At 64.5% G+C, this 54,387-nt stretch carries 55 protein-coding genes and 1 riboswitch (1 of these 56 only partly in view); of the genes, 32 read left to right on the top strand and 23 right to left on the bottom strand.

Translation table 11 applies throughout. The annotated features are described in order from the left end of the window. From GJ695_RS24630 to GJ695_RS24620, 3 genes are all read right to left on the bottom strand, one after another. Positions 1 to 1,916 carry the 5' portion of a CocE/NonD family hydrolase gene (locus tag GJ695_RS24630; protein WP_154369496.1) on the bottom strand. Its footprint begins 103 nt before the window's first position, so only the first 1,916 of its 2,019 coding nucleotides appear in the window; its start codon is at positions 1,914 to 1,916; the stop codon falls past the left edge of the window. Positions 1,917 to 2,015: 99 nt separating this feature from the next. Beyond that, a complete protein-coding gene (gene htpG, locus GJ695_RS24625) occupies positions 2,016 to 3,926 on the bottom strand; it encodes a molecular chaperone HtpG (RefSeq protein WP_154369494.1) in 1,911 nt (636 codons plus the stop codon). Between the two features lie 71 nt (positions 3,927 to 3,997). Then, entirely contained in the window at positions 3,998 to 5,620 is a 1,623-nt protein-coding gene (locus GJ695_RS24620; protein WP_208023456.1) for an aminotransferase-like domain-containing protein, read from the bottom strand. A 76-nt stretch (positions 5,621 to 5,696) separates the two neighbouring features. Here GJ695_RS24620 and GJ695_RS24615 point away from each other — a divergent pair, with 76 nt between their 5' ends. The 4 genes from GJ695_RS24615 (at position 5,697) to GJ695_RS24600 (ending at position 10,196) form a co-directional block, all read left to right on the top strand. Further along, the gene (locus tag GJ695_RS24615; protein ID WP_229260639.1) at positions 5,697 to 6,626 is read left to right on the top strand and encodes a DMT family transporter; all 930 of its coding nucleotides are present in this window, start codon (positions 5,697 to 5,699) and stop codon (positions 6,624 to 6,626) included. Positions 6,627 to 6,731: 105 nt separating this feature from the next. Further along, positions 6,732 to 7,193, top strand: a complete 462-nt coding sequence (locus tag GJ695_RS24610; RefSeq protein ID WP_154369492.1) for a RidA family protein — start codon at positions 6,732 to 6,734, stop codon at positions 7,191 to 7,193. Between the two features lie 83 nt (positions 7,194 to 7,276). Next, positions 7,277 to 8,470 (top strand): aminotransferase-like domain-containing protein, encoded by a 1,194-nt coding sequence (locus GJ695_RS24605; protein ID WP_154369490.1) that lies wholly within the window; start codon positions 7,277 to 7,279, stop codon positions 8,468 to 8,470. 367 nt (positions 8,471 to 8,837) lie between these two features. Beyond that, a complete protein-coding gene (locus GJ695_RS24600; RefSeq protein WP_154369488.1) occupies positions 8,838 to 10,196 on the top strand; it encodes a diguanylate cyclase domain-containing protein in 1,359 nt (452 codons plus the stop codon). On the opposite strand, the gene GJ695_RS24595 is transcribed toward GJ695_RS24600, so the two are convergent. Genes GJ695_RS24595 through GJ695_RS24585 form a run of 3 tightly spaced genes read right to left on the bottom strand, consistent with a single transcriptional unit; the run spans position 10,193 to position 14,994 of the window. Further along, positions 10,193 to 11,755, bottom strand: coding sequence for an FGGY-family carbohydrate kinase (locus tag GJ695_RS24595; protein ID WP_154369486.1), 1,563 nt, complete (start codon positions 11,753 to 11,755; stop codon positions 10,193 to 10,195). The genes GJ695_RS24600 and GJ695_RS24595 overlap by 4 nt on opposite strands. A gap of 15 nt (positions 11,756 to 11,770) precedes the next feature. Then, positions 11,771 to 13,408, bottom strand: coding sequence for a glycerol-3-phosphate dehydrogenase/oxidase (locus GJ695_RS24590; protein WP_154369484.1), 1,638 nt, complete (start codon positions 13,406 to 13,408; stop codon positions 11,771 to 11,773). After that, entirely contained in the window at positions 13,405 to 14,994 is a 1,590-nt protein-coding gene (locus GJ695_RS24585) for an FAD-binding oxidoreductase (protein ID WP_154369482.1), read from the bottom strand. The genes GJ695_RS24590 and GJ695_RS24585 overlap by 4 nt, the downstream gene beginning before the upstream one ends. Positions 14,995 to 15,094: 100 nt before the next feature. On the opposite strand from GJ695_RS24585, the gene GJ695_RS24580 reads away from it, so the two are divergent. After that, positions 15,095 to 16,117, top strand: a complete 1,023-nt coding sequence (locus GJ695_RS24580; protein ID WP_154369480.1) for a helix-turn-helix domain-containing protein — start codon at positions 15,095 to 15,097, stop codon at positions 16,115 to 16,117. Here GJ695_RS24580 and GJ695_RS24575 read toward each other — a convergent pair. Genes GJ695_RS24575 through GJ695_RS24565 form a run of 3 tightly spaced genes read right to left on the bottom strand, consistent with a single transcriptional unit; the run spans position 16,114 to position 18,535 of the window. Next, positions 16,114 to 16,542: a hypothetical protein gene (locus GJ695_RS24575; protein ID WP_229260638.1), complete on the bottom strand. Its 429-nt coding sequence runs from the start codon at positions 16,540 to 16,542 to the stop codon at positions 16,114 to 16,116. The two genes, GJ695_RS24580 and GJ695_RS24575, sit on opposite strands and share 4 nt — an antisense overlap. Positions 16,543 to 16,552: 10 nt before the next feature. Next, a complete protein-coding gene (locus tag GJ695_RS24570) occupies positions 16,553 to 17,077 on the bottom strand; it encodes an SRPBCC family protein (protein WP_154369478.1) in 525 nt (174 codons plus the stop codon). 15 nt (positions 17,078 to 17,092) lie between these two features. After that, on the bottom strand, positions 17,093 to 18,535 hold the full coding sequence (locus GJ695_RS24565; protein WP_229260637.1) for a cytochrome P450: 1,443 nt from the start codon (positions 18,533 to 18,535) through the stop codon (positions 17,093 to 17,095). Positions 18,536 to 18,604: 69 nt separating this feature from the next. Here GJ695_RS24565 and GJ695_RS24560 point away from each other — a divergent pair, with 69 nt between their 5' ends. After that, on the top strand, positions 18,605 to 19,003 hold the full coding sequence (locus GJ695_RS24560; RefSeq protein WP_154369476.1) for a VOC family protein: 399 nt from the start codon (positions 18,605 to 18,607) through the stop codon (positions 19,001 to 19,003). Here GJ695_RS24560 and GJ695_RS24555 read toward each other — a convergent pair. Then, entirely contained in the window at positions 19,000 to 19,200 is a 201-nt protein-coding gene (locus tag GJ695_RS24555; protein ID WP_154369474.1) for a hypothetical protein, read from the bottom strand. The two genes, GJ695_RS24560 and GJ695_RS24555, sit on opposite strands and share 4 nt — an antisense overlap. Positions 19,201 to 19,209: 9 nt before the next feature. Beyond that, the gene (locus tag GJ695_RS24550; RefSeq protein WP_154369472.1) at positions 19,210 to 22,035 is read right to left on the bottom strand and encodes a M16 family metallopeptidase; all 2,826 of its coding nucleotides are present in this window, start codon (positions 22,033 to 22,035) and stop codon (positions 19,210 to 19,212) included. A gap of 93 nt (positions 22,036 to 22,128) precedes the next feature. Further along, positions 22,129 to 22,247: riboswitch (FMN riboswitch) on the top strand. Positions 22,248 to 22,340: 93 nt separating this feature from the next. Between GJ695_RS24550 and ribB the strand changes: the two genes are divergently transcribed. Beyond that, the gene (ribB, locus tag GJ695_RS24545; protein WP_154369470.1) at positions 22,341 to 23,003 is read left to right on the top strand and encodes a 3,4-dihydroxy-2-butanone-4-phosphate synthase; all 663 of its coding nucleotides are present in this window, start codon (positions 22,341 to 22,343) and stop codon (positions 23,001 to 23,003) included. A gap of 45 nt (positions 23,004 to 23,048) precedes the next feature. Here the strand turns inward: ribB and GJ695_RS24540 are convergent, their stop codons facing one another. Then, entirely contained in the window at positions 23,049 to 24,440 is a 1,392-nt protein-coding gene (locus GJ695_RS24540) for an MFS transporter (protein WP_154369512.1), read from the bottom strand. 84 nt (positions 24,441 to 24,524) lie between these two features. On the opposite strand from GJ695_RS24540, the gene GJ695_RS24535 reads away from it, so the two are divergent. From GJ695_RS24535 to GJ695_RS24505, 7 genes are read left to right on the top strand one after another with little or no spacing between them, the layout of a single operon-like run. Then, entirely contained in the window at positions 24,525 to 25,391 is an 867-nt protein-coding gene (locus GJ695_RS24535; RefSeq protein ID WP_154369514.1) for a LysR family transcriptional regulator, read from the top strand. Positions 25,392 to 25,431: 40 nt separating this feature from the next. After that, positions 25,432 to 26,220, top strand: a complete 789-nt coding sequence (locus GJ695_RS24530; RefSeq protein ID WP_154369467.1) for an MlaE family ABC transporter permease — start codon at positions 25,432 to 25,434, stop codon at positions 26,218 to 26,220. 1 nt (position 26,221) lies between these two features. Further along, positions 26,222 to 27,190, top strand: a complete 969-nt coding sequence (locus GJ695_RS24525; RefSeq protein ID WP_154369465.1) for an MlaD family protein — start codon at positions 26,222 to 26,224, stop codon at positions 27,188 to 27,190. Continuing rightward, entirely contained in the window at positions 27,187 to 27,834 is a 648-nt protein-coding gene (locus GJ695_RS24520; protein ID WP_154369463.1) for a hypothetical protein, read from the top strand. The genes GJ695_RS24525 and GJ695_RS24520 overlap by 4 nt, the downstream gene beginning before the upstream one ends. After that, on the top strand, positions 27,831 to 28,331 hold the full coding sequence (locus GJ695_RS24515) for a DUF2867 domain-containing protein (RefSeq protein ID WP_154369461.1): 501 nt from the start codon (positions 27,831 to 27,833) through the stop codon (positions 28,329 to 28,331). The genes GJ695_RS24520 and GJ695_RS24515 overlap by 4 nt, the downstream gene beginning before the upstream one ends. A gap of 30 nt (positions 28,332 to 28,361) precedes the next feature. Further along, positions 28,362 to 29,336: a nucleoside hydrolase gene (locus GJ695_RS24510; RefSeq protein ID WP_154369459.1), complete on the top strand. Its 975-nt coding sequence runs from the start codon at positions 28,362 to 28,364 to the stop codon at positions 29,334 to 29,336. Positions 29,337 to 29,339: 3 nt separating this feature from the next. Beyond that, positions 29,340 to 29,684 carry a translation initiation factor Sui1 gene (locus tag GJ695_RS24505; RefSeq protein WP_154369457.1) on the top strand — a complete coding sequence of 115 codons (345 nt, stop codon included), beginning with the start codon at positions 29,340 to 29,342 and terminating at the stop codon, positions 29,682 to 29,684. Here GJ695_RS24505 and GJ695_RS24500 read toward each other — a convergent pair. Continuing rightward, the gene (locus GJ695_RS24500) at positions 29,681 to 30,295 is read right to left on the bottom strand and encodes a cysteine hydrolase family protein (protein ID WP_154369455.1); all 615 of its coding nucleotides are present in this window, start codon (positions 30,293 to 30,295) and stop codon (positions 29,681 to 29,683) included. The two genes, GJ695_RS24505 and GJ695_RS24500, sit on opposite strands and share 4 nt — an antisense overlap. Before the next feature lie 97 nt (positions 30,296 to 30,392). Here GJ695_RS24500 and GJ695_RS24495 point away from each other — a divergent pair, with 97 nt between their 5' ends. Beyond that, the gene (locus tag GJ695_RS24495; protein ID WP_154369453.1) at positions 30,393 to 31,346 is read left to right on the top strand and encodes a GlxA family transcriptional regulator; all 954 of its coding nucleotides are present in this window, start codon (positions 30,393 to 30,395) and stop codon (positions 31,344 to 31,346) included. On the opposite strand, the gene GJ695_RS24490 is transcribed toward GJ695_RS24495, so the two are convergent. Continuing rightward, the gene (locus GJ695_RS24490) at positions 31,347 to 32,600 is read right to left on the bottom strand and encodes a DEAD/DEAH box helicase (RefSeq protein WP_154369451.1); all 1,254 of its coding nucleotides are present in this window, start codon (positions 32,598 to 32,600) and stop codon (positions 31,347 to 31,349) included. Between the two features lie 42 nt (positions 32,601 to 32,642). Beyond that, on the bottom strand, positions 32,643 to 33,017 hold the full coding sequence (locus GJ695_RS24485; RefSeq protein ID WP_154369449.1) for a hypothetical protein: 375 nt from the start codon (positions 33,015 to 33,017) through the stop codon (positions 32,643 to 32,645). Positions 33,018 to 33,091: 74 nt separating this feature from the next. On the opposite strand from GJ695_RS24485, the gene GJ695_RS24480 reads away from it, so the two are divergent. Together GJ695_RS24480 and GJ695_RS24475 are read left to right on the top strand one after the other, a co-directional pair. Then, the gene (locus GJ695_RS24480) at positions 33,092 to 34,081 is read left to right on the top strand and encodes a dipeptidase (protein WP_154369447.1); all 990 of its coding nucleotides are present in this window, start codon (positions 33,092 to 33,094) and stop codon (positions 34,079 to 34,081) included. Then, complete coding sequence (locus GJ695_RS24475) at positions 34,078 to 34,959, top strand: hypothetical protein (protein ID WP_154369445.1); 882 nt, start codon at positions 34,078 to 34,080, stop codon at positions 34,957 to 34,959. Before GJ695_RS24480 ends, GJ695_RS24475 begins: the two co-directional genes overlap by 4 nt. Position 34,960: 1 nt before the next feature. On the opposite strand, the gene GJ695_RS24470 is transcribed toward GJ695_RS24475, so the two are convergent. Beyond that, positions 34,961 to 35,578, bottom strand: coding sequence for a TetR/AcrR family transcriptional regulator (locus GJ695_RS24470; protein ID WP_154369443.1), 618 nt, complete (start codon positions 35,576 to 35,578; stop codon positions 34,961 to 34,963). Positions 35,579 to 35,634: 56 nt separating this feature from the next. On the opposite strand from GJ695_RS24470, the gene GJ695_RS24465 reads away from it, so the two are divergent. Next, entirely contained in the window at positions 35,635 to 36,186 is a 552-nt protein-coding gene (locus tag GJ695_RS24465; RefSeq protein ID WP_154369441.1) for an isochorismatase family protein, read from the top strand. Here GJ695_RS24465 and GJ695_RS24460 read toward each other — a convergent pair. Genes GJ695_RS24460 through GJ695_RS24450 form a run of 3 tightly spaced genes read right to left on the bottom strand, consistent with a single transcriptional unit; the run spans position 36,181 to position 37,739 of the window. Continuing rightward, a complete protein-coding gene (locus GJ695_RS24460; RefSeq protein WP_154369439.1) occupies positions 36,181 to 36,726 on the bottom strand; it encodes a hypothetical protein in 546 nt (181 codons plus the stop codon). The genes GJ695_RS24465 and GJ695_RS24460 overlap by 6 nt on opposite strands. Next, complete coding sequence (locus GJ695_RS24455; protein ID WP_154369437.1) at positions 36,704 to 37,330, bottom strand: DUF6932 family protein; 627 nt, start codon at positions 37,328 to 37,330, stop codon at positions 36,704 to 36,706. Before GJ695_RS24455 ends, GJ695_RS24460 begins: the two co-directional genes overlap by 23 nt. Continuing rightward, entirely contained in the window at positions 37,314 to 37,739 is a 426-nt protein-coding gene (locus tag GJ695_RS24450; protein WP_154369435.1) for a hypothetical protein, read from the bottom strand. The genes GJ695_RS24455 and GJ695_RS24450 overlap by 17 nt, the downstream gene beginning before the upstream one ends. A 78-nt stretch (positions 37,740 to 37,817) precedes the next feature. Between GJ695_RS24450 and GJ695_RS24445 the strand changes: the two genes are divergently transcribed. The 3 genes from GJ695_RS24445 (at position 37,818) to GJ695_RS24435 (ending at position 39,134) form a co-directional block, all read left to right on the top strand. Further along, positions 37,818 to 38,195, top strand: coding sequence for a MerR family transcriptional regulator (locus GJ695_RS24445; RefSeq protein ID WP_154369433.1), 378 nt, complete (start codon positions 37,818 to 37,820; stop codon positions 38,193 to 38,195). Between the two features lie 79 nt (positions 38,196 to 38,274). After that, a complete protein-coding gene (locus GJ695_RS24440) occupies positions 38,275 to 38,679 on the top strand; it encodes a tautomerase family protein (RefSeq protein ID WP_154369430.1) in 405 nt (134 codons plus the stop codon). Beyond that, positions 38,676 to 39,134 (top strand): MarR family winged helix-turn-helix transcriptional regulator, encoded by a 459-nt coding sequence (locus GJ695_RS24435; protein ID WP_229260636.1) that lies wholly within the window; start codon positions 38,676 to 38,678, stop codon positions 39,132 to 39,134. The genes GJ695_RS24440 and GJ695_RS24435 overlap by 4 nt, the downstream gene beginning before the upstream one ends. A gap of 16 nt (positions 39,135 to 39,150) precedes the next feature. On the opposite strand, the gene GJ695_RS24430 is transcribed toward GJ695_RS24435, so the two are convergent. Continuing rightward, positions 39,151 to 40,098 carry a GlxA family transcriptional regulator gene (locus GJ695_RS24430; protein WP_154369426.1) on the bottom strand — a complete coding sequence of 316 codons (948 nt, stop codon included), beginning with the start codon at positions 40,096 to 40,098 and terminating at the stop codon, positions 39,151 to 39,153. 148 nt (positions 40,099 to 40,246) lie between these two features. Here GJ695_RS24430 and GJ695_RS24425 point away from each other — a divergent pair, with 148 nt between their 5' ends. Together GJ695_RS24425 and GJ695_RS24420 are read left to right on the top strand one after the other, a co-directional pair. Beyond that, positions 40,247 to 41,062, top strand: coding sequence for an SDR family NAD(P)-dependent oxidoreductase (locus GJ695_RS24425; RefSeq protein ID WP_154369424.1), 816 nt, complete (start codon positions 40,247 to 40,249; stop codon positions 41,060 to 41,062). Positions 41,063 to 41,089: 27 nt separating this feature from the next. Further along, entirely contained in the window at positions 41,090 to 41,956 is an 867-nt protein-coding gene (locus GJ695_RS24420) for a type 1 glutamine amidotransferase domain-containing protein (RefSeq protein ID WP_154369422.1), read from the top strand. Between the two features lie 11 nt (positions 41,957 to 41,967). Here the strand turns inward: GJ695_RS24420 and GJ695_RS24415 are convergent, their stop codons facing one another. Then, on the bottom strand, positions 41,968 to 43,785 hold the full coding sequence (locus tag GJ695_RS24415) for a DUF4153 domain-containing protein (RefSeq protein ID WP_154369420.1): 1,818 nt from the start codon (positions 43,783 to 43,785) through the stop codon (positions 41,968 to 41,970). Positions 43,786 to 43,871: 86 nt separating this feature from the next. Between GJ695_RS24415 and dapC the strand changes: the two genes are divergently transcribed. The 8 genes from dapC (at position 43,872) to GJ695_RS24375 (ending at position 52,991) form a co-directional block, all read left to right on the top strand. Beyond that, positions 43,872 to 45,077, top strand: a complete 1,206-nt coding sequence (dapC, locus tag GJ695_RS24410) for a succinyldiaminopimelate transaminase (RefSeq protein ID WP_154369418.1) — start codon at positions 43,872 to 43,874, stop codon at positions 45,075 to 45,077. Between the two features lie 19 nt (positions 45,078 to 45,096). Beyond that, complete coding sequence (gene dapD, locus GJ695_RS24405) at positions 45,097 to 45,924, top strand: 2,3,4,5-tetrahydropyridine-2,6-dicarboxylate N-succinyltransferase (RefSeq protein WP_154369416.1); 828 nt, start codon at positions 45,097 to 45,099, stop codon at positions 45,922 to 45,924. 103 nt (positions 45,925 to 46,027) lie between these two features. Then, complete coding sequence (locus GJ695_RS24400) at positions 46,028 to 47,173, top strand: PilT/PilU family type 4a pilus ATPase (protein WP_154369413.1); 1,146 nt, start codon at positions 46,028 to 46,030, stop codon at positions 47,171 to 47,173. 7 nt (positions 47,174 to 47,180) lie between these two features. Then, a complete protein-coding gene (locus GJ695_RS24395) occupies positions 47,181 to 47,732 on the top strand; it encodes a glutathione peroxidase (protein ID WP_154369411.1) in 552 nt (183 codons plus the stop codon). Positions 47,733 to 48,546: 814 nt separating this feature from the next. Next, positions 48,547 to 48,900: an ArsC family reductase gene (locus tag GJ695_RS24390; RefSeq protein WP_092273130.1), complete on the top strand. Its 354-nt coding sequence runs from the start codon at positions 48,547 to 48,549 to the stop codon at positions 48,898 to 48,900. 1 nt (position 48,901) lies between these two features. Further along, positions 48,902 to 50,035 (top strand): succinyl-diaminopimelate desuccinylase, encoded by a 1,134-nt coding sequence (gene dapE / locus GJ695_RS24385; RefSeq protein ID WP_154369409.1) that lies wholly within the window; start codon positions 48,902 to 48,904, stop codon positions 50,033 to 50,035. 46 nt (positions 50,036 to 50,081) lie between these two features. Next, positions 50,082 to 50,972 carry a 50S ribosomal protein L3 N(5)-glutamine methyltransferase gene (prmB, locus tag GJ695_RS24380; protein ID WP_154369407.1) on the top strand — a complete coding sequence of 297 codons (891 nt, stop codon included), beginning with the start codon at positions 50,082 to 50,084 and terminating at the stop codon, positions 50,970 to 50,972. 12 nt (positions 50,973 to 50,984) lie between these two features. Beyond that, a complete protein-coding gene (locus GJ695_RS24375) occupies positions 50,985 to 52,991 on the top strand; it encodes an ATP-binding cassette domain-containing protein (RefSeq protein WP_154369405.1) in 2,007 nt (668 codons plus the stop codon). Positions 52,992 to 53,003: 12 nt separating this feature from the next. Here GJ695_RS24375 and GJ695_RS24370 read toward each other — a convergent pair whose 3' ends face one another. Then, a complete protein-coding gene (locus tag GJ695_RS24370) occupies positions 53,004 to 53,483 on the bottom strand; it encodes a chemotaxis protein CheW (RefSeq protein WP_154369403.1) in 480 nt (159 codons plus the stop codon). Between the two features lie 114 nt (positions 53,484 to 53,597). On the opposite strand from GJ695_RS24370, the gene arfB reads away from it, so the two are divergent. Continuing rightward, the gene (gene arfB / locus GJ695_RS24365; protein ID WP_154369401.1) at positions 53,598 to 53,993 is read left to right on the top strand and encodes an alternative ribosome rescue aminoacyl-tRNA hydrolase ArfB; all 396 of its coding nucleotides are present in this window, start codon (positions 53,598 to 53,600) and stop codon (positions 53,991 to 53,993) included. Here arfB and GJ695_RS24360 read toward each other — a convergent pair. Beyond that, the coding region (locus tag GJ695_RS24360; protein WP_154369399.1) for a sulfite exporter TauE/SafE family protein at positions 53,990 to 54,387 on the bottom strand (398 nt) is incomplete at its 5' end. The two genes, arfB and GJ695_RS24360, sit on opposite strands and share 4 nt — an antisense overlap.

The following is a 54,387-nucleotide window of genomic DNA, read 5'->3' as shown; positions in this document are numbered from 1 at the left end:
GGCACAAAGGTCTGCGGATTGCGGTCGTACAGCGGGAACCAGCTGGACTGGATCTGCACCATGATGCGGTGGCCCGGCAGGAATACGTGGTTGGCGGTCGGCAGCGCAAAGCGGTACGGCAGCGCCTTGTCGGCAGCGATGGGCCTGGCCGTTTCCAGGCTTTCGCGGTAGCGGCCCCGGAAGATATCGGCCGACACCATCAGCTGGTAGCCGCCCAGCTCCGGCTGCGACGCCACCTGGTCCGGATAGACGTCGATCACCTTGACCACCCAGTCGGCGTCGGTGCCGCTGGTGGAGGCCAGCAGATGGGCGACCGGCTCGCCGCTGATCTTCACCGGCGCCGTCAGCACGCCGGTGGTGTAGCTCAGCACATCGGTGCGGCCCGAGGCTTCGCGCTGGTCGTCGACCAGCCAGCGCGGCCAGGTCTGGCCCTTGGCTTCGTCGTAGCCATACGGCGGAATCGGCCGCTGACGGTATGGCACCGGCTTGGCGGGATCGGCCACGTATTCATCGTAATCATTCCTGTGCGCCGGCCTGGACAGTGGCGTTGGCGCGGCATTGGTCAGCGTCGCCTTGCCGTCCGCCGCCAGGCGCAGCGTGGCCGGCGCGATGAAGCAGCCGGTGACGCAGCCGGCCGGCCAGCGGTCCAGCGCGCGCCACTTGTTGGTGCCGGTTTCGAACGCCGTCACCGGCGCGATGGTCGCCGCCAGCGCCTCGGCCGACGGCTCGTCCTTCAGATAGCGGTCCAGGAACGGCATCAGGATCTCCTCGCGGAAGTGCATCCCGGTGTCGCTGTTGAATTTGATCGGCCCGAGGTGGGTGCCGTCGCCATCCTGGCCGCCGTGGTTCCACGGTCCCATCACCAGGAACACCTTGTTGTCCTTGTCGTTCGGCTTGATGGCCTTGTAGACGGCGATGGCGCCGTAGATATCCTCGGCGTCCCACAGGCTGTGCACCAGCATGGTCGGCACGGTGATCGGCTGTTTCGCCAGGATCTGGTCCACGGCCTGGGTCTGCCAGAACTGGTCGTAGGCCGGATGCGCCACCACCTTGCGCCAGAAGCCGCTCTGCTCCACGCCGCGCCGGCGCGCCAGCTCGCCGGCCGAACCCGCGCGCATGAAGGTATCGTAATCGTCGTAATGGCTGGTGAACCAGTGCGCCTCGTTGCGCCGCGTGACCACCTGCTCCATGATGTAGGACAGGTTAATCTGGCGGAAGGCGCCGTTGTGGAACCAGTCGTCGCCGCGCCAGCCGTCAACCATGGGATTCATCGGCACCGCCACCTTCAGCGCCGGATGCGGATTAACCAGCGCGATCAGCGGCAGGAAGCCGTCATACGAACTGCCGATGATGCCGACCTTGCCGTTCGACTCCGGCACGTTCTTGCTGAGCCACTCGATGGTGTCCCAGCTGTCGGTCGAGTGGTCGACCGGCGTCGGATTGAACGGCGTGCCGGCCATCGGACGGTTCATCACATAATCGCCCTCGGAGCCGTACTTGCCGCGCACGTCCTGCACCACGCGGATATAGCCGCCCTTGACGATGACGTCCGGCTGGTTGTCGTAGCCCTGCAGCACCGACTCCAGCTGCGCGTTTTCCGCATGCGCCGTCATATCGGCCGCGTTGTACGGCGTGCGCGTGAGCAGCATCGGCGCGTGGTGCGCCTTGCGTGGAATGAGGATAACGGTATTGAGCTTGACGCCGTCGCGCATCGGTATCATCACCGTGCGGCGGACATAATCGAAACTGTCGACCGGCGCCGTGAATTCATCCGGCGTTTCGCTCGGCAGCGCGGGATACAGCGGCTTGGCGGCGACGCCGGGCGTCGATGCAGGCAGCGCGGCCTGCTGCGCCAGACTGGCTTGAATAGTAAAAACGCCGGCCACCAGGGCCAGCGTCAGTGCGGTTTTCTTCATGATCACTCCGGGGTCAGGTCCCCCAATTCTACACGGCCTCGACCGTGGCAAGCACTAGCGCTCAGCTCGTGTAGAAATGGGGGACCTGACCCCGGAGGTTTATTTCGCCAGCAGCAGCTCGTTCAGGCGTTTCACGAAGGTGGCCGGGTCGCTCAGCGAACCGCCTTCGGCCAGCAAGGCCTGATCGAACAGCAGGTTCGACCAGTCGCTGAAGGAGCTGGCCACGCCTTCGTTCTTCAGGCGCTGCACCAGCGGGTGGTCCGGATTGATTTCCAGGATAGGCTTGGATTCCGGCGCGTTCTGGCCCGCCGCCTTCAGCATGCGCAGCAGGTTGCCCGACAGCTCGTTCTCGTCGGCCACCAGGCAGGCTGGCGAATCGGTCAGACGGAAGGTCACGCGCACGTCCTTGGCCTTGTCGGCCAGCGCTTCCTTCATCTTCTCGACCAGATCCTTGTACGACGATTCGGTTTCCTCGTGTTCCTTCTTCTCGGCTTCGTCTTCCAGCGCGCCCAGGTCCAGGCCGCCCTTGGCCACGGAAACCAGTTCCTTGCCTTCGAACTCGGTCAGGAACGACAGCATCCATTCGTCCACGCGGTCGGTCAGCAGCAGCACTTCCACGCCCTTCTTGCGGAAAATTTCCAGGTGCGGACTGTTTTTCGCGGCGATGTAGTTATCGGCGGTGACGTAGTAGATCTTGTCCTGGCCTTCCTTGGCGCGCGACAGGTACTGTTCCAGCGACGTGGTCTGCTGGTCGTTGTCGTTGGCGGTCGAGGCGAAGCGCAGCAGCTTGGCCAGACGGTCCTTGTTGGCCGCGTCCTCGCCCACGCCCTCTTTCAGCACCTGGCCGAATTCGGTCCAGAAGCTCTGGTACTTGTCTTTTTTCTCCTGCTCGTCGGCGTTCGCCAGTTCTTCCAGCATGCCGATCACGCGCTTGGTCGAGCCGTCGCGGATCAGTTTCACGTCGCGCGACTCCTGCAGGATCTCGCGCGAGACGTTCAGCGGCAGGTCGGCCGAATCGATCACTCCTTTGACGAAGCGCAGGTAGGTCGGCATCAGCTGCTCGGCATCGTCCATGATGAACACGCGCTTGACGTACAGCTTGATGCCGCCGCGCTTGTTGCGGTCCCACAGGTCGAACGGCGCCTTGGCCGGGATGTACAGCAGCTGCGTGTATTCGCTCTTGCCTTCGACGCGGTTGTGCGTGTAGGTCAGCGGCGCGGCAAAGTCGTGCGAGACGTGCTTGTAGAATTCCTCGTACTGTTCCGGCGTGATCTCGGATTTGCTGCGCGCCCACAGCGCGCTGGCCTGGTTGACGGTTTCCAGTTCGTCCTTGAGCACGGTTTCGCTCTTCTCGGCGTCCCACTCTTCCTTCTGCATCACGATCGGCAGCGAGATGTGGTCCGAGTATTTGCGGATGATGGACTTGATCTTCCACGACGACAGCAGCTCGTCCTCGCCTTCGCGCAGGTGCAGGATGATGTCGGTGCCGCGGTTGATCTTCTCGATCTGCTCGACCGAGTAATCGCCCTCGCCGCCCGATTCCCAGCGCACGCCTTCGGAGGCCGGCGCGCCGGCGCGGCGCGATTCGACGGTGATCTTGTCGGCCACGATGAAGCCCGAGTAGAAGCCCACGCCGAACTGGCCGATCAGGGCCGCGTCCTGCTGCTGGTCGCCCGACAGCTTGCCGAAGAATTCCTTGGTGCCCGACTTGGCGATGGTGCCCAGATGCGAAATGGCTTCCTCGCGGCTCATGCCGATGCCGTTGTCGGAAATGGTGATGGTGCGCGCGGCCTTGTCGAACGAGACCTTGATTTTCAGTTCATGGTCGTTGCCGTACAGGGCGTCGTTGTTGATCGCCTCGAAACGCAGCTTGTCGGACGCGTCGGACGCGTTCGAGATCAGTTCGCGCAGGAAGATCTCTTTGTTCGAATACAGGGAGTGAATCATCAGCTGCAGCAGCTGTTTCACTTCGGCCTGGAATCCAAGGGTTTGTTTTTGAGTATCAGCCATTTTGGAATAGTCTTTTGGTTAAGATTTCAGGAAAGTGGGGATTATAAGAGGCTTTTCAAGAGCCGGGAGGCTCAACTGAGTTCCCGCTCAAGGAAACGCCACACGGCCGGCTCCTGCATCGCCGCCACGTTGAGCCGCATGCGGGTCGACGGCAGCTGCTTGGGCGAGAACAGGCTGCCCGGCGCCAGCAGCAGATTGTGCGCCATGGCGCGCTCGGTCAGCACATTGGTGTCGCAGCCGGCGTCGGCCCAGACGAACATGCCGGCCGGCGGCGAGCCGTCCACCTTCAGGCCGATGCGCTCCATCTGGCGCAGCGTCTTGGCGCGGACGCCGTCCAGCCGCGCGCGCAGGCGGTCGGCGTGCTTGCGGTACAGGCCCTCGGACAGCACCTTGTACACCACCCGCTCGCCGATGTCGCTGGTGGTCAGCGTCGACAGCATCTTGCGGTCGGCCAGCCGCTCGGCGCGTTCCGGCGAGGTGGCGATGAAGCCCACCCGCAGGTTGGCCGCCATGGTCTTGGAGAAGCCGCTCAGGTAGATCACCCGCTGCAGCTGGTCCAGCGCCGACAGCCGCGTGGCCGGCTGCACGGCGCTGCCGGGATGCAGGTCGCAGTAGATATCGTCTTCCACGATGATGAAGTCATGTTCCTCCGACAGGCGCAGCACCTGGAACGCCTTGGCCGCCGACAGCGAGGTGGAACTGGGGTTGTGCAGCACCGAGTTGATGATGTACAGCTTGGGCTTGTGCAGCGCCGCCAGCTCCGCCAGCCGCGCGATATCCGGCCCGTCGCCCAGGCGCGGAATGCCGATCACCTTGGCGCCCAGCGCGGCGAAGGAGCCGAACATCAGGAACCAGGCCGGATCGTCGACGAAGATGGTGTCGCCGGGACGCGAGAATTCGCGCGCCACCAGGTCCAGCGCCTGCGTCACGCCGGCGGTGGTGACGATCTGCTCGGGCGTGGCGGCGATTTCCAGCTCGGCGAGCTTGTGCTGCAACTGCTGGCGCAGCGGCAGGAAGCCCTGCGGCACACCATAGCTCAACAACAGGTTCGGATTCTGCCGGCTCACCGCGCGCAGCGCGTTGGCGATCGACGGGCCGTCCAGCCACTCGGGCGGCAGCACGCCGGAGCCGGGCATCTGCTGGTGCGGCATCTGGCGGAACATGTTACGCACCAGCCAGACCACGTCGATCGGCTTGCTGTCAAAGCTGGTCTGCACACGCGACAGCGGCGCCAGCAGCGCGCTGTCAGCGGTATTCAGCGCCATCGACGGACGTTCGCGCACGAAGAAGCCGGCGCCACGCCGCGATTCCAGGTAGCCGGTAGCCACCAGCTTGTCGTAGGCCGCCACCACGGTGAAGGCCGACACGCCATGCGACGCGGCGAAGGCCCGGATCGACGGCATGCGCGCGCCGCCGCGCAGCAGGCGGTCGTCGATGCGCGCCGCCACCGACCGCACGATCTGGTCGATCAGCGTTTCGCCCGACTCGCGCAGCAGCAGGCCAAGCATGGGGCCGGGCGCCGGCTTGGGCGGCGCCGGAACTGGCGCAGGCACCGGGACCGACGTCACCGCCGGACCGGGCGCCGGAGCGGCCATGGCGCGGGCGTGTGCGGCAGCCAGCGCCTCGTTGACGGCTTCCGCAGCGGCTGCCGCGGCGGCGCCCAGCAGGGAAGTGCGTGGTCGTGTATTGGTCATTTTACCGTCACAGTATGATCGATTATGTTGCTAAGTGTACTGGCACTGTACTGGTTTTGTCACGTAGCATAAACCCATGAACCCAAATACGCCAGCACTCACCACCCACCGTCGTCTGAGCGACGAAACCACCGGCATGCTGCTGGGCCTGATCGGCGTCGCCATCTTCAGCCTGACGCTGCCCTTCACCCGGCTGGCCGTCAGCGGCGACGCCGGCTTGTCGCCGATGTTCGTCGCCCTCGGCCGCGCGCTGGCCGCCGCTGTACTGGCCGGCGGCTGGCTGTACTGGAAGCGCGCGCCGCTGCCGCCGCGCGCCGCCCTGCCGGCGCTGGCCATGGTCGCCATCGGCTGCGTGATCGGTTTCCCGTGGCTGACCTCCGTCGCCATGCGCAGCCTGCCCGCCGCCCACGGCGCGGTGCTGGTCGGCGTGCTGCCGCTGGCCACCGCCATGTTCGCGGCCCTGCTGGGCGGCGAAAAGCCGTCGACAGGTTTCTGGATCATGGCCATCTTAGGATCGGTACTGGTGATCGGCTTTGCGCTGCGCCAGAGCGGCGGCAGTCTGCACACGGCCGACCTGGCGATCTTTGTCGCCGTGCTGCTGGCCGCCATGGGCTACGCCGCCGGCGGCCGCCTGTCGCAGACGCTGGGCGGCCAGCAGACCATCTGCTGGGCGCTGATCCTGGCCGCGCCGCCGCTGTTGCCGGTGGTGGGCTGGCTGGGCTGGCAGGAATCGGCGCGGATCGCCCACGCCAGCGCCGCCGTGTGGACCGGCTTCGCCTACGTTTCCGTGTTTTCGATGTTCATCGGATTCTTCTTCTGGTATCGCGGCATGGCGCTGGGCGGCGTGGCGCGGGTGGGACAAGTACAGCTGGTGCAGCCGTTTCTATCTGTACTGGGCGCCACCGTGGTGCTGGGCGAGGCGCTGGAGTGGCAAACCCTGGTCTTCGCAATCGCCGTCATCGGCGTGGTGGGCACGGGCCGCAAAATGCAGGTAAAACGCGGCTGACGCCATACAGTATCTTGATTTTGCCTCAATTGTGGGCATCCCCGGCGGCAAGACGTACAATATCGGTCTCCACCCATGCAACGCACTTAATCATTGGATAACCACATGTCTGTTTACGAAAAACTCAAAGCGCTTGATATCACCCTGGCAGCACCGGCCACGCCAGCCGCCGCCTACGTCATGTACGCCCAAACCGGCAACCTGGTATTCCTGTCGGGCCACATCGCCAAGCGCGCCGACGGCAGCGTATGGGTGGGCCAGCTGGGCAAGAACATCGACACCGCGGAGGGCAAGGCCGCCGCGCGCGCCATCGCCATCGACCTGATGGGCACCCTGCAGGCGGCCGTCGGCGGCGACCTGACCCGCGTCAAGCGCATCGTCAAGGTCATGAGCCTGGTCAATTCCACGCCTGACTTTACTGAACAGCACCTGGTCACCAACGGCGCTTCCGAGTTGCTGGGCGAAGTCTTCGGCGACGCCGGCAAGCACGCCCGCTCGGCCTTTGGTGTCGCCCAAATCCCGCTTGGCGCCTGCGTCGAAATCGAACTGATCGCGGAAGTCGCGTAAGCGGGCGGCAGCTTATCCGCTGCCGTTCCTTTTATAAAAGCACGCCACAAGCGAGCTTGTTGTTATCCACTCATGAGACACGTATGAAAATCGAAAACCCGAATCCGATCGAATGGCGCTTCGCTGAACGCGCCGAGCAACTGCAAGCCTCGTTCATCCGCGAGATCCTGAAGATCACGCAGCAGCCGGAGATCATCTCCTTCGCCGGCGGCCTGCCGTCGCCGCTGACCTTCCCGGTCGACGAAATGAAAGCGGCCTACGACAAGGTACTGAGCGAAAACGGCAAGGTCGCGCTGCAATACGGCCCGACCGACGGCTACACCCCGCTGCGCCAGTGGATCGCCGACTCGCTGTCCGTCGGCGGCGCCAGGATCGCGCCGGAACAAGTGCTGATGACCTCCGGTTCGCAGCAGGCGCTGGACCTGCTGGGCAAAGTGCTGATCGACGAAGGCAGCCGCGTGCTGGTCGAGACGCCGTCGTACCTGGGCGCGCTGCAGGCGTTCTCGGTCTACCGCCCGGAATTCAAATCGGTGGAAACCGACGACCACGGCCTGGTGCCGTCGTCGATCGACGCCGTGGCCGAAGGCGCGCGCATGCTGTATTCGCTGCCGAACTTCCAGAACCCGACCGGCCGCACCATGTCGATCGAACGCCGCCAGGAGCTGGTGGAAACCTGCGCCCGCCTCGGCCTGCCGCTGATCGAGGATGATCCTTACGGCGCCCTGAGCTACAAGGGCGAGCCGCTGCCGAAGATGGTGGCGATGAACCCGGACGGCGTGATCTACATGGGTTCCTTCTCCAAGGTGCTGACCCCGGGCATCCGCCTGGGCTACGTGGTGGCCCCGCTGCCGCTGGCGCGCCGCCTGGAGCTGGCCAAGCAGGCGGCCGACCTGCACACTTCGCAGCTGACCCAGATGGTGGTGCACGAAGTGATCAAGGACGGCTTCCTGGAACAGCACATCCCGAAAATCCGCGCGCTGTACGGCGACCAGTGCCAGGTGATGCTGGACGCCATGGCCCAGCACTTCCCGGCCGGTGTCGAGTGGACCAAGCCGGAAGGCGGCATGTTCATCTGGGTCACGCTGCCGAAGCACATCGACGCCATGAAACTGCTGGATGAAGCCATCGCCCAGAAAGTCGCCTTCGTGCCCGGCTCGCCGTTCTACGCCAACGAACCGGCCACCAACACGCTGCGTCTGTCCTTCGTCACCGTGCCGCCGGAACGCATCCGCCACGGCATCGAAATCCTGGGCAAACTGATCGCCGCCAAAGTCTAAATCGCAGCGCCACGGGCGGCCGTTGTACGACAACGGCCGCCCGCAAAAATACAACACCATCGCCGCGACTTTATCACCAATAGTCACCAAAACCGGCCGATTCCATAACACCCCGCCAACATTAGTTACACCATCTGGCACCAGCAGGGCTGCGGCCTGATGCATCCGAAGCAACACTCAATATTCAGCAGAATTTTTTTCCCTCTAAAGGTTGCAAAGCGGTATGATTTGAACGGATAGTCACTTTCATATCAGGCCAGCCTTTGTTGAAACACGCACCAATCACCTTTGCTTGCCGCCCCCGTTGCCGCGCCGCGCAACCGACGACTCACGCCGCTACGCCCTACCGGGTCAAAGGCGAATCCCAATGAATTCCGGAAGTCTGAGTTACGCCACGCGGCGCGACGCCGCGATCCTGATCGTGGACGATGCGCCCGAGAATCTGGGTGCGCTGCGCAAGCTGATGGTGGAACAGGGGTATCAAACCTTCGTCGCCACCAGCGGCGAGCGCGCGCTGAAAATCGCCCGCCGGGTCCACCCGGACCTGATCCTGCTCGACATCATGATGCCGGGCATGGACGGCTACGAAACCTGCCGCCAGCTCAAGAGCAACGCCACCACCCAGCGCATTCCCGTGATCTTCATGAGCGCGCGCACCGACACCGAGGACGTGGTGGCCGGCTTCGACCTGGGCGCGGTCGACTACATCAGCAAGCCGCTGCGCATGCCGGAAGTGTGCGCGCGCGTGCGCACGCAGCTGCAGATCCGCAGCCGCAGCGAAACGCACGAGGAACAGGCCGAGCGCCTGCGCACCATCGTCAACAACATGGCCGAAGGCCTGCTGATTATCGAAGCCGATGGCCGCATCCAGTTCACCAACCCGGCCTGCGACAAATACCTGGGCTACCAGGCCGAGGAACTGGCCGGCAGCACCATCTCCGAACTGCTCAATCCCCTGGTGGCGCAGGAATACCTGGACTACTTCGAGCGCTACGCCGCCGCGCCGCAGACGGCGCACAACCATGGCACGCGCGAAGTCATCATCCGCCACCGCAACGGCAGTTCGGTGTGCATGGACCTGACGCTGACGCCGATGTACCTGCGCCAGCCGCTGTTCATCGGCCTGCTGCACGACATCACCCACCACAAGCAGTCGGAAGACACGCTGCTGCGCGCCGCCATGGTCGACCCACTGACCAAGATCGCCAACCGCCGCCATTTCGACACCTTCCTGGAAAAGGAATGGCAGCGCGCGATGCGCAGCGGCCAGCCCCTGTCGCTGGTGGTGCTGGACGTCGACCACTTCAAACTCTACAACGACACGCTGGGCCATCCGGCCGGCGACGCCTGTTTGCAGCAGGTGGCGCAAGCCATCGCCTCGCACGCGCTGCGGCCGACCGATCTGGCGGCGCGCTATGGCGGCGAGGAATTCGTGCTGCTGTTCGCCGAGACCGACGGCGACTCGGCCTATCTGCTGGCCGAATCGATCCGCGCGCACATCGAATCGCTGCAGATCCCGCATCCGCGCTCGACCACCTCGGCGTGGCTGACGGTGAGCATCGGCGTCGCCACCATCCATCCGCACCAACTGGACAACACCGAATCGCTGTTCGTCGCCGCCGACCGCGCCATGTACGTGGCCAAGGAAGGCGGCCGCAATCAGGTCCAAGCCACCAAAACCGGCGGCGCCTCCCTGGCCGCCGTCAAAGCCCTGGTGATGCGCTAAAGCTGTTCCGGGTAGCCGGTGATGTCGGCGATTTGCTGGTACATCGGCTGCAGCTGCTTGTACATGCCGAGGTAGACGCGCCGATAGAGCTGGTCGTAGATTTTCTGGTTGGCGGGGATCGGCTGGAAGATGCGGCCAGGGCGCGTCATGGCGCGGGTGGCGGTATCGAAGTCCGGATGCAGCCCCACGCCGGCGGCGATCGCGATTGCGGCGCCCAGGCCCGAAGTTTCGTAGACGTGGGCGCGGGCGGCGGGCAGGCCGAAAATGTCGGCGGTCAGCTGCATCGCCGCGTCGCTTTGCGAGCCGCCGCCTGCAATCCGCAATGCCGTCACCTTGACGCCGCTGCGCTGCTCGATGCGCTCCTTCCCTTCCCTTAACGCATAGGCCAGGCCTTCAAGGATGGCGCGGTACATATGGGAGCGCGTATGCACGTCGCCGAAGCCGATCATCGCGCCCTTGGCTTCCGGCCCCGGCGTGCGGATGCCGGGACTCCAGTACGGCTGCAACATCAGCCCCATCGAGCCGGGCGGCACCTCGTTGACAAGCTGGTCGAACATCGCTTCCGGCGCCAGCCCCTGCTCCGCGCCGGCCATCTGCTCCAGGTGCCCGAACTGCTCCTTGAACCAGTTGACCATCCAGTAGCCGCGGAAAATCTGCACTTCGGTGCTGTATGCCCCCGGCACCGCCGCAGGATATGGCGGGATGAAGGGCGTGACCTCCACATACTTTTTGCTGGTGGTGTTGATGGTGGCCGTGGTGCCGTAGCTCAGGCAGGCGATGTGCGGCTCCAGGCTGCCGGCGCCGATCACTTCGCACGCCTTGTCGGCGGCGGCGGCCACCAGCGGCGTGCCTTCGGGGATGCCGGTCGCCGCAGCGGCGGCAGCGGTGATCGTGCCGATCACCGTGCCCGGCGCCACCAGTTCCGGCAGCATGTCCGGACGCACGCGCAGCGCCTGCCATTTCCAGTCGCGTGCGCCGGCCCACTTGTGGCGCTTGTAGTCGAACGGCAGGTAGGCGACCTGCGAGCCGGTCGAATCGACGTGGCATCCACACAGGCGGTAATTCAGAAAGCCCGACAGCAGCAGGTATTTATGCGTCTTCGCCCAGATCTCCGGCTGATGCTCGGCGATCCAGTTGATCTCCGCTTCGCGGCGGAAGTATTCAATCGTGCCTTCCACGCGCGCCAGTTTGAACGCTGTACGCCACCACCAGCTCAACGGCTTCTGCTTGCCCACGCGGCGCTGGTCCAGCCAGGTGATGGCCGGCCGCAGTACCTTACCATCGCGGTCCAGGTTGACGACGGTGCCGCGCTGTGTGGTCACCGCCACGCCTTTGACCGCGCTGCGTGGAATATCGGTCGTGCGCCACAGCTGCTGGCAGGCGGCGGCCACGGCGTCCCAATAGCCGTCGGCGTCATGTTCGGCCCAGCCGGGATGCGCCGAGAAATAGGCTTGCAGGTGGATTTGCGATTTGGCCGCGAGGTTGCCGTTCACATCGAACAGCAGCGCGCGCACGCTTTGCGTGCCGTTGTCGATGGAAAGCAGGTATTGGTCCGCCATGATGTCTCGTTATAGTTATGGTTTGGGCACGCTGTAATGCGCGCTCCACAGCGCCAGGTAGGCGGCTTGTTCGTCGTCCCAGCGCTGGTCGCTCCAGCCGAGTTCCGGCTGGCAGATGGCGCGCACGCGCGGCAGGATGTCGATGCCGCCGCCGCGCAGCTGGATGCCGATGCGGCTGCGGCGCAGCAGCAGGTCTTCCAGCTTGCAGACATCTTCGCAGCGCGCGGCCCAGCGCAGTTGCGCCCAGATGGTCTCTGTGCCGGGGATGCAGGAAAGCTCGCCCGTCTGCGCGGCATTGACCAGCGCCTGTGCAGCGGCGCCGTAGCGGCCTTGCAGGCGTTGCGCCTGGCCTGGCGGCAGCTCGGCGTGGTAGCGCAGCGGCGGCGCGGCCGCAAAGACCGGCTGCGGCGCAAGCTGGCCTTGCAGTTCCGGCAGCCGGCTCGCGGCCAGCTTGAGCGCGTCCAGCGCGATCACGCGGAAAGTGGTGAGCTTGCCGCCGGTGACAGTCAGCAGGCCGTGCTCCAGCCACAGCATGTGGTCGCGCGTTTCCTTGGAAGGATCGGCTTTGCCGCTGTCGATGACGGGACGCACGCCGGCGTAGGTGGCAAGGATGTCGCTGTCGGTCAGATTCAGCTGCGGGAACTGGGCATGCAAGGCCGCCATCAGGTAGTCGCATTCGGCGCGCGTGATGGCCGCTTCGCGCGACAGGTCTTCCCTGTGATCGACATCCGTCGTGCCAACCAGCGTTATGCCTTCCCACGGATACGCAAACACCGGGCGGCCATCGGCCGGATGCATCAAACTAATGGCCTGCGCCAGCGGCAACCGCCAGGCCGGCAGCACCAAATGACTGCCGCGCAAAGGCCGCAGCCGATGCGCTGCCGCGCCGCCCTGCCGCGTGCTCGCGCCCGTGTCCGCGCGCCCGCCCTCGCCCGCACGCTCCACGCCCAAGGCATGTGGCGCGGCATCCGGCACGCGCAGCGCATCGGCCCACGCGCCCGTCGCGTTGATGACCAGCCGTGCTCGCACCTCATGCCGCTCACCGGTCAAGCCATCGCGCAGCTGAACACCCAGCACCTCGCCGCCGGCGCCATAGCGCAGCAGCGACGCCACGGCCATATAATTCAAGGCGACGCCGCCGTATCGGCGCGCCTCCTGCAATACGCGCAGTACCAGCCGCGCATCGTCCGTCTTGGCATCTGTATAGACCATGCCGCCCTGGAGACCGTCCGTGGCCACATTCGGCGCCAGCGCCGCGAACTCCTCCCGGCCATAGTAATGTCGCCCACGCTGCCCCGCCATGCGATCGTAAATCGCCAGCCCGGCCAGGAACGCCCGTTTGCCCGGCTTGCGCCCCACATAATCGCCGAACGCAAAACTCTGCGGCTCCACCAGACCAGCGGCCTGCCGCAGCAAATGCTCACGCTCGTGCACCGACTCGCGCGTCAAGCCGAACTGCCCTTCCTTCAGATAGCGCAAGCCGCCGTGCACCAGCTTGGACGACCGGCTCGACGTTCCCCAGGCGAAATCCCGCTGCTCCACCAGCAGCACCTTCAAGCCACGGCGCGCCGCCTCCAGCAAAATCCCCGCGCCGGTAATGCCGCCGCCCACCACGACCACATCCCAATCAAGCGCGAAGCCGGCGCGGCTCATGGCAGCAGCTTCCCCGGATTCATGATCTGCTGAGGATCGACATGCTCGGCCAAGGCCCGCAGCATCGACATCCCCAGCCGCCCCTTCTCCGCCGTCAGGTACGGCGCATGATCGCCGCCGACGCCGTGCTGATGGCTGATCGTCCCGCCATTCTCCACAATCGCCATCGACGCCGCCTTCTTCAGCGACTTCCAGCGCGCCAGATCCGTCTCATAGTCCCCCGCCAGCCGGTACACAAAAGTCGTATAGACGCTCGCTCCCTGCGCATACAGGTGCGACAGATGCGTATAAGCGTGCACCTTCTCGCCGTACAGCGCCAGCGCCACCGTGGCGGCCGACTCCACCGCCCGCATCATGATCTCCACGCGCGGCCAGTCCACCGCCGTCTCCACCGTGTCGATGGCATAACCATGCTGCCACGCCGCGTTGCGCAGATAGACATTGCGGAAGCGGTTCTGCTTCCACTTCTCGCCCATGGTGCGGCCGACGTGCACGCCGCCATGCGGCAGCGTCAGTGCCAGCGCCTCGCGCAACGCCGCCCGCGCCAGCGACTTGCGCCCACTGACACCAATCATCAGCATGCACTTGCCCTGCTTGCAGCCGCGCAGCGACAGATAGCGCTCCAGCAGCGAGATTATGCGCTTGTGGCCCGCCAGCGCCAGCATGGTCGTGGTTTCCAACGGATTCGACAACCGCAGCATCGACAGCGACAATCCCGCCTGCACCACCTGCCGCACCGCCGTTTCCGCCGCGGACCAACTGGGGAAGAACACCGCATGGAACGCCTCGTAGGCCGGCGCCGCCGTCACGCGCACGGTGGCCTCGGTGATGATGCCGAGCCGCCCTTCGGACCCCAGCACCATCTCGCGCAGATCCGGCCCCGCCGCCGATGCCGGAAAAGTCGGCAGATGCAGCGTGCCGGCCGGCGTCTCCACCGAACCGCCACGGAACATCTGCTCGATGCGCCCGTAGCGCAAGGACTGCTGCCCCGACGAGCGCGTGGCGACCCAGCCGCCCAGCGTGGAATACTCGAACGACTGCGGGAAATGCCCCAGCGTGTAGCCGCGCGCCCGCAACTGCGCTTCCAGATCCGGCCCAAACACGCCGGCGCCAAACGTCGCCAGCTGCGACTCGGTGTCGAGATACAGCAACTGCCGCATGCGCGTCATGTTCACCGCCACCGAGCGCGTGCCCGACGGCGCCGTCAGATGCCCGGCCACGCTGGTGCCGCCGCCCTGCGGAATCAGCGCCACGCCATGCAGCGCCGCATACGCCAGCAGCTCGCGCACGTCCTGCGCACTTTCCGGATACGCCACGCCATCCGGCGCCGTGTCGATCACGCCATAGCGCAGGCGCAGCCAGTCCGGCAGGCTCTGGCCCAGCGCATTGCGCAGCCGCACCTCCGGCGATGTATCGATCAGCCTATGCTCGGGCAGGCGCGAGGCCTTGAGCTGCGCGCTGGCCTGCCCGAATTCCGCATCCGCCACCGGCGTGCCGGTGCCGATGCGCTGCGCCAGAAAGCCCAGCGCATCCTTATTCAGCGCAAATGCGACCGACTCGTCACCCCATCCGTTCCAGCGTCTCATTGTTTTGCTATCTCCCTGGCGGAGCGCTTGTTATACTGACGCGCACCGATTATTCACCTCTTGAGATTAAAACAATGCCGCCCGCCGGTATTGCGCATTCATGACATCCGCCTTGTTCGATCATGCCAAACGCGTCGCCGGCTCGTATCTCCAGACGCTGCTGGAAGCCGCCGCCCGGCGCGGCGTCAGCGCGCTGGCGCTGGAACAGGCCGCCGGCCTGCCGTCCGGCACGCTGGAACCGCTGCCGGAATCGCTGCCCGCCGACGACTATGTGCGCCTGCTCGACATCGGCGCCACGCTGGCCAACGATCCGCACTTCGGCCTGCACGTGGGCCAGTGCGTCAAGCTGGGCACCTACACCGTGTATGGCCTGATCCTGTTGAGCTGCCGCGACTTCGGCCAGGTGTTCGAGCAGACCATGCGCTACGAGCAGCTGGCGCATGACCTGGGCCGCTCCGCCATCACCATCGACGACGACATCGCCCACTACACCTGGCACAGCAACTACGGCAGCGCGCAGCGCCACCTGGCCGACAGTGTGTTTGCCGGCATCCGCGTGTTCAGCAACTGGCTGGCCGGGATCACGCTGCCCGCCAACCAGTTGGCGCTGACCCATGACGGCGGTCCGCCCGAGCTGCGCGAGGAATACGTGAAGGTGCTAGGCGATATGCCGGTGTTTAACGCCGAGGCCAACGTCGCCAGCTTCAACGCGACGATGCTGTCCTGGCCCGTGCCGAATGCGGACGTCAGCCTGTATCCGGTGCTGCAGCAGCACGCCGAACACCTGCTGCAACAGCGCGCCGCCACCCAGCCGGCCATCACGCAGCAGGTGCATGCGGCGATTGCCGCCAGCCTGTCGGGCGGCCAGGTGCGGCTGGCCTCCATTGCCGATGAATTGAAGATGTCGCCGCGCACCCTGCAACGCAAGCTGAGCGAAGCCGGCGCCACCTTCCAGCAGGTGCTGGACCAGGCCCGCTTTGCGCTGGCCAAGGAGTATCTGAAACGGCAGGAACTGAGCCTGGTCGATATCGCCTTCCTGCTCGGCTACCAGGAGCAGAGCGCGTTCAACCACGCCTTCAAGGAATGGGCCGGCGTCAATCCCGGCGCCTGGCGCGCCGGCTAGATGTCGAGGCCGCGCACGCGGATGAAGGGGCCGATGCAGCGTTCGAGATTGGGGTCCACGCACATCACGAACAGATTGCCGCTCGGGTGGAATTGCAGGTAGTTGGTGACGGGCTGGCCCGGCTTGGTGATCTCGCCGCTGCAGTCACGCTTGCCGTTGTCCTTGACGATGGTGTCGACCTCCTTGTAGAAGCCGTTCTTGTCCGGCTTGTCGGCGACGGTGAAGGTGGATTCCGCCACCTCCTCGTTGCTGAACACCAGCGAGGTGCCGTCGGCGCGGATGCGGTAGGTTTCGGTGCACAGGCCGTCCGGCAGCGTGATGCGCCAGATGCCGATGATGGGATGGTCATGCCGCACCGATGCGGCGCCCGCCGGCCACGCCAGCATCCACGTCATCATGCCCACCACCGCCGTCCGCATCCGCATCGCACGCTCCTTATTTTTCCGCTGCCGCTTTCATTTTCGCCAGGCCGCTGTCGAACGCCGGGCCGATCATGCTGTCCATGCTGATGAAGACGTTCATCATCTTGGCCATGAAGTCGGTCTCGCCCGACATGGTCCAGCGCACCGTGGTAGTGTCGCCCTGCGGCTCCAGCACGAACTCGGTGTCCGAGGTGGACTTCACCGGCACAAAGAAGTCCAGCTTGATGCCGACCTTGACCGGCGTCAGGCTGATCACCTCCATGCGGCCGGAACCGACGTTCTTGTTGCCCTCCCAAGCATAGACCGCGCCCAGATCCTTCGGCGCACCGCTGAAGGTGCGCTTCATGGCCGGGTCCAGCGCTTCCCACGGCGACCACAGGGCCCAATTATGGAAATCGCTGATCAGCGGGACGATCTTTTCCGGCGGCGCCTTGATGGCGATCGAGCGCTGCACGCGGTAGGTGGACGGCTGGATCGCGGCCCATGCCAGCAACAGCAGGATCAGTACCGAAATGACGACGATGATTTTCTTGAACATGGTTTTCTCTCCTTGTTATTGGTGCACCAGCCGCACCGGCAACGAGTCCGGCGTCATGGTGAAGGTGAAGCACTCGCGCGCGGCCGGCGCGCCGGCCACGCGCTCCAGCGCGAAGTTCCGCGCCAGCATCGACATCACCATCTTGATCTCCGCCATGGCGAGGTAGCGCCCCGGACAGAAGCGCGGCCCGCCGCCGAACGGAAACAGCTTGCGGCCTGGATCATCGCCCTGTCCGTCCGCGCCGTCAAGCCAGCGCTCGGGCAGGAAGCGTTCCGGCTGCGCCAGGTCGGACGCGCGCTCGGCGGCGTGGCGCAGCAGCAGGAAGATCACCGTCCCCGCCGGCACCGCCAGGTCGCCCAGCACCACATCCTGATTCGGCTCGGCCGCCATGAACGGCGCCACCGGCTTGAGGCGCATGGCCTCGCGCGTGGCGGCGTCGATGTATTTGAGCTGGTCCAGCAGGTGATAGTCGTCCAGCACGGCACGCGCGCCCAGCACCTGCCGCGCCTCGTCCGCCATGCTGGCGGCGGCCTGCGGATGGTCGGCCAGGAATTCGATCAGCCAGGCGGCCGTGTTGGAGGTGGTGTCCTCGCCGGCAAACACCATGGTGATGGCGTTGCCGACCACCGCTTCGTCGGTGAAGCCGGAATCCGGCTCGTCGCGCGCCACGATCAGCGCTTCCAGCAGATTCGAGGGCTTGGCCCGCAGCGCCGGATTCTCCGCCAGCCGGCGGCGCGCCTCGGCGATGAAGCCGAAGATGGCCTGCTGGATGCGGGCGGCGGCGGCCACCGCCTCGTGGTCCCGCGCGCGCTTCAGCACCGGCACGCGCCAGTAGGCGAACGGCGTGGTCAGGCGCCGCGCCACCAGCTTGAACAGGAATTCGATATCGCGCTGCAGCGGATGCGCCTCCAGCTCCAGCGTGTTGATGTCCTGCCCCATCGCCAGGCCGATGGTCACGTCCAGCGTGTAGGCCTTCAGGTCGCGCAGCAGGTCGACCGGCTGCCCGGCGGCGATGGCGGCGTCCCAGCGCCGCCGCAGGCGTTCGGTCAGCGCGGTCAGCGTCGGGAAGAAATTGTGGATCACCTCCGGCGTCAGCGCCCGCATCACCAGCTTGCGCTGGCGGCGCCACTCGTCGCCCTCGGCGGTGAACAGGCCGCGCGTGCCGATCTCGTTGAGCATCTCGGCCGTGCGGCTGGAGCGGCGCATCGCGTCCGGCCGGTCGCGCAGCAGCGCGGCGATCAGGTCGCGGTCGGCGGTGGCCAGCATCTGCTTGCGCATGATGCGGAAACGGTACAGCGGCCCATGCTCGCGCCCCCAGCGTTCCAGCACATGGTGGAACGGTTCGGCGCGGATCTCGCGCACATTGCCGAACAGCGGGCGCGCCCGCGGTCCCGGCAGGTCGGCCAACTGGCGCAACGGCACAACGCCCGGCGTGAGTTCCATGGTGTTTTTGCCCATAGTTATTCGTCTCCGCGTACACTATCATCTCCAAATATTGACGATATACTCACTCGCCGGAGGAAGCAAATGCTGTCGCACGTTTATGTGGGAATTAACAACTTTGAACCTGCGCTGGCGTTCTACAGCGCCCTGATGGAGGTGGTGGGTGCGCGCCAGCGCTTCGTCGACACCACCCGGCCGTGGGCCGCGTGGCAGCCGGCGGAAGGCACGCGGCCGCTGTTCGTGATCGGCGCGCCCTACGACGGCCAGCCGGCCGCCTGCGGCAACGGCCAGATGACCGCGCTGATGGCGACCTCGCGCGAGATGGTGGACCGGGCCTACGCGGCGGCGCGGGCGCACGGCGGCGCCTGCGAAGGCGCGCCGGGCCTGCGGCCGCAGTATCACGCCAACTACTATGGCGCCTACTTCCGCGACCCGGAGGGGAATAAACTCAGCGTCGTCTGTCACGACGCCTTTCCGGATTAAGCCAGGGCTTCCTTGGCCGCTTCCTCGGGCGTCAGGCCCTCGTAGAACTGGTCGGTGAACCATTCCACCTGTTCTTCGATGTGCTCCTGCGCCTGCTCCAGCGTGGCGCCGCCCTTCACCAGGAAGCCCTCCACTTCGATGCACCAGTTAATCAGTTCCAGGGTTTCCGGGTCCAGCTCTTCTTTTTTCTTTGCCATGATTGCTCCTTACTGCTCAGGGTACAGCACCACTTGCAGATAGTTGTTCGTATCGAAATAGCGCTGTGCGGCCTCTTTCAGGTCCGCCGTCGTCAACGCGTTTACGCGCGACTCGTAAGTCAGTATATCCTCTGGATTGTTATTATTGAAGAAGGCATTCTGCAAGGAGGCCATCCAGTAGCCGTTTTCCCGCAATCCCTTGCGGTAGCCCTTGATCCACGACGCCTTCACCTTGTTCAGGTCCGCCTCTTCGGCGCCGTTCTGCTTGATCTTCTCGATCTCGGCAAAGGTGGCGGCCAGCACCTTGTCCACGTTCTCGGGCGCGCACGGCAGGTTGGCGTTGATGGCATAGTTACCATACGGGATGCGGCTCATGCTGCCGCTCATGCCGCCGCTGTACATCGCGCCCATCTTCTCGCGCAGCGTTTCGATCAGCTTGATGTTCATCACCTCCACCAGCGCCTGCAAGCGCATGCGCGCGGCGCGCGAGTATTCGACGTCGCCGGTGAAGGACAGCGAGATGGTGCTCTTCGGCTCCGAGCCGGCATGCACCTCCTTCTTCACCACGCCCTTGATCGGCCGCACGCCCTCGTCCTTGAAGGCGACCGGGATCTCGCCCACCGGCAGGCTGGCGAGGTAGGTGGCGATCAGCGGCTTGATCTTCTCGACGTCGAAGCTGCCGACAATGAAGAAGGTGAAGTCGCGCGCGCTCGACAGGCGGCTGTTGTAGATGTCCAGCACGCGGTCCAGCGCCAGCTGGTCGAAGTCCGCCGGCCGCGCCGCACGCAGCACGCGCGGGCTGTTGTTGTACAGCGTGGCGGTCACCGTGTCGTAGAACACCGACTCCGGCCGCGCCAGATTGTTCTGCGCCAGCTCGCGCTGGCGGTCGACGTAGGCGGTGTAGATCGCCGGGTCCTTGCGCGGTTGCGTCATCTGCAGGTAGACCAGCTGCAGCATGGCTTCCACGTCGGTGCTGCCGGAGCTGCCGCCGACCGATTCGTTGAGCGAACTGACGCTGGCGCTGGAACTGACGCTCTTCCCGGCCAGCACCTTCACCAGATCGTTCGGCGTGTAGTTCAACACGCCCATCTGGCCGACGATGCTGCTGGCGTAATGCGCGGTGAAGACGTCGCTGTCCGGCAGCAGCGACCAGCCGCCGTAGCGCAGGCCGCCGAGGATCACCTGGTCGTTATTGAAGTCGGTCGGCTTCAGCACCACCTTGACGCCGTTACTGAGCGTCAGTTCCGTGGCGCCGATTTTGGTGTTGACGGTTTCGCCGACGATGCTGCCGGCCTTGGGCGGCGTCGGCATGAGCTGGGTGGCGTAGACCTTCTCTTCCATCGGCTTGACGGCGATCTTTTCCGCCGCGCTGGCGATGCTGACCAGTTCATCGGCCTTCGGCTGCGTCAGGCCTGGCTTGTCGACGCCGGTGTAGATCACCAGCTTGCTCTGGTTGTCCGGTATCGCCGCGCGCACGGCGGCGTTGACCTCGGCCACCGTAATCGTCGGCAGCAACTGGGTCACGTAACGGTATTCGGCGGCGGTGCCCGGGATCGACTCCTCTTCCAGGAAGTTGCGGATGTACTCCGCAGCGTAGCCGGACGAATCGGATTTATCGCGTTCGTTGTAGATGCGCTCATAGTTGCGCAGCATGCCCTTCTTGGCGCGTTCCAGTTCCGACGCGCTGAAGCCGTACTGGCGCGCGCGCTGGTCTTCCTCCACCAGGGCGTTGATGGCCGGCGTGACGCCGTCCTTGCCCAGCACCGCGCCGGCGCCGAAGGAACGGTAGCCGTGAACGATCTTGTTCATGCCGCTGCCGCCCTGCAGGAACGGCGGATTGGCCTGCTGCGTCAGCTCGTACATGCGCTGGCTCAGGATAAAGCTGTACATGTTCTCGATCAGCTTCTGGCGGTAGTCGCCGAAAGTCTTCTCGGCCGGCAGCGTCTGGATCGGGTAGCGGATGTAGACCGTGTTGGCGCTGACTTCCTTGTCGGTGAAGACGATGCCTTCGGAATCCTGGCGTTCCGGGATCGTGGCGTATTCGCGCGCACGCGCATGGGCCGGATTTTTCAGCTTGCCGAAATGCTGCTCGATCAGGCGCTGCGCCTCGGCCGGCTCGATGTCGCCGACCGCCACCACCGCCATCAGGTCCGGGCGATACCAGTCGCGGTAGAAGCGCTTGATGGCGTCGTACTTGAAGGTCTTGAGGATGTCCTCTTTACCGATCGGCATGCGCTGCGCATAGCGCGAGCCGTTCAGCACCTTCGGCAGCACCACCTTGTTCATGCGGTCGTCCACACCTTTGCCGAGGCGCAGTTCCTCCAGCACGATACCGCGTTCGCTGTCGATGTCGGCGTCGTTGAAGGACAGGCCGTGGGCCCAGTCTTCCAGCACCTGGAAGCCTTTTTCGATGGTTTCCTTGCTATCGGTCGGTATCGGCAGGATGTAGACGGTTTCGTCGAAGCTGGTGTAGGCGTTGAGGTCCGCGCCGAACTTCACGCCGATCGACTGCAAATAGGACACCAGCTCATTGCGCTTGAAATGCGTCGAGCCGTTGAACGCCATGTGTTCGGTGAAGTGCGCCAGGCCTTGCTGGTCCTCGTCCTCCAGGATGGAGCCGGCCTTCACCACCAGCCGCAGCTCCAGCTTTTTCTCCGGGCGGCCGTTGTGATGAATGTAATACGTCAGGCCATTGGACAGTTTGCCAACCTTGACCTGCGGACCGACCGGAATCTGCTGGTCCAGCTTCAGTGGCGCCACATCGTCGGCTTGCGCCAGAAAACTACACGCCAGGATTGCAGCGCCGGACAGGATACGCAGGGTAATCAGCTTCATTCCGAATGCAAAAAATTTAAGGGAACAGCTACCTTACACCGATTTTCTGAATTTAGGCTAGAATCCTCGTGCCTGCCGTCCGGCAGGTAACAACAACGTCTTCGGGGCGGGGTGTAATTCCCCACCGGCGGTAAAGCCCGCGAGCGCAGAAATGTGCAGATCTGGTGTAATTCCAGGGCCGACGGTTAAAGTCCGGATGAAAGAAGATGTGCGTTTTACGCAGCCTGCTGCGCCCTTTGGCGCGGCTGGCTGCGCGTATCCGCTTGCCCTGTCGCGTTCCTATCTTATCAAGGAGCGTTTCACCCATGTCTGACCACACCGCAGTATCCCCCTCTTATTCCCTGGTATCCGACGATCTCGAAGGCCGCATCCACGCGGCACTGGAAGCCATGCGCGCCGGCGTGCCGGTCATCCTGCTCGACGATTTCGACCGCGAGAACGAAGCGGACCTGATCGTCGCCGCCGAAAAAATAACCGTGCAGACCATGGCCATGATGATCCGCGAATGCAGCGGCATCGTCTGCCTGTGCCTGAGCGCCGACAAGGTGCGCGAACTGGAATTGCCGATGATGGCCGCCAACAACGGCAGCCGTTACGGCACGCCGTTCACGGTGTCGATCGAGGCGCGCGAAGGCGTGACCACGGGAGTATCGGCGGCTGATCGCGTGACCACGATTCGTGCGGCGACGGCGGCGAATGCCAAGCCGTCGGACCTGGTGCATCCGGGCCACGTGTTCCCGCTGCGCGCCACGCCGGGCGGCGTGCTGTCGCGCAAGGGGCATACGGAAGGGTCGGTGGATTTGTCCACCATGGCCGGCCTGAACCCCTCGGCCGTGCTGTGCGAGCTGATGAACCCCGACGGCACCATGATGCGCGGCGCCGACATCGAACGCTTCGCGGAGAAGCATCAGATGCCGATTCTAACGATCGCCGAAATGATCGAGTGGCGCCAAACCCGCACGCTTTAGCCACGACGCCGGCTTGACCACTTAGGGGTCTGACCCCGTACGGGGTCAGACCCCACCTGGCCGTGCGGGTTTGACGTAACGATAGACCAGGCAGAGCGCAATCAAATAAGCCGCCGCGATCAAGGCAAACGCCATCGGCAGGCGCAACACCCACCCCGGCACCACATGCATCACGGTGCCCATCATCGCCACACCAACGAGCGCGCCGATCTGCCGATTCGCATTCAACGCCGCCGCAGCACTATTGGCATGCGCCTTCCCTGCCACCAGCATCACCGTCGCCGTCATCCCCGGAATCGCAATCCCGATCGCCACATTCATCACCACCGCCGCCACGACCAGCAGCCAATAAGGCGTCTCGGGGCGCAGCCCAAACAGCATCACCAGCGCCATCCCCAATCCGACCAGCAGCCCATACATCATCGGCGGCCGCGTCCCCACCCGCGCCGTAATCCGTCCCGAAGTCAGATTGCCCACCGCAAAAGCCGCCATCATCGGTATCAGCTTCAACCCCGTCTGCAACGCATCCGCCCCGCCCTGCTGAATAAATAAACTCAGCAAAAACAACTGCCCGAACACCGCAAAGTTAATCAGGAATCCCACGCCATTGGCCGCCGCAAACGCCGGCGTCTCAAACAAGGCGCTTGGCAGCAAAGGATGCGCCCCCGCCCGCTCGCGCCGCACCAGCAGCGCCGCCGCAGCCAGCGCCACCACACCAGCCGCCAGCACAGCCGCCGACGTCCAGCCCAGCGCCGGCCCCTCGATCAGCACAAAACTCAACGCCGCCAACGCCACCACGCCCAGCGCATGGCTCAACATCGACAAATCCCGCGCATGACGCGGCGTGGCCGGCGCCAGCACCTGCGTCAACACAATGCCCAGCAAACCAATCGGCACATTCACCCAGAACACGCTGCGCCAGCCGAATTCGTGCACCAATATTCCGCCCACCAGCGGCCCGGCCGCCGACGAGCAGCCGACAATCGCCGACCACGTCCCCAGCATGCGCGCCCGCGTCGCCTGATCCTCGTAAGCATGCGTCAGCAGACTCAAAGAACTCGGCATGAACAGCGCCGCCCCGACGCCCTGCAGCAAGCGCGCCGCAATCAGCGCATGCCCGCTAGGCGCCAGCGCGCACAACACCGAACCAAGAATAAACACGCTCAAACCACCCTGATAAACGTTCTTCGGGCCGAACCGGTCGGCCAGCGCGCCACCCGCCATCAGCAGCGCGGCAAACGTCAGCGTATAGCCGTCCACCACCCACACCAGACCGGTAAGCGGCACCGCCAGACTGACCGAAATATCGGACAGCGCGGTATTCACAGCGGTGACATCGATCATCGCCATCACAAAGCCGATGGCCAGCGTCATCAGCATCAACAAAGGCGGCACCTGGCGCACTGGCGCTGCCGCAGCGGTAGTAGAAGTATTCATGCGCGTATGGTAGGCCGCTTGCGTGATGCAGTAAATACGCATAACATCAGCACTCTGATGCAAAAATGCATCACGGAGAACGCCATGGACTGGGACAACGCCCGCATCTTCCTCGCCATTTACCGCAAAGGCACGCTGCGCGCGGCCGCCATCCTGCTCGACATCGACCAGGCCACGGTCGGTCGGCGCCTCAACGCGCTGGAAAAATCGCTGGGCGCGCGCCTGTTCCTGCGCACGCCGTCCGGCTACATGGCCACGCCGGCCGGCGAACTGGCCGTCACCGCCGCCGAAAAGATGGAACAGGCGGCGCTGCAGTTCCAGCGCGAGATGCAGGGCATCGACAACCGCCTGTCCGGCAGCGTGCGCGTCACCACCTCCGACACCATGGCCGCCCATTTCGTCATCGGCGCCATGCAGCGGCTGCACGTGATGCATCCGGAAATCCGCATCGTGCTCAGTACCAGCACCAGCATCACCAGCCTGACGCGGCGCGAGGCCGACCTGGCGGTGCGCACGCTCAAGCCCACCGATCCGGACCTGATCTCGCGCCATCTGACCCGCCGCAGCATGGGCCTGTACGCCACGCCGGCCTACCTGAAGGAGCGCGGCATGCCGACGCCGGGCAACGGCCTGGCCGGCCATGACCTGGTCATCTACCAGGCCAGCGTCGCGCCGCGCCATCAGGAAAAGATCTGCCTGGAGCCGGTGCACAACGCCCGCGTGGCGATAGAGGTCAACAGCGGCATGGCGCTGATCGAGGCGGCCGGCCTGGGCATGGGCCTGGCCGAACTGCCCTGCCACATGGCCGACAACGACCCGCGCCTGGTGCGCGTGTGGCCGGAGCGGGTCGACCAGTACGACGTCTGGCTGGTGATGCACAGCGATTTGAGCCGCAGCGCCCGCGTGCGCGCCGCCGTCGACGCGCTGATCGACACCTTCCCCGAGAAGTAACGTACGCCTGTCCGCCGCGCTGCGGTGCTAAGATGCCAACATGAGCACGCAAGCATCGATTCCCAACCTCCTGCAACGGCTGCACCACGGCACGGTCGCGTGGCTGCACAGCTGGTGGCGGCTGCTGCATTTCGCCGTGCTGATGTTCTCCATCGCCCTGACGCCGTCCACCTATGGCCGCGACAGGCGTCCCGTGCTGGCGCGACACCTGGTGGCCGACACCGCGCCCAACCTGGCGTGGTACGGCGTGCTGTCGGCGCTGGTCAGCCTGGTGCTGATCCGTATCGTGGTGGTCACCTCGCAAAGCTACGGCCTGTCGCGCTTCGCGCTGGAGATGGTGGTGCGCGTGCTGGTGCTGGAACTGATCCCGCTGACCGCCGCCGCCTTCGTTGCGCTGCGCACCACGCTGCCGGCCGGCCTGGAATTCTCGCAAGGCCGCAATCCCGGCAACCGCGTCACGGAAAATGAGCTGCACGACGAATTCTTCCCGCGCGTGGCGGCCGGCATGTTTGCGGTGTGGATGCTGGCCGCCGTCAGCTGCGTGCTGACGCTGGTGCTGGCCTACCTGTCGCTGTACGGCTTTACGCCATGGGCGATGGCCGGCTACACGCGCGTGGTCGGGCAGGTGTTCAATCCCGCCGTCACGCTGATCCTGGTGCTGAAGATTGTCTTCTTCAGCTTTGCCGTCGGCCTGATACCAATGGCCTCCTCGTTCTACTTCGGCGCCAGCTACCGCAACAAGGTCACGCACGGCCTGTCGGACATGGTGCGGCTGTTTGCCGTGATGCTCCTCATCGAAGTCGCCTCGCTCATGGGTAATTACTACTGATATGACAGAACCAATCAACGAAGCCGCGCCTGTGCGCAACGCCGAATTCAAGGCCGCCCTGCTGCTGGTGCTGATGGTGCTGCTGGTGGCCGGCTCCGCGCTGTACCTGCTGTACGCGCGCGGCGCCTTCGAATCCACGCAGACCCTGATATTGCAGGCCGACGACTCCGAAGGCGTCACCGTCGGCATGGACGTGACCTTCGCCGGCTTCCCCATCGGCCGCGTGCGGCGCATTGAACTGAGCCAGGAAGGCAAGGCGCGCGTGGTGGTCGACGTACCACGCCAGGACGCACACTGGCTGCGTAGCTCCAGCATCTTCACGCTGGAACGCGGCCTGGTGGGCGGCGCCAAGCTAAAAGCCTTCAGCGGCATCCCGACCGATCCGGCGCTGGAAGACGGCGCGGCGCGTACGCTGCTGGTGGGCGATCCCGGCGCCGAGATTCCGCGCCTGCTGGCGGCGGCGCGCGACCTGCTGCAAAACCTGAACGATCTCACCGCCGAAAATTCCGCCCTCGCCACGACGCTTGCCAGCGTCGCCGGCGTCACCGGAAAGCTGAACGGCCCGCATGGCGCGCTTGGCCTGATCGCGGGCGACGACAAGAACGCCCAGCAGTTGATGGAGCGCGCCAACAAGCTGCTGGTGACCGTCAACACGCTGGCGGTGAAGGCTGACAGCCTGATTGGCCACGCCGACGACCGCGTCTTCGGCCAGCAAGGCGTGATGACCGACGCACAGGCCACCATCGTCCAACTCAACGGCCTGCTGGCCGATGCGCGCAACTCGCTCAAGAAAATGGACGCGGTGCTGGTCGAGGCGCAGGCGGTGGCCTCCAACACCAAGGAAGCCACGGCGGACCTGGGCACGCTGCGCGGCGAGGTGGAAAGCAGCCTGCGTCGCGTCGAGCAGCTGGTCAATGAAATCAACCGCAAATGGCCGTTCAAGCGCGACACGGAGATCAAGCTGCCATGAAGAAGACGCTCGCCATCGCATCCCTGCTGCTGGCCGGCTGCGGCAACAACCCACCGGTGCCGGACTGGCAGATGAACGCGCAGAACGGCATCGAACGCGCCACCGCCGCCTACATGGACGGCAACGCCCGCGTCGAAGCCGCCGAAACCAAACGCGCCCGCGAAGCCCTGGCCAGCACCGGCAAGGTGGATCTGATCATCCGCGCGGAATTGATCCAGTGCGCCGCCCGCGTCGCCGCGCTGGTGTTCGAAGACTGCGCCGGCTACATCAAGCTGGCGCAGGACGCCGGCCCCGCCGACCGCGCCTACGCCGCCTACCTGGCCGGCCGCGCCACCGCCGCCGATGCCGCCCTGCTCCCGGCCCAGCACCAGCCGGTGGCCGCCGCCGCGAGCGACGCCGCCGTCAGCGCCGTGCAGGCGATCGCCGATCCGCTGTCCAAGCTGGTCGCCAGCGGCGTGCTGCTGCGCACCGGCAAAGCCAGCCCACAAACGCTGGCGGACGCCGTGGACACCGCCTCCGCCCAGGGCTGGCGCCGGCCGTTGCTGGCCTGGCTCGGCGTGCAGGCCATGCGCGCCGAACAAGCCGGTGACAGCGCCGAAGCCCAACGCCTCAAACGCCGCATCGACCTGATCACCGCCAAATGACCATCCTCGCCACCGCCGTCCCGCCACACGCCGAAATCGCCCGGCGCCTGCGCGGCGCCGACTTCCACGACTGCTACGAAACGGCCATCGCACCGACGCCGCTGTCCGCCCTGGAGCTATACCTGAAAGTGGTCGCCGGCACGCCACGCTGGGTCAACGCCATGATGACGCTGCGTAACCGCATCGTGCGGCTGGTAGGACTGAAAAACCTCGGCGCGCTGGGCGACACCGACGGCGCCAAGCCGGCCAGCGCCTACCGCGTGGGCGACCGCGTCGGCATCTTCTCCATAGTTTACCTGAGCGAGCAGGAAGTCATCCTTGGCGACTCGGACAAGCACCTGAACGTTGAAGTCTCGGTCTGCAAGCTGCCGGGCAAGGTGGCCGTCAGTACCGTGGTGCACACGCATAACGCCTTGGGCCGCATCTACATGTTGTTCGTGGCGCCGGCGCACCGCCGCATCGTGCCTGCCACGCTGAGGAACGCGCGCTTCCTGTAAAATCCCCGCTTCAACGAATCGAGGACTTACATGGCTTACAACCTTGCCCGGCCGCTGCGCGGGCTGTTCACGACGCTCGCGCTGTCTTGCGCGATGCTGGGTGCTCCGGCCCATGCAGCCGCGCCGCAAAAAGTCATCGTCGACATGGACATCGGCGACGACATCGACGACGCCTTCGCCCTCGGCCTGCTGCTGCAAAGCCCGGAGATCGAGATCGTCGGCATCACCACCGCCTGGGGCGACACCGCGCTGCGCGCGCAGCTGCTGGAACGCATGCTGCGCGAAACGGGCCACAGCCAGATCCCGGTCGCGCAAGGCGTTCGCACCACCGGCAATCCGCAGCCATTCACGCAGGCGCGCTACGCCCGGCGCGGCCAGCTGCCGGCGAGGCTGGACGCCATCGATTTCATGCTGGACCAGGTCAAGCGCCAGCCCGGCCAGATCACGCTGGTGGCGCTGGGACCGCTGACCAACGTCGGCGCCGCCATCGAGCGCGACGCCACCACCTTCGGCAAACTCAAACAAGTCGCCATGATGGGCGGCTCGGTGCGCAGCGGCTACCGCAAGTCGCAGTACGTGCCATCGCGCCCTGCGGACAAGGAATACAACATCGTTTCCGACATCGCCGGCGCGCAAAAATTGTTCACGTCGGGCGTGCCGATCGTGATGATGCCGGTAGATTCGACGCAGATCCGCCTGGATGAAGTGGAACGCAACGCCCTGCTCGGCCACGGCTCGCCGGTCACCGACGCGCTGGCCCTGCTCTACCACCAATGGATCGACGCCTACCAGCCATGGTCCAGCAACATGCCGTCGCTGTTCGACGTGGTGCCGGTGGCGTGGCTGCTCGATCCGGCCGTGTGCCCGACCACGCCGCTGCACATCGTCGTCGACAACGACGGCTACACCCGCGAGCAGCCCGGCAAGCCGAACGCGCAAGTGTGCCTGGCCTCCGACCAGAAGCGCTTCTTCGAGATCATGATGCCGCGACTGTTGAAGGATTAAGCCATGGCCCTCGTCTACTCCACCGAAACGGGCCGCATGTGCCCGGACTGCCGCCAGCCGCTGACTGACTGCGCCTGCAAGGCCGCCGCCAAAGCCAAACCGGCCGGCGACGGCAATGTGCGCGTGTCCCGCGAATCCAAGGGACGCGGCGGCAAAACCGTCACCCTGGTGCGCGGCCTGCCGCTGGACACCGATGCGCTGGCCGCACTGGGCAAGCAGCTGCGCGCAGCCTGCGGCTCCGGCGGCACCGCCAAGGACGGCGTGCTGGAAATCCAGGGCGACCATTGCGAACGCGTGATGGCCGAACTGACGAAACTCGGCCACAAGCCCAAGCGCGTCGGCGGTTAGACCGCCTTGCGGGCGCGCTGGACCGACATATAGATATTGTCGCGCTCCAGCGCCTGCCCCGCGCGCACCGCCGCCAGCCAATCCTCCGTGCTGGCCACCGCCGCAAAGCCGGAGTGGAACACGGTGCGGAATACGCGGTGTATCTCTTCCGCGCTGGCCTTGCCGGCCGCGTTCTCATACGACGGCGAGCCACTGGCGTCGGCCAGGAACTCCACCGACAATCCCTTGTGCGCCGCTTCGTAGATGGTGGCGGCGTCGCAGTTGTGCGTCATGTAGCCGACAATGGTCAGCGTATCGACGCCATTGTCGGCGATCCACTGCGCCAGGTCGGTGCCGGTGAACACGCTGGCGTAGGTCTTGTTGATGTGGTGATTGAAGGCGCGCTTCGCCACTTCGTCGTGCAGCTGCCAGCCCGGCGATCCCTTGGCGAAGATCGGCGACTGCTCCGGCGCATCGTGCTGCACCCTCACCACCGGGATATCGGCCGCCCGCGCCGCATCCATCGCTTTCACGATGTTGGGTAGCGTGACGTCCACCGGTGGATATTCAATCTTCATATTCCCGCTGAAGTATTCGTTTTGCACGTCGATGACGATCAAGGCACGGCGCATGATGGTTCTCCTGGTTGGTTTGCGATGAGAGACATTGTGCGCGTCCGCGTGCCCGCCCGAAAGCGGCCCGAAGGCATGCATACGATATAATCGGGCCATGAATGCCGCCATCGCCAACCGCCACCGGATCGCCGTCATCGCCTTCGACGGCATCACGCCTTTCCACCTGTCCGTGCCCGGCATGGTGTTCCGCGACGCCGCCTTCGACCTGAAGATCTGCTCCGCCGATCCGTCGCCGCTGCGCACCACCGGCGGCTTCGACATCTCGGTGCAGCATGGCCTGCAGGCGCTGGGCCGCGCCGACATCGTCATCCTGCCGACCTGGCACGACGACTGCCGTCCTGCGCCGGCCAGGCTGCTGGAAGCGCTGAAACGCGCGCACCGGCGCGGCGCCCGCATCGTCGGCCTGTGCTTGGGCGCCTTCCCGCTGGCGGAAGCCGGCCTGCTGGACGGCCGCCGCGCCACCACCCACTGGGCGTTTGCGGACACGCTGGCCGCGCGCCATCCCGCCGTCGCTGTCGACCGCGAAGTGTTGTATGTGGATGATGAGGTGCTGACTTCCGCCGGCGTGGCGGCGGGACTGGATTGCTGCCTGCACCTGCTGCGCCAGCTATGCGGCGCCGAGGCGGCCAACCATGTGGCGAGACAACTGGTGGTGGCGCCGCATCGCCAGGGCGGGCAGGCGCAGTTCATCGAACGCCCGGTGCCGGTCAGTGGCAGCGACGACCGCTTTGTTCAAGTGCTGGACTGGGTCAACCAGCGCCTGGCCGACAACCACAGCATCGACGCGCTGGCCGCGCGCGCCGCCATGAGCCGCCGCAATTTCACCCGTCACTTCCGCGACGCCACCGGGACCTCTTTCAAGCAATGGCTGCTGAACCAGCGCGTGGCGCACGCCCAGCGCCTGCTGGAGACCAGCGATGTATCGATCGAACTGGTGGCGCAGGAAGCGGGATTCGGCTCGGCGCTGTCGCTGCGCCAGCATTTCCGCACCGCGCTGCGCACCTCGCCGTCCGAATACCGCCGCCAGTTCCGCGCCGGCGCCGGCTGATTACTCGCCGGCCGCCTCGCGCGCCGCCGCTTCGCGCAGCTTGTCCTTCTTGCTCTTGCGTTTGCCCTTGATGCCGCCGTTTTCCGTATCGGTGACGGCGCTGACCGGCGCCGCCGTCTCGGTCTGCTCGAAGCCGGGAATCGTCTCGCGCGGCACGCGCTGGTTCTGGCGCTTTTCGATCAGGTGGAAATGCGGCTCCGATTCGGCGGTGACGAAGCTGATCGCCACACCGCTCTCGCCGGCGCGGCCGGTGCGGCCGATGCGGTGCATGTAGTCGACGGCGGAACGCGGCAGGTCGTAGTTGACCACCGCCGGCAGGCGCGCGATGTCGATGCCGCGCGCCGCGACGTCGGTCGCCACCAGCACTTGCAGATGGCCGGAGCGGAAGTCGGTCAGCGTCTCGGTGCGCGCGCCCTGGCTGAGTTCACCGTGGAAGGACGCGGCGTGGATGCCGTTGCGGTTCAATTTGTCGGCCACGTGGTCGGCCGCGTACTTGGTGGCGACGAACACCATCACGCCGCGCCATTTGTGCTCCAGGATCAGGTGCTTGAGCAGCATGGTCCGGCGCGGCACATCGACCGCGATCGCGCGCTGCACGATATCCGGCTTGCTGGCCGGTTCGGACAGCACCTCGATGCGCGACGGCTGGTGCAGGATGGCGTCTGCCAGCTTCTGCACCGCCGGCGGGAAGGTGGCGGAGAAAAACAGGTTCTGGCGCTGCTTCGGCAGCAGTTCAAGGATGCGGTTCAGCTCTTCGCTGAAACCCAGGTCCAGCAGGCGGTCCGCCTCGTCCAGCACCAGCATGGCGGCGCGCGAGATCTTCAGCGCGTTGTGATCGATCAGGTCCAGCAGGCGGCCCGGCGTGGCGACCACGATGTCGGCGCCGCCGCGCAGCGCCATCATTTGCGGATTGATCGAGACGCCGCCGAACACGATGGCCACCTTGACCGGGATCGGCAGGTGCGACACCAGCTTGCGGATCGACTCGCCCACCTGCACCGCCAGTTCGCGCGTCGGCACCAGCACCAGGCCATGCAGCTGGCGCGGGCCGTCGCGGTTATCGAGCAGCGATTGCAGCAGCGGCAGCGCGAACGCGGCGGTCTTGCCGGAGCCGGTTTGCGCGGCGCCCAGCACATCGCCGCCGCGCAGGATAGCAGGAATGGCGGCGCTTTGAATCGCGGTCGGCTCCTGGTAGCCGATCTCGGTGATGGCGTTCAGCAGGGAGGGAGCAAGGCCCAGTGTGGAAAAAGACATATCGGCCTAAAATCAGTAAATTAGGCGCAAGTATAAAGCATGCTAGTTGCATTTCCCCCGCAGCGCGGCGATGGGGATGAACGGCAGCGCCAGATAACCCATCAAGAAAAACGTCGGCTGGCGTTTCAATCCTTCCGAATGCAGGCAGTCCGGCACCTTGGCTTCGATGAAGGCGGCGGTCATCACGTCCGACTTGGCGGAGCTGAATTCCGGCACGCTTTGCAGCAACGGCGGCGGCGGCACCTCGGCCGCCATGGCGTCCGCGACAGCCTTGCGCACCACGGGATCGGTGCGGCCTTGCAGCGCCTGGACCTGCGCCGCGCTGGCTGCCGCATCCAGGTACGGATCTTTTTTCGCCTCTTGCGCCAGCGCGCCGGCGCACACCACGGCCAACAACATCAAACAGGATAAACGCATAAGAATTTTCCCCGGTGTTGATACACGCGATCCATTATCATGCAAAATAGCCGTTTTGATAAAGAAAAAGCGCCATGATCAATTGGGATGCCCATGCCTGCCTGCCCCAGCACCCGCTGGCCGACTTCACGCCCGTGCGCCGGCTGCATGCCGCCGGCGTCAATTACGTGTCGCTGAATGTGGGCGCTGACATGAACCCGCTGTCGCAAGTGATGTCGGTGATCGCCGGCTACCGCGCCACCATCGCCGCCGATCCGGAGCGCTACGCGCTGGTGTCCAGCGTGGACGACATCATCCAGGCCGCCGCCGACGGCCGCATGGCGATCAGCTTCGACCTCGAAGGCGCCCTGCCGCTGCTGGAACAGCCGGACATGGTGGCCCTGTACGCGCAGCTGGGCGTGCGCCAGATCCATTTCGCCTACAACCGCAACAACAGCGTGGCCGATGGCTGCCACGACGTCGCGCGCGGCCTCACGCCGCTGGGCCAGCGCATGGTGGAAGCGGTCAACGCCAACGGCATCCTGATGGACTGTTCGCACACGGGCCGCCTGTGCAGCCTGGAGATCATGAACGCCTCATCGCAGCCGGTGATCTTCAGCCACGCCAATCCCTACACGCTGGTACAGCACGGCCGCAACATCACCGACGAACAGATACGCGCCTGCGCGGCCACCGGCGGCGTCGTGTGCGTGTCCGGCCTGTCGTTCTTCCTCGGCAGCGAGCAGCCGGACGCCAACGACGTGGCGCGCCACGTGGCCTACCTTGCGGACCTGGTGGGCGTCAAGCACGTCGGCATCGGCCTGGATATCTGCTTCCAGCAGCCCGGCCTCGACGACACGCCGCCGGGCGACTTCGACCCGTCGCACTGGTGGCCCGCGTCCGCCGGCTACAGCGCCGACAAGCCGCCGACCTTCACACCGCCGGAAGTGTGGCGCGAACTGCCGTCCGCACTGCGCCGCGCCGGCATGAACGACATCGAGGCGGAGCTGGTCCTGGGCCGCAACATGATGCGCGTGGCGCAGCAGGTCTGGGGCGCGCCCGAAGCGCTGGCCAAAGCCGCTTGATGCAGCGCTTATGCGCCGGATTGCTGCTTTGCTCCGCATTGCTGGCCAGCGACTACGCGCTGGCGGACGACATCAAGGCCGTTTTCGTCTACACCGGTGGAAAAATGTCGCCAGTGGCGCAAATCACGCAGGATGGCATCGCCAACATCGGCCCGACAGCTGGTGACGCCGATGAAGCCGACCGCTGGTTCGCACCATGGTTCGCGCCGGGCAGCACTTATCATTATCTTGGCCGCGATGCCAACCGGGGCACCGGCACGGCAACCGGGCCGGAAATTGAAGGCTGCTGGTCGTTGACGGCTGGCGTAAAGCTCGACACGCCAACCGCAGTCGATGGCCTGCTGACCAACTACGAACTCCCCGTTTCCGCCAGCCGCGCCGCAATCCGGCCGTCGCCGAGACAGCTCCAGGTGATGCAACGCGTGGCGCGTGGAGTCTTGCGCAGGAATGAGGTGCCTGCTGACGTCATCAGCAAAATGATCACCGCCACAAACAATCCGAGATTCTTCGCGATCACTGCGCATGGCCAAACGCCGCCGCGCCTTATTGCAAGTTATGACTGGGACAGCGTTGGCGATGCAGTGCGCGCCAACCGTCAACCCGCCGCCAATGCGCCGTTCGCCGGTTATTCGTTGACGCTGATACTGGAGGCGGACAAAAGCCACCGCTATCGAGCAAGCCATGCGCTGTTTCATCACGCAGACGCCGAAAGTGGCGTAAGCAGCTATGGCTTTGCAACAGCGGCCGATCTTGATGGGGATGGGCTTGACGAAGTCATTCTGGTCGGCGGCGGCTACGAGTGGTGGTGGTTCGAAGTACTCGGCAAGCGCAACACGACATGGAAGATGCTGGCATCCGGTGGCGGTGGCGGCTGCTGACTCAGGTAAGGTGCAGGCGGCTTTTCAGGTAGGCGGCCAGCGCCAGCTTGAATTCCGCCACCAGCTCGCGGCGCTCCGCCGCGCCGGCTTGCGCGTACAGCGGATTCAGGCTTTTCACGATCTGTAGCGCCACGTTGGCGGTGCGCAGCGCTTCCGCCTCCGCCATCTCCGGCTTTTTCTGCCTCAGCACCGCACCGAACTGCGCCCGCAGGCGCTGGCGCGCGTCGGCGTTGCGCTGGTAGCCCAGCGTGGCGTTCAGCAGCGTGAAATAGGCTGGATGCTCGTCAAAGAAACCGATCATCAAATCGAATACCCGGTCCGCCAGCGCAGCGACGCTCAGGTGGGCGGCATCGGCTGTCAGGCCGCTCCAGCGTTGCGCCATGTCTTCGCCGTACTGCTCGCGCAGGGCGCGGGCCAGCGTCAGCTTGTTGGGGAAGTATTGATACAGCGCGCCGATGGACGAGCCGGAACGCTCGGCGATGGCGGTCATGGTGGCGGCGTCGAAGCCGGATTCGGCGAAGACGGCGGCGGCGGCATCCAGCATGGCGGCCATGCGCTGCTCGCCGCGCAGCTGCTGTGGTTTGCGTCGTTGTTGAGTATATTGAGTATCTGAGGACATCCTCACATTATAGGCTACAATATATGAGGACACCCTCATATTAAGGAGCGCACACCATGGAAACGACAGCATTGGTATTGATTGATCTTCAACACAGCAACGTGGCGCGCACGCTGGCGCCGCATTCCGCGCAGCAGGTGGTGGCAAACAGCGCGCGGCTGGCGGACGCGGTGCGCAGCAAGGGCGGCACCGTGGTGTACGTGCGCGTGCTGGTCAACGAACTGCGGCCGCAGCCGGCGGATGTCTCGGTGAGCCGCGATCCATCCGCCCCGCCGCTGCCGCCGCAGGCATGGGAGATCGTCGAAGCGGCGGGCATGCAGCCGGACGACATCGTCATCGACAAGCGCCAATGGGGCGCCTTCCACGGCACCGCGCTGGACCAGCAGCTGCGCCGGCGCGGCATCCAGACCATCATCCTCGGCGGCATCGCCACCAACTTCGGCGTCGAATCCACGGCCCGCGCGGCGCAGGACCTGGGCTACGCGCTGATGTTCGCGGAAGACGCCATGTCCAGCCTCAAGGCCGAGATGCACCGGTTCTCGGTGCAAAACATCTTTCCCATCCTCGGCCACGTCCTTAGCACGGGCGAACTGTTAGCGACACTATGAAGTGCTAGCCGCCATTCGGTAGTCCAAGGTGAAGTCATGCGCGCCGCAAACGATACGCATGCTCGCCCGCTGCTTCTTGAGCAGGTTCAGAAGATCAAGGATGGATTGATCCAGGCATTCGATCGTGTGAGGGTTCCTTGCCACGCGATCGAGTGCGTCAATCGGTAGCATATAGGCTGCTGACTGCACACCTTCTTCGCCCACCCTCAGCAGAAGGCCAATAGTCCTGCGCCCCAGAACCGTAACAAACAATCTGCCATGCGGGGCCATCAAGGCAGATAGCAGCGCAATCGCTTCCCCGCAAAATTCCGCACTGATACCATAGCGATGGTCTACAGGCGGACCGTCAAAAAACACGCCTATCTCAAGCTGATCTTTGATCAAATTGTCCAGATCCTGCAATTGTCGCTGAAGTCGCTTCTTGCGCTCGGTGAATTGCAAAAATCCGATAGGATCAACGTCCTCGCCGTAATTGGACAGCAAACCCTCGACGGCAGCTAAATCAGCAGCCACGAAGTCACGTTCCAGCTTCCTTAGCATTTTGGGCCCCCTGCAGTCTCTGCTCAATCAGTCGCAGCATGACAGAAGCCGCCGCATCATCAGATTGCAACGGTACTTGTAGCATCCCCTTCCATAGTCCTGTGCCACGCTGATGCGAAAACAATCCAAACCAGTAACAAGTGTTGGCAACAATAGTTTGGGGTGGCGCAGCCAAGTCAACAAAATATGCGTCGCACAAATACTTCCGCTTTGCCTCTCCCGAGCGAAACACCGCAGGATTGTTTTTGAATACGCGCAATTTAGCGACTCTATTGCGTCCGGGGACGGTCGTGAAGATGACGACATCAATATCGTTAGGCGCCCTGCCCGCACCAGTCTCAACATCCTCGACAAAACTGCCGTCCAGCCACATATACCCATCAGTCATACCCAAATCGTTGACCTCCTGCCTGTATGCTAGCAGCCCACGTAAAATCGTTGCGCGCTCTATGGTCGTGGCAAATCGCTGGACAACATCGGACATAAGCACGATGTAAGGCGAAATCAACATCGCGGATATGGGGTCAACTCCAGTAAATGGAGGCAAGACCAAGTAGCTGTTAATTCGCGGAATCATCACCCCATTATTACCAACGCCGGGCATCCATACCTGGAGATTGCGCAAACTGAACCGGTAGCCACTGAAGCACGCCCCACGCCAGCTCGGGCACGATGAACAGCCAAAGCAGCGGCGCGCCGGTGGCGGTCAGTGCCCAGATCATCCAGGTCGTGAACAGCAGTCGCGCGACGCCGTCGTAGCGGCCGTAGTGCGCCTGCGGGTCGCGCAGGCGCAGCGTCGCCCACACCAGCACCACGCTGCCCAGCAGGCAGGCGAACAGCACGTGGAATGGCGTAAAGGCCGGCAGCGCCGCCCCGCCCAGGGCCTGGTTGGTGGCGTCCAGCTGGGCGTGGGCGAAGGCGAAAGTCCAAGGCGTGGCGAATGGCGCGGTGACCAGCAGGTCGTAGATGGCGCTGCCGAGGACTATTTTTCGGTACGTGGCGGATGTCAGCATGTGGTCTCCCTGTCAATGATGGAGCCATGCTAAAGGCTGGAGTACACTCCAGGGTCAAGCGATATTGGGAGACTTCAGATGCAAATCGGCGAAATCGCCAGCGCCACGGGCCTGACCCGCGACACCTTGCGCTTCTACGAGAAGCGCGGCCTGCTGCGTGCGCGCCGCAGCGCCAACGGCTATCGCGACTATCCGCCGGAAGCGGTGGACTGGCTGCGCTACATCAAACTGGCGCAAACACTGGGCTTCACGCTGGCCGAAATCGAAGCCGACCTGCCGTTGCTGGCCGAGCCGGATGCCTCCGCGCCGCAGCTGCGCGCCGCCCTGCAACGCAAGCTGGCCGATATCGACCAGCGCATCGACGGCCTGCACCTGCTGCGCGGCGAACTGGCGCGCCGCCTCGGCGAAGACATGCAGGCCTGCCCGTTAAGCCCGGCCAGCAACGCATCTTCTTGACAGATACTGGCATATGCAATTAAATGCAGGTAGTGGCATATGCACGTATATGCCTTATCGCGAACCAAGGAGATATGCCATGCCCTACTTGCAGTTGGACGTCAACGACAGTTACCCTGTCGACCTCAAAAAGACACTGGCCGGTAAGATGGCCGCCACCTATGCCCGGCTGATGACGGTCGATATCCGCCGCATCAGCATCGCCATCCGCGAGGTGGGCCAGGGCGGCGTCTGGCGCGTGGTGGATGGCGAGCCCGTTCCCGTGTCGGTGCTGATGTGCGATATCCGCAAGGGTCGCACCGCCGAACTGCGCATGGAGGTGGCCAAGGCGCTGTGTGCCGACTGCATCGACATCCTCGGCCTGCGCGAGGAGCGGCTGAACGTCGAGTTCACGCAGCACTCCGGCGACGAGATGTATCATCCAACCCTGGGCGGCTTCAGTCCGGAATGGTCCGAAAACGAAGCGATTGGAGACGGACATTGACCCGGCAAAGCATCAAGGATCCCCTGGTCTGCAACGGCGCCGCGCTGCGCAAGGCCAGCCGCCGCGTGACCCAGCTGTACGACAACCTGCTGGCGCCGTGCGGGCTGACCATCTCCCAGCGCTCGGTGCTGGTCCATGTGCAGCGGGCGGGAACGCCGACCATGTCGGAGCTGGCGCACGCCATGGTGCTGGACCGCTCCGCGCTGGCCCACAATCTGAAACCGCTGGAACGCGATGGCTATCTGGTGCAAACCAGGGATGAGAAGGATGGCCGCAGCCGGCGCGTCGCGCTGACACCGTCGGGCAGCGCCAAACTGGAGGAAGCCAACCTGCTGTGGCGAACAGCGCAGGCGCGCTTTGAAAAGACCTATGGCGCCGACCGCGCGCAAGCGCTGCGGCTTGCGCTGGCCGATATTTTCTCGGACGAATTCGCCGAAGCTTTCCTGCGCGATTAGCCGGCAACGGCCATCCTCACATGGCCAGCGCCTCTCCCGCAGACGCCCGCTGTATCGCCTGCGGCGGTTGCCCGAAGGCGCGCAGAAACGCCTGCCGCATCCGCTCCCGATCATTGAAGCCGGTTTCCCGCGCAATGACTTCGATCGGGTGGCGCGTCGTTTCCATCATCAGCCGCGCCGCCTCCACGCGCAGGCGTTCGATGGCCTTGGCCGGCGACTGCCCGGTCTCCTCGCGAAACACACGGCTGAACTGGCGCGGGCTCAGTCGCGCGACGTCGGCCAGGCTCTCCACCGTCAGCTCGCTGGCGAGATTCTCGCGGACGTGGGCCAGCGCCATCTGCACCCGGTCCGACTTGGCGTCCAGCTCCAGCAGCGCCGAAAACTGCGACTGCCCTCCTCCGCGCCGCTGGTACACCACCAGCTTGCGCGCGACCATGCGCGCGGTGTCCAGCCCAAAATCCTTTTCGACGATGGCCAGCGCCAGATCGACCCCCGCGGTCATGCCGGCCGAGGTCCAGATTTGGCCGTCCACCACGAAGATGCGGTCTTCATCGAGCAGCACGTTGGGATACTGCTTCTTGAACTCCTGGGCATGGAACCAGTGCGTGGTGGCGCGCTTCCCTTCCAGCAGCCCGGCGGCGGCCAGCACCACCGCGCCGGTGCAAATCGCCGCGACGCGCCGACTGCGGCTTGGCGCGTCGCGCAGGTACTCCAGCAGGCTGTCGGGCGGAAGATGGCACTCATTGTCGCCGGCGACGATCAGCGTGTCGTAGCTGGCGTCGCGCAGTCGTTCGGTGTTGACCGAAAAGCTCTGCGATGTCATCACCGGGCCGCCGTGCTCGGACACCAGGCGAAACTGGTAGGCCTTCTCGCCCCGGAACAGATTCGTGTATTCGAAAACGCTCGCCACGGCGAGGCCCAGTGCCTGGAAATTCGGGTAGACCAGGAGTCCGACAGTGTGCATGGCTGCTCCGCGCGTGATCGTCACAATTCCCCGAATATATCATGTCCTGAATCATGGCATCTACGTCATTGAGGACAAATCGCTTCCGGCTCAGAATGGGCACCTATCCCGACATTCCGTCGCGCGACCAACTTGAAAGAGAAACGCTATGAACACCTCGAACTCCCCGAAAGGCACCGCATTGATCACCGGCGCATCCGCCGGCATTGGCGCCATCTATGCCGACCGTCTGGCAAAGCGCGGCTATGACCTGATCCTCACCGGCCGCAACGCCGACCGTCTGGCGACGCTGGCGTCCCACTTGAGCGCGGAGACCGGCCGCGCGGTCAGCACCATCGTCGCGGACCTCAACGACAAGTCGGGACTCGCCAGAATCGAAAGCGTCCTGCGCGAGGACCAGCGCATCACCATGCTGGTGAATAACGCCGGCGTCTGCTCGGTGGCCTCGGTGCTGAGCGCCGACGTCGATGAGATGGAAGCGATGATCTACCTGAACATCACCGCGCTGACACGGCTGACCTATGCCGTCGCGCCGGTGTTCGCCGCCAAAGGCGCCGGCACCATCATCAACATAAGTTCCGCCGTCGCCATCGCCGTGGAGGCGCTGAATGGCGTCTACAGCGCGTCGAAGTCCTATGTGCTCAGCTTCGGCCACACCTTGCAGCGCGACCTCGCCGACAAGGGCGTGCGTGTTCAGACCGTGCTGCCGGCGGCAACCGCCACCGAGTTCTGGGACGTCGCCGGCTATCCGAAACAAAAGGACGCCGCCAGCACGATGACCGCCGCCGATCTGGTGGACGCGGCGCTGGCCGGCCTCGATCAGGGCGAGCTGGTGACCATTCCGACGCTGCACGACGGTGAGCAGTGGAGCCGCTGGGAGGCCGAACGCCGCGCGCTGGCGCCCCAATTCGCCAACGCCAGGCCGGCGCCACGCTACGTCGCCGCGCCGGTCGGCAAAGTCTGAATCCATCAACATTCAAGGAACATCATCATGCGCATCCTCAAAATCAGTGCAGCCGCTCTCGCCATGGCGACGGCTTTCGCCATGCCGCTTTCAGCGTCTGCCCAATCCAAAGCCAAGGTGCTGGTCGTCATGTCCAGCGCCCACGAGCTGCCCCTGCGCGACGGCAAAAGCTACGCGACCGGCTACTACCTCAACGAATTCGTGGTCCCTTACCGCAAGCTGGTGGAAGCCGGCTACGAGCCGGTGATCGCCAATCCGAACGGTGACTTGCCGGTCATGGACGTCAACTCGAACAACAAGATGTTCTTCGGCGGCGACGAGGCGGCGCGCGCCAGCGCGCAGCAGTACGCCCAAGGTCTGGCACAGCTGAAGCATCCCAAGACCCTGGCCGCCATCGCAGCCGAGGGCACGGACGGCTACGTCGGCCTGTTCATCCCCGGCGGCCACGCGCCGATGGCCGACCTGCTGAAGGACCGCAACCTGGGCCGGATACTCGCCAGCTTCCACCAGTCCGGCCGGCCCACCGGCATCATCTGCCACGGCCCTGTCGTACTGCTGTCGGCGCTGCGCGATCCGGACGCCTTCCTTGCCTCGATGGCGGCCAACGACGGCAAGGCCAACGCGCTGGCGGCCGGCTGGTCCTATGCCGGCTACCGCCTGACGGTGTTCTCCACCGGCGAGGAGCAGCAGCTGGAAGGCCCGTCCGGCCTCGGTGGCGATGTGCAGTTCTATCCGGTGAACGCGCTGGCGGAAGCCGGCGCCCACGTCGACAGCGTCGCCAACTGGCATGGCAACGTGGTTGTCGACCGCGAGCTGATCACCGGCCAGCAGCCGATGTCGGCGCCGGAATTCGGCGACGTCCTGGTGCGGCAGCTGAACGCGCGCCATCATTGACCCGCAGCCGGCTATTTGAGCTTGGCGCACTCCACCGTCGGCTCGACGCTTGGCTCGAACGCCACGCGCCGCCCGCCGACGTTCAATTCCTTGTACGGCGGCGCGACCAGGCTGTATTCTCCCTTGCGCAGCTTTTCCAGCAGCGGCGGACAAAGAACGTCGCCATACGCCATGCTGGCGACGCCGGCCCAGTTGCCGTCGCCGCCCTGCGCGAACAGCTGGCCGGCGCGCATGCGGGACTGATCCACCAGCAGCACTTCCGGCTTGCCGTCGCCGTCCGCATCCAGCAGGAAGGCGTCGCACCTGGCGTCCTTGCTGGTCAGGCAGTCGGGCTTTTGATTGTCCTTCAGCGCGTCCCATTTCTGCGCCAGGAAGCTGTCCGGCAGCTGCGCGCCAGCCGGCCACACGGTCATGTTGGCGGCGACGGACACCGGCGCGGTCGACCGCGCCGCCGGATTCCAGCGGTCCTTGTCCTCCAGCGCCAGGAAGCTGGCGGCTTCGCGCTGCAGCAGCGCGGCGTCCGGGCCGGTGCTGCGCTTCAGATCCTCCAGCGCGGCCCGCCCGTATCGACCGCCTTCAAAGCGCAGATAGCGGAAATCGAACCTGGCGGCGGCGGTCTTGCCGCTGGCCAGCCGCGCCATCTGGCTATGCACGCCGATGCGCGCCGGATCGGCGATCGGCGTGAACAAGGCCAGGAGCACCGCCAGCACCAGCCAGGACACGTAGATGTTCACCAGCGCCACCGGTGCCAGCCAGGTATCGTACTGGTAGGCGGCCCACAGATAGCCGGCCGCGTAGCTGAAGGCCACCAGCAGGCAGGCGGCGGCGATCACGCGGTCCGAGGTCCAGCCGTACTGCGCCACCCGCAGCCCCAGCGCGTAGATGCCGACCATGGTCACCGGCAGGATCAGGATGGCGGCGGTGCGCGCGCCCACGCGCAGCGGCAGCGCCACGATGGCTTCGCCGTTCTGGAACGCCGCGTTGATCAGCACCAGCAGCACGGCCGCAGTCGACAGCAGCACCGAGGTGGCATGGCGCGTCTCCCACAACGCCGCCAGGCCGGTGAACGGCAAGCTGCACAGGAAGCCGGTCACCAGCACCACGGCCACCGGCAAGATCCACGACATCAGCACCAGCAGCAAGGTGCGGATGCCGTGCACGATGGCCGGCCGCACGTCCGTCACGTGCATCGCGCAGGACAAGGCGGTGCAGATCACCGGCACGTTGAACCACGCGTTCTCCAGCAGCTCGCGCAGGAATGTCAGCTTCACCAGCATGAACAGGCTGGCGCCCATGAACAGCACCAGGAACAGCGCGCCGACGAAGAAGGCGGAAAACAGCAGTTGTATAGCCAGCTTCCAGGCGATTTCAAAGTAGGCGTTGTAGCTGGCGATGCGCTTGTGCTCCTGCGCGCCGGCCAGCACCAGCGTGTGGGCGATGAAGAAGAACACGCAGCTGAACAGCGCCAGCAGCGTGGACGGCGAGGCGACTTCCCGGTGCGGCAAATTGGGCAGCAGGGGCTGACCGTTCGATCCACGCCACACGTCGTGCAGCGACAGCACCAGCAGCACCGCCAGCGCCGCCAGCAGCCACACGGCGGCCTGCCGTGGCGCCAGGTGGCCGAGGCTGGAGATCAGCAGCACGGGCAGAATCAGCAGCACTGTCAGCAGCGGCACCATCAGGTACGGCGCGGTGGCCGGCCAGGCGCCGTCGCGCGCGGCGGCGTACAGCCAGTACAACAGCAGCCCCTGTATCAGCCCGACGGCCAGCCGCCACGCCATGACCTTGCGGCTGACTTGCGCCTCCAGTGCGATTTCGTTTTGCCCCATTGTCCCGTCCAAGGTTGTGAATCCGAATAGTTTAATAATTTAGCATGGATGACCGGGCATGCGTGGAGGCGCTATAATCAAAGACTATGAATCCACTTCTCGACAAGCTGCATCCCTACCCGTTTGAAAAACTGCGCCTGCTGTTTGAACAGGTCACGCCTGCCCCGCAGTACAAGGCCATCAGCCTGGGCATGGGTGAACCCAAGCATCCTACGCCGTCCTTCATCGAACAGGCGCTGGCCGATAATCTCGGCGGTCTGGCCGTCTATCCGACCACCATCGGCTCGCCCGAGATGCGCAACGCCATCGCCGGCTGGCTGGAACGCCGCTACAACCTGCCCAAGCTGAATCCCGCCACCCAGGTGCTGCCGGTGAACGGCTCGCGCGAGGCGCTGTTCGCGCTGGCGCAGGCGGTGATCGACAAGGACGCCAAGTCGCTGGTGGTCAGTCCTAATCCGTTTTACCAGATTTATGAAGGCGCGGCCTATCTGGCCGGCGCCGAGCCGTACTTCGTCAACTCCGACCCGGCGCGCAACTTCGGCTGCGACTACGACAGCATTCCAGATGACGTGTGGAAGCGCGTGGCGCTGCTGTTCGTCTGCTCGCCCGGCAATCCGACCGGCGCCGTGCTGTCGCTGACCGACTGGGAGAACCTGTTCGCCCTGTCGGAGCGCTACAACTTCATCATCGCCGCCGACGAGTGCTACTCGGAGATTTACCAGGGCGAGCCGCCGCTGGGCGCGATGGAAGCGGCGCACCAGCTGGGCCTCGCCACCATCGACAAGCCATATGCGCGCCTGGTGGTGTTCAGCAGCCTGTCGAAGCGCTCCAACGTGCCGGGCATGCGCTCGGGCTTTGTGGCCGGCGATGCCGACGTGCTGAAAAAATTCCTGTTGTACCGCACCTATCACGGCGGCGCCATGAGCCTCTCCGTGCAAGCTGCGTCGATCGCTGCCTGGAACGACGAAACCCACGTCGAACAGAACCGCGAACAATACCGCGCCAAGTTCAACGCCATCACGCCCTTGCTGAAGGAAGTGCTGGACGTGGAACTGCCGGACGCCGGCTTCTACCTGTGGGCGGACGTCAGCCGCACCGGCCTGTCCGACACCGAATTCGCCCAGCGCCTGTATGCCGAATATAATGTCACCGTGCTGCCGGGTAGCTACCTGGCGCGCGAGGCGCATGGCATCAATCCGGGCCGCAACCGCATCCGCATGGCGCTGGTCGCCGAGACGGCGGAAGGCCTGGAAGCGGCGCAACGCATCGTCCAATTCTGCAAGTCCCTTTAAATATATTAAGAGTCAAATCATGAGCCAACAACTCCAGAACATCATCGACACCGCCTGGGAAGACCGCGCGAACATCAACCCGGCCAACGGTTCCGCCGAACTGCGCGACGCCGTCAACCACGTGCTGGCTGGCCTGGACAACGGCAGCATCCGCGTGGCCGACAAAACCACCGGCGCCTGGGTGGTTCACCAGTGGGTCAAGAAGGCCGTGCTGCTGTCGTTCCGTCTGGAGAACAACGTCGTGCTGCCATCGGATGGCACCATGCAGTTCTACGACAAGGTGCCGACCAAGTTCGCCAACTACAGCGCCGACGATTTCGCCAAGGGCGGCTTCCGCGTGGTGCCGCCAGCTGTGGCGCGCCGCGGTTCGTTCATCGCCAAGAACGTGGTGCTGATGCCTTCCTACGTCAACATCGGCGCCTATGTCGATGAAGGCGCGATGGTCGATACCTGGGCCACCGTCGGTTCGTGCGCGCAGATCGGCAAGAACGTCCACCTGTCGGGCGGCGTGGGCATCGGCGGCGTGCTGGAGCCGATGCAGGCCAATCCGACCATCATCGAAGACAACTGCTTCATCGGCGCGCGTTCGGAAATCGTTGAAGGCGTGATCGTTGAAGAGAACTCGGTGATCTCGATGGGCGTGTACATCGGCCAGTCGACCAAGATCTACGACCGCGCCACCGGCGAAGTGACCTATGGCCGCGTGCCATCGGGTTCGGTGGTGGTATCGGGTTCGCTGCCATCGGATGACGGCAAGTACTCGCTGTACTGCGCGGTGATCGTCAAGCGCGTCGATGCGCAGACCCGCTCCAAGACCAGCATCAACGAACTGCTGCGCGGCGTTTAGCCCTGCGACTTATCCGCAGCTAACGGCTAACGCATAGGCAGGGGGTCTGACCCCGTGGGTCAGACCCCGGCAGCAAGGTTCTGGGGTAATAGAGGAGACCACCATGGCAATGGACCGCCTGTTCCAGTTGATGAAGGAAAAGAACGCGTCAGACATGTTCTTCGCGGTGAACTCTCCGGTTCACATCAAGATCAACGGGAACCTCATCCCGATCAACCAGCAAAAGCTGGAGCCGGAAAACATCCATTCCCTGCTGGCGGAAATCGCCACGCCGGAGCAGATGGATGAACTGGCAAGCACCAACGAATTGAACATGGGCGTGTCGGTGCCCAACCTGGGCCGCTTCCGCCTGTCCGCCTTCAAGCAGCGCGGCTCGATCTCCGCCGTGTTCCGCTTTGTGCCGGCCAACATCCCGGTGCTGGCCGACCTGCAGCTGCCGCCGATACTGTCGGAGCTGATCATGGAAAAGCGCGGCTTGCTGCTGCTGGTGGGTTCCACCGGCTCCGGTAAATCGACCACCATCGCCTCGATGCTCGATCACCGCAACGAACTGCGCTCCGGCCATATCCTGACGCTGGAAGATCCGATCGAGTACCTGTTCCGCAACAAGAAATCCATCGTCAACCAGCGCGAGATCGGCAGCGACGCCAGGGACTTTGCCACCGCGCTGCGCAACTCCATGCGCCAGGCGCCGGACTGCATCCTGATCGGCGAGATCCGCGACAAGGAGACCATGGCGGCGGCATTGGCCTACGCGCAGTCTGGCCACCTGGTGCTGGCCACGCTGCATGCGAATAACAGCTACAACGCCTTGAACCGCATCATCAGCTTCTACCCGATGGAGAATCGCGCGGCGCTGCTGCAGGATCTGTCGACCACCGTCAAGGCCATCGTTTCGCAGCGGCTGGTCCGCTCGGCCAACGGCGGCACGCGCTCGGCGGCGGTGGAAGTGATGGTCAACACCCGCTATATCTCCGACCTGATCGAAAAAGGCGAAATCGGCCAGATCAAGGAGGCGATGGAAAAGAGCATGTCGCCCGGCTCGCAATCGTTCGAGCAGGCCCTGCTCAAGCTGGTGCAGGATGGCCAGATCAGCCAGGACGAAGCGCTGGCCAACGCCGATTCCGCCACCAACCTGCTGTGGCTATTGAATAATGGCCCGGACAGCAAAACCGCGCAGGCGGCCGAGCCGGAAGCCAAGCCGCCAGCCAGCGAAGCGTCCTTCACCGAATTCACCCTGAATACCTGAGGTCCATATGAGCCAAGCTGTCTACGACATTCCAGTGCGCCGCATCGACGGCGAAGAAACCAGCATCGGCGCCTATCGCGGCAAGGTGGTGCTGGTGGTGAACGTGGCATCCGCCTGCGGCCTGACGCCGCAGTACGAAGGCCTGGAAAAGCTGTACGAGGAAAAGCAGGCCGAGGGCCTGGTGGTGGCGGGCTTCCCGGCCAATGAATTCGGCGCGCAGGAGCCGGGCACCAACGAAGAAATCGCCGCCTTCTGCACCAGCAAATTCAGCGTCAAGTTCCCGATGTTTGAGAAGATCGTCGTCAAGGGTCCGGGCCAGCATCCGCTGTACCAGCGCCTGATCGAAGAACAGCCGCAGGCGCAGGAAAAGCCAGGCAGCGACTTCCGCGCCAAGCTGGCCGGCTACGGCATCAAGCAGGACAATCCGACCGACGTGCTGTGGAATTTCGAAAAATTCCTGATCAGTAAAGAAGGCAAAGTCGTCGGCCGCTTCGCACCCGACACCACCACCGACGACGCCCTGCTGAAAGAAGCGATCGAACGCGAACTGCGCGCCTGATGGACGCGGCGCAGGGTTGGGTATTCCTCGCCGCAATTTGGTCTAATTCGATCTAATCCAGGCCGCAGCGCTCTAAGACGCTCTAAAAATGAGGGAGCGCAGTCTAAAACACTCCATAAAATCGGGATAAAAATCTAAAACGGTCGATTTTTACGCCCCTAAAGTCTAAAACGCTCCAGAATCTCGTTCTGCAGCCTAACTTTTAGACTCATTCAGATGCCGCTCTTCAAAGCGCCTGCGGTAATCGTCGGCGCGTGTCCAGTAATCTTGGCCGGGAAATCGCAGCCAGATACAGCGCCAGGCGTTGCGCCCTTTGGCGTAACGGTTCGCCATAAGAGAAGGCGTCAATGACTCGCCCTCCTCGGAACGGATATGGTCACCAACCACTTTGGCAAATTCAACAGTCTGATGGTGTTACGTCCGCAGACTGGTGCCATCGGGAAGAAAGACACTCTTCCACTGAAAACCCCGCATCGACGGGGAAGATGTACAGCAGCTTTAAGTACATATGCCATGATAAGTCCTCCGCAATCGGTCTAAAAGTTAGATTGCGGCACCGGAATATCGTTCGTTTTAGACTTTGCGCCTCAAAAAATAGACCGAATTAGATTTTTGGCCAGATTTCATGGACAGTTTTAGACTGTCGACTGCCAATTTAAGACCTGATTAGATTCTCGTAGTCTTAATTAGACCGATTTAGAACAAGTTTCGGGAAAGAACACCCAGCACCCTCCGCGTAGCTGGCTATGCTGGCCGACTATCAGTCCGGCTACCGGGCGTGGTATCCTACCGGGTCCAACTTTCCCGACCTATCATGACCATTACCGTCTACGGCATCCCGAACTGCGATACCGTCAAAAAAGCGCGTACCTGGCTGGCTGACCAGCAGCAGGATTTTGTCTTCCACGATTTCAAAAAGCAGGGCCTGACGCGCGAGATCGTCGCCGGCTGGCTGAAACACCTGTCGCGCGATGTGCTGGTGAACCGCAAGGGCACCACCTGGCGCGCGCTGTCCGATGAGCGCAAGGCGTCCATCGTCGACGACGAAGCGGCCATCGCCCTGATGCTGGAAAACCCGTCCGTGATCAAGCGCCCGGTGCTCGACAAGAACGGCGCCTTCTCCGTCGGCTTCTCCGACGCGCAGTACCAACAAATTTTCAATGGCTGATATGACTCCTTCCAAGACCCTGGCGCTGACCGAAAAGCTGATCTCCCTGTCCTCCGTCACGCCGGACGACAAGGGCTGCCAGCAGCACTTGATCGACCTGCTGACCCCACTGGGCTTCGTCTGCGAAACCATCATCTCGAACGGCGTCACCAACCTGTGGGCGCGCCGTGGCACGACCTCGCCGGTGATGGTGTTCGCCGGCCACACCGACGTGGTGCCGACCGGCCCGGTCGAACAATGGCGCTCGCAACCCTTCACGCCGACCCACCGCGACGGCAAGCTGTACGGCCGCGGCGCCGCCGACATGAAAACCTCGATTGCCGCCTTCGTCGTCGCCTGCGAGGAGTTCATCGCCAGGCACGCCGACCACAAAGGCTCGATCGCCTTCCTGATCACCAGCGATGAAGAAGGCCCGGCCACCGACGGCACCGTCATCGTCTGCAATCTGCTGAAGGAACGCGGCGAAACCATCGACTACTGCATCGTCGGCGAGCCGACCTCGGACGAAACGCTGGGCGACATGATCAAGAACGGCCGCCGTGGCTCGCTGTCCGGCAAGCTGACGATCAAGGGCGTGCAAGGCCACATCGCCTATCCGCAGTTGGCCAAGAACCCGATCCACCTGGCCGCGCCGGCGCTGGCCGAGCTGGTGGCCGAGGTCTGGGACCACGGCAACGAGTACTACCTGCCGACCTCCTGGCAGATGTCGAACATTAACGCCGGCACCGGCGCCAACAACGTCATCCCCGGCGAAATGGTCATCGACTTCAACTTCCGCTTCTCGACCGCCAGCACGCACGAAGAGCTGAAACGCCGCGTGCACGCCATCCTGGACAAGCACCATCTGCATTACGACCTGAAATGGGCGCTGAGCGGCCTGCCGTTCCTGACCCCGCGCGGCACCTTGAGCGACGCGCTGTCGGCGGCGATCAAGTCGGAAACCGGCGTCGAGACCGAATTGTCGACCACAGGCGGCACCTCGGACGGCCGCTTTATCGCTCAGATCTGCCCTCAGGTGATAGAATTCGGTCCTCCCAACGCAAGTATCCACAAGATCGATGAGCATATCGAGCTGCGATTTGTCGATCCGCTGAAGAATATCTATCGCCGCACGCTGGAAAACCTGCTGACGTAAACAGTAGCGCGGCGTGGGCTCCGATGACCGTTTTACCGAGATAGCCATGAACACGACTCTTTTCACCACGCCGCGCGACCTGCTGCGCTACGCCGTCACCCGCTTCAACACCGCCAAGCTGTTCTTCGGCCACGGCAGCGCCGAAGCGTATGACGAAGCAGCCTACCTGATCCTGCACACGCTCAAGCTGCCGCTGGATCTGCTCGATCCGTTCCTGGATGCGAAGCTGCTGCCGGAAGAAGTGGCCGCCGTGCTGGCCGTGATCGACCGCCGCACCAACGACCGCGTGCCGGCTGCCTACATCACCAACGAAGCCTTCCTCGGCAGCTACAAGTTCTACGTCGACGAGCGCACCATCGTGCCGCGGTCCTTCATCGCCGAGCTGATACCCGAGTACTTCGCGCCGTGGGTCAACGAGCCGGAAAACGTCTCCAACATCCTGGAACTGTGCACGGGCTCCGGCTGCCTGGCGATCATGATGGCCGACGCCTTCCCCGACGCCACTGTCGACGCGGTCGACATCTCGGCCGACGCGCTGGAAGTCGCCAAGCGCAACGTCGCCACCTACGCGCTGGAAGAACGCCTGACGCTGATCGAATCCGACCTGTACGCCAACGTCCCGGCGGGCAAAAAGTATGACCTGATCATCACCAATCCGCCCTACGTCAACTCCGGCTCGATGAGCAAGCTGCCGATGGAATACCGCGCCGAGCCTGAACTGGCGCTGGACGGCGGCAAGGATGGTATGGACATCGTGCGCCGCATCGTGGCCGGCGCCGCCGAACGCCTGACCGACGACGGCCTGCTGATCGTCGAAATCGGCAATGAAAAAGAATTTGCCGAAGCCGCCTTTGGTGAACTGGGCCTGACCTGGCTCACCACCAGCAACGGCGACGATATGGTCTTCCTGCTGACCGCCGACCAGCTGAAACTCTAAAAAGAATACGCAATGATCCGTTTTAACCAAGTAAGCCTGATGCGCGGCGTGAAGCCGCTGCTGGAACAAGTCGACGTTACCCTCAACCCCGGCGACAAGATCGGTCTGATCGGCGCCAATGGCGCCGGTAAATCCAGCCTGTTCGCGATGATGCGCGGCGAGCTGCACCCGGACCAGGGCGACATCGACTTCCCGGCCAAATGGCGCGTCGCTTACGTGGCGCAGGAAACCCCGCCGCTGGACCGCGCGGCGCTGGACTACGCCATCGACGGCGACGTCAACCTGCGCAAGCTGGAAGCCGAACTGGCGCGCCTGGAGTCCGAGCCGGAATCGACCGAGAACGGCATCGCCATCGGTGAAGTCTACAGCGCGCTGGCCGACGCCGACGCCTACACGGTGCAGTCGCGCGGCGAACAGCTGCTGCTGGGCCTGGGCTTCTCGCTGGACCAGATGCAGCAGCCGGTGGCCAGTTTCTCCGGCGGCTGGCGCATGCGTTTGAACCTGGCGCAGGCGCTGATGTGCCCTTCCGACCTGCTGCTGCTGGACGAACCGACCAATCACCTGGATCTGGACGCCATCATCTGGCTGGAAGACTGGCTGAAACGCTACGCCGGCACGCTGCTGATCATCTCCCACGATCGCGACTTCCTCGACGAAATCGTCAACGTCGTCGTCCACATCGACGAGCGCAAGCTGAAACGCTACTCGGGCAACTACTCGGCTTTCGAACGTCAGCGCGCGGCGCAGATGATCCTGGCCGCCGGCGCGCTGGAAAAGCAGCAGCGCAAGCGCGCCCACCTGGAATCGTTCGTCAACCGCTTCAAGGCGCAGGCCTCCAAGGCGCGCCAGGCGCAGAGCCGCATGAAGGCGCTGGCCAAGATGGAAGAACTGGCGCCGCTGCGCGCCGCCGCCGAATTCTCGTTCGAATTCCGCGAGCCGCTGAACGCGCCCAATCCGCTGCTGGTGATGGAAGACGTCGACGCCGGCTACAAGATCGAAGACGAGAAGACCGGCGACATCACCCACAAGACCATCGTCAACAACATCAACTTCTCGCTGCAGATCGGTCAGCGTATCGGCCTGCTGGGCGTGAACGGCGCCGGCAAATCGACGCTGATCAAGACCATCGCCGGCGAGATCGCGCCGCTGACCGGCGAATCGACCACCGGCAAGGGCCTGAACATCGGCTACTTCGCCCAGCACCAGGTGGAGATGCTGCGCCACGACGAATCGCCGCTGTGGCACCTGGCGAAGATCGCGCCGACCACGCGCGAGCAGGAACTGCGCAACTTCCTGGGTGGCTTCAACTTCCCCGGCACCATGGTCACCAGCTCGATCGCGCCGTTCTCCGGCGGCGAAAAGGCGCGCCTGGCCCTGGCGCTGATCGTCTGGCAGCGCCCCAACCTGCTGCTGCTCGATGAACCGACCAATCACCTGGACCTGGAAACGCGCGAGGCGCTGACCGAGGCGCTGGCGCAGTTCGAAGGCACGCTGGTGGTGGTGTCCCACGATCGCCACCTGCTGCGCGCCACCACCGACCAGTTCATCATCGTCGCCGACGGCAAGCTGCAACCGTTCGACGGCGACCTGGATGACTACAAGGACTGGCTGTTCCAGACCAAGCTGGGCAAAGGCACCGACGTGCTGCCGGCGGCCGGCAAGGACAACAAGACCGACTTCCCGGTGCAGTCGCCGGTGGCGCCGGCCAAGGCCGATCCGGCCGCGGTGGCCGCCAACAGCAAGGAACAGAAGCGCAAGGAGGCCGAAGAGCGCCAGCGCCTGTCCGCGCTGCGCAAGCCGCTGGAACAGAAGATCAAGCGCCTGGACGAGCAGATCGCCAAGCGCAGCGCGCAGAAGGCCGAGATTGACGCCAAGCTGGGCGAGGAATCGATCTACGAAGCCGCCAACAAGGCCAAGCTGAAACAGGCGCTGGCCGACCAGTCGTTCTTCACCAAGGACCTGGGCGAGCTGGAAGCGCAGTGGCTGGAACTGCAGGAGCAGATGGAAGCGCTGGGCTGAACCAGCGGCGGCCTACGCCGCCTGGCGGGCGCCGAACTGCACTTTGCGGATGGACATCAGCTTGTCGATGTCCACCACGATCAGGCGGCGCCCGTCCACCTCGCTGATGCCGATCAGGTAATCCACCGCCGCCGCGCCGGCGATCGGCTCGATCTGCTCCAGCTTCAGCGGCACGATGTCGGTCACGCCATCGACCACCATCCCCATCACGCAGCTCGACAACTTGAGGATGATCACATCCGTCAGCGGGTCGTGCTGCGGCGGGCGCGGACCGAAGGCGATGCGCATGTCGACGATCGGCATGATCACGCCGCGCGACACCACCACGCCGCTGATGATCTCCCCATCGTCCGACGAAAAGCGCTCCAGCGCCTGCAACGGCCGCAGCTCCTGCACCTTGTTGAAATCCAGCGCGTAATCGAGTCCGCCGAGCCGGAATACCAGATACTGCTGCGCCGTACCGGCGCTGGCCTGCGTTGTCGAGGAAGACATGATGATCCTTTCGTTCGGAGAACAGCAAGTGCCATCCTAACCGCGCGCGCCGCGGCGGGCGTTGACGGGCATCAACCTTGACCGGTGCGCGGGCGTGTTTGCTACAATCGAAGCATGAACATCATCAATCCCGACGAAGTGGAATTCACCGCCATCCGCGCCCAGGGGCCGGGCGGCCAGAACGTGAACAAGGTCTCGAACGCCGTGCACGTGCGCTTCGACGTCGCCGCCTCGTCGCTGCCCGCCCACATCAAGGAACGCCTGCTGGCCCTGCGCGACAGCCGCATCACGCGCGAAGGCGTGGTGGTGATGAAGGCGCAGCAGTCGCGCAGCCTGGGCGCCAACAAGCAGGACGCGCTGCGCCGCTTGCAGGAGATGGTCGACAGCATCGCCGTGCTGCCCGCCGTGCGCCGCGCCACCAAGCCCACGCTCGGCTCGCAACGCCGCCGCCTCGAAGGCAAGGCCAAGGACGGCGAGCGCAAACAGATGCGCGGCAAAGTCAATTTCTAGAGCCGTATCAACTGGTGCGCGCCCAGCGCCAGCAAAGCGATGAAGAAGCAGCGGCGGAACAGCGCCGGCTGCATGCGGCCGCGCAGCCACTGGCCAAGCTGCATGCCGGCCATGGCCGGGATCAGCGCCAGCAGCGAGCCACCGGCGGCCGCCGCGTGCCACTCGCCGCGCACCGTCAGCATCACGGCCAGCGCCAGCGTGGAGACGGTGAAAGCCATGCCCAGCGCCTGTATCAGATCGTCCTTGTCCAGGTTCAGCGCTTGCAGATAGGGAGCGACCGGCATCACGAACACGCCGGTCACGCCGGCCATGACGCCGGTGGCGGCGCCGGCCAGCGGCCCGGCCCAACGCTCGGCCCGCGGCGCCACCCGCATGCGCCAGCCGGTCAGCCCCA

Origin of the sequence: Duganella alba, assembly GCF_009674495.1 — a bacterium.
Lineage (GTDB): Bacteria > Pseudomonadota > Gammaproteobacteria > Burkholderiales > Burkholderiaceae_D > Rugamonas > Rugamonas alba.
Note: the sequence above shows the minus strand (reverse complement) of the source record. Positions and strands in the feature narration are given on the sequence as shown.

What these genes read in the sequence shown, in the direction of transcription:
- htpG (WP_154369494.1), bottom strand. Translation starts at nt 3,926, where the DNA reads ATGGCTGATACTCAAAAACAAACCCTTGGATTCCAGGCCGAAGTGAAA.
- GJ695_RS24620 (WP_208023456.1), bottom strand. Translation starts at nt 5,620, where the DNA reads ATGACCAATACACGACCACGCACTTCCCTGCTGGGCGCCGCCGCGGCA.
- GJ695_RS24615 (WP_229260639.1), top strand. Translation starts at nt 5,697, where the DNA reads ATGAACCCAAATACGCCAGCACTCACCACCCACCGTCGTCTGAGCGAC.
- GJ695_RS24610 (WP_154369492.1), top strand. Translation starts at nt 6,732, where the DNA reads ATGTCTGTTTACGAAAAACTCAAAGCGCTTGATATCACCCTGGCAGCA.
- GJ695_RS24605 (WP_154369490.1), top strand. Translation starts at nt 7,277, where the DNA reads ATGAAAATCGAAAACCCGAATCCGATCGAATGGCGCTTCGCTGAACGC.
- GJ695_RS24600 (WP_154369488.1), top strand. Translation starts at nt 8,838, where the DNA reads ATGAATTCCGGAAGTCTGAGTTACGCCACGCGGCGCGACGCCGCGATC.
- GJ695_RS24595 (WP_154369486.1), bottom strand. Translation starts at nt 11,755, where the DNA reads ATGGCGGACCAATACCTGCTTTCCATCGACAACGGCACGCAAAGCGTG.
- GJ695_RS24590 (WP_154369484.1), bottom strand. Translation starts at nt 13,408, where the DNA reads ATGAGCCGCGCCGGCTTCGCGCTTGATTGGGATGTGGTCGTGGTGGGC.
- GJ695_RS24585 (WP_154369482.1), bottom strand. Translation starts at nt 14,994, where the DNA reads ATGAGACGCTGGAACGGATGGGGTGACGAGTCGGTCGCATTTGCGCTG.
- GJ695_RS24580 (WP_154369480.1), top strand. Translation starts at nt 15,095, where the DNA reads ATGACATCCGCCTTGTTCGATCATGCCAAACGCGTCGCCGGCTCGTAT.
- GJ695_RS24575 (WP_229260638.1), bottom strand. Translation starts at nt 16,542, where the DNA reads ATGCGGATGCGGACGGCGGTGGTGGGCATGATGACGTGGATGCTGGCG.
- GJ695_RS24570 (WP_154369478.1), bottom strand. Translation starts at nt 17,077, where the DNA reads ATGTTCAAGAAAATCATCGTCGTCATTTCGGTACTGATCCTGCTGTTG.
- GJ695_RS24565 (WP_229260637.1), bottom strand. Translation starts at nt 18,535, where the DNA reads ATGGGCAAAAACACCATGGAACTCACGCCGGGCGTTGTGCCGTTGCGC.
- GJ695_RS24560 (WP_154369476.1), top strand. Translation starts at nt 18,605, where the DNA reads ATGCTGTCGCACGTTTATGTGGGAATTAACAACTTTGAACCTGCGCTG.
- GJ695_RS24555 (WP_154369474.1), bottom strand. Translation starts at nt 19,200, where the DNA reads ATGGCAAAGAAAAAAGAAGAGCTGGACCCGGAAACCCTGGAACTGATT.
- GJ695_RS24550 (WP_154369472.1), bottom strand. Translation starts at nt 22,035, where the DNA reads ATGAAGCTGATTACCCTGCGTATCCTGTCCGGCGCTGCAATCCTGGCG.
- ribB (WP_154369470.1), top strand. Translation starts at nt 22,341, where the DNA reads ATGTCTGACCACACCGCAGTATCCCCCTCTTATTCCCTGGTATCCGAC.
- GJ695_RS24540 (WP_154369512.1), bottom strand. Translation starts at nt 24,440, where the DNA reads ATGAATACTTCTACTACCGCTGCGGCAGCGCCAGTGCGCCAGGTGCCG.
- GJ695_RS24535 (WP_154369514.1), top strand. Translation starts at nt 24,525, where the DNA reads ATGGACTGGGACAACGCCCGCATCTTCCTCGCCATTTACCGCAAAGGC.
- GJ695_RS24530 (WP_154369467.1), top strand. Translation starts at nt 25,432, where the DNA reads ATGAGCACGCAAGCATCGATTCCCAACCTCCTGCAACGGCTGCACCAC.
- GJ695_RS24525 (WP_154369465.1), top strand. Translation starts at nt 26,222, where the DNA reads ATGACAGAACCAATCAACGAAGCCGCGCCTGTGCGCAACGCCGAATTC.
- GJ695_RS24520 (WP_154369463.1), top strand. Translation starts at nt 27,187, where the DNA reads ATGAAGAAGACGCTCGCCATCGCATCCCTGCTGCTGGCCGGCTGCGGC.
- GJ695_RS24515 (WP_154369461.1), top strand. Translation starts at nt 27,831, where the DNA reads ATGACCATCCTCGCCACCGCCGTCCCGCCACACGCCGAAATCGCCCGG.
- GJ695_RS24510 (WP_154369459.1), top strand. Translation starts at nt 28,362, where the DNA reads ATGGCTTACAACCTTGCCCGGCCGCTGCGCGGGCTGTTCACGACGCTC.
- GJ695_RS24505 (WP_154369457.1), top strand. Translation starts at nt 29,340, where the DNA reads ATGGCCCTCGTCTACTCCACCGAAACGGGCCGCATGTGCCCGGACTGC.
- GJ695_RS24500 (WP_154369455.1), bottom strand. Translation starts at nt 30,295, where the DNA reads ATGCGCCGTGCCTTGATCGTCATCGACGTGCAAAACGAATACTTCAGC.
- GJ695_RS24495 (WP_154369453.1), top strand. Translation starts at nt 30,393, where the DNA reads ATGAATGCCGCCATCGCCAACCGCCACCGGATCGCCGTCATCGCCTTC.
- GJ695_RS24490 (WP_154369451.1), bottom strand. Translation starts at nt 32,600, where the DNA reads ATGTCTTTTTCCACACTGGGCCTTGCTCCCTCCCTGCTGAACGCCATC.
- GJ695_RS24485 (WP_154369449.1), bottom strand. Translation starts at nt 33,017, where the DNA reads ATGCGTTTATCCTGTTTGATGTTGTTGGCCGTGGTGTGCGCCGGCGCG.
- GJ695_RS24480 (WP_154369447.1), top strand. Translation starts at nt 33,092, where the DNA reads ATGATCAATTGGGATGCCCATGCCTGCCTGCCCCAGCACCCGCTGGCC.
- GJ695_RS24470 (WP_154369443.1), bottom strand. Translation starts at nt 35,578, where the DNA reads ATGTCCTCAGATACTCAATATACTCAACAACGACGCAAACCACAGCAG.
- GJ695_RS24465 (WP_154369441.1), top strand. Translation starts at nt 35,635, where the DNA reads ATGGAAACGACAGCATTGGTATTGATTGATCTTCAACACAGCAACGTG.
- GJ695_RS24460 (WP_154369439.1), bottom strand. Translation starts at nt 36,726, where the DNA reads ATGCTAAGGAAGCTGGAACGTGACTTCGTGGCTGCTGATTTAGCTGCC.
- GJ695_RS24455 (WP_154369437.1), bottom strand. Translation starts at nt 37,330, where the DNA reads ATGCCCGGCGTTGGTAATAATGGGGTGATGATTCCGCGAATTAACAGC.
- GJ695_RS24450 (WP_154369435.1), bottom strand. Translation starts at nt 37,739, where the DNA reads ATGCTGACATCCGCCACGTACCGAAAAATAGTCCTCGGCAGCGCCATC.
- GJ695_RS24445 (WP_154369433.1), top strand. Translation starts at nt 37,818, where the DNA reads ATGCAAATCGGCGAAATCGCCAGCGCCACGGGCCTGACCCGCGACACC.
- GJ695_RS24440 (WP_154369430.1), top strand. Translation starts at nt 38,275, where the DNA reads ATGCCCTACTTGCAGTTGGACGTCAACGACAGTTACCCTGTCGACCTC.
- GJ695_RS24430 (WP_154369426.1), bottom strand. Translation starts at nt 40,098, where the DNA reads ATGCACACTGTCGGACTCCTGGTCTACCCGAATTTCCAGGCACTGGGC.
- GJ695_RS24425 (WP_154369424.1), top strand. Translation starts at nt 40,247, where the DNA reads ATGAACACCTCGAACTCCCCGAAAGGCACCGCATTGATCACCGGCGCA.
- GJ695_RS24420 (WP_154369422.1), top strand. Translation starts at nt 41,090, where the DNA reads ATGCGCATCCTCAAAATCAGTGCAGCCGCTCTCGCCATGGCGACGGCT.
- GJ695_RS24415 (WP_154369420.1), bottom strand. Translation starts at nt 43,785, where the DNA reads ATGGGGCAAAACGAAATCGCACTGGAGGCGCAAGTCAGCCGCAAGGTC.
- dapC (WP_154369418.1), top strand. Translation starts at nt 43,872, where the DNA reads ATGAATCCACTTCTCGACAAGCTGCATCCCTACCCGTTTGAAAAACTG.
- dapD (WP_154369416.1), top strand. Translation starts at nt 45,097, where the DNA reads ATGAGCCAACAACTCCAGAACATCATCGACACCGCCTGGGAAGACCGC.
- GJ695_RS24400 (WP_154369413.1), top strand. Translation starts at nt 46,028, where the DNA reads ATGGCAATGGACCGCCTGTTCCAGTTGATGAAGGAAAAGAACGCGTCA.
- GJ695_RS24395 (WP_154369411.1), top strand. Translation starts at nt 47,181, where the DNA reads ATGAGCCAAGCTGTCTACGACATTCCAGTGCGCCGCATCGACGGCGAA.
- GJ695_RS24390 (WP_092273130.1), top strand. Translation starts at nt 48,547, where the DNA reads ATGACCATTACCGTCTACGGCATCCCGAACTGCGATACCGTCAAAAAA.
- dapE (WP_154369409.1), top strand. Translation starts at nt 48,902, where the DNA reads ATGACTCCTTCCAAGACCCTGGCGCTGACCGAAAAGCTGATCTCCCTG.
- prmB (WP_154369407.1), top strand. Translation starts at nt 50,082, where the DNA reads ATGAACACGACTCTTTTCACCACGCCGCGCGACCTGCTGCGCTACGCC.
- GJ695_RS24375 (WP_154369405.1), top strand. Translation starts at nt 50,985, where the DNA reads ATGATCCGTTTTAACCAAGTAAGCCTGATGCGCGGCGTGAAGCCGCTG.
- GJ695_RS24370 (WP_154369403.1), bottom strand. Translation starts at nt 53,483, where the DNA reads ATGTCTTCCTCGACAACGCAGGCCAGCGCCGGTACGGCGCAGCAGTAT.
- arfB (WP_154369401.1), top strand. Translation starts at nt 53,598, where the DNA reads ATGAACATCATCAATCCCGACGAAGTGGAATTCACCGCCATCCGCGCC.